Origin of the sequence: Glycomyces rhizosphaerae (genome assembly GCF_042647865.1) — a bacterium.
Taxonomy (GTDB): domain Bacteria; phylum Actinomycetota; class Actinomycetes; order Mycobacteriales; family Micromonosporaceae; genus Glycomyces; species Glycomyces rhizosphaerae.
In genome coordinates, this window is the sequence record NZ_JBHRWO010000012.1 from 397,161 (window position 1) to 437,894 (window position 40,734).

Annotated in this window: 43 protein-coding genes (1 of these 43 cut by a window edge); 21 read left to right on the forward strand and 22 right to left on the reverse strand. The window is 69.5% G+C overall.

Translation table 11 applies throughout. The annotated features are described in order from the left end of the window. Nucleotides 1-39: the 5' end (the start) of a potassium transporter Kup gene (locus ACFO8M_RS16105; protein ID WP_387977377.1), read on the reverse strand. 1,935 nt of this gene lie to the left of the window's left edge; the window shows 39 of its 1,974 coding nt (coding positions 1-39); it begins with the start codon at nt 37-39; its stop codon lies off the left edge, out of view. A 277-nt stretch (nt 40-316) separates the two neighbouring features. Here ACFO8M_RS16105 and ACFO8M_RS16110 point away from each other — a divergent pair, with 277 nt between their 5' ends. Then, complete coding sequence (locus ACFO8M_RS16110; RefSeq protein ID WP_387977379.1) at nt 317-1,780, forward strand: RICIN domain-containing protein; 1,464 nt, start codon at nt 317-319, stop codon at nt 1,778-1,780. A 149-nt stretch (nt 1,781-1,929) separates the two neighbouring features. On the opposite strand, the gene ACFO8M_RS16115 is transcribed toward ACFO8M_RS16110, so the two are convergent. After that, on the reverse strand, nt 1,930-3,099 hold the full coding sequence (locus tag ACFO8M_RS16115) for a hypothetical protein (protein ID WP_387977381.1): 1,170 nt from the start codon (nt 3,097-3,099) through the stop codon (nt 1,930-1,932). A gap of 199 nt (nt 3,100-3,298) precedes the next feature. Here ACFO8M_RS16115 and ACFO8M_RS16120 point away from each other — a divergent pair, with 199 nt between their 5' ends. The 4 genes from ACFO8M_RS16120 to ACFO8M_RS16135 all read left to right on the forward strand — a co-directional run bounded on the left by ACFO8M_RS16120 (nt 3,299) and on the right by ACFO8M_RS16135 (nt 5,961). Next, complete coding sequence (locus ACFO8M_RS16120; protein WP_387977383.1) at nt 3,299-4,480, forward strand: LLM class flavin-dependent oxidoreductase; 1,182 nt, start codon at nt 3,299-3,301, stop codon at nt 4,478-4,480. Between the two features lie 2 nt (nt 4,481-4,482). After that, nucleotides 4,483-4,962 carry a MarR family winged helix-turn-helix transcriptional regulator gene (locus tag ACFO8M_RS16125; RefSeq protein WP_387977384.1) on the forward strand — a complete coding sequence of 160 codons (480 nt, stop codon included), beginning with the start codon at nt 4,483-4,485 and terminating at the stop codon, nt 4,960-4,962. After that, the gene (locus tag ACFO8M_RS16130; RefSeq protein ID WP_387977386.1) at nt 4,959-5,669 is read left to right on the forward strand and encodes a CE1759 family FMN reductase; all 711 of its coding nucleotides are present in this window, start codon (nt 4,959-4,961) and stop codon (nt 5,667-5,669) included. Before ACFO8M_RS16125 ends, ACFO8M_RS16130 begins: the two co-directional genes overlap by 4 nt. Before the next feature lie 67 nt (nt 5,670-5,736). Continuing rightward, a complete protein-coding gene (locus ACFO8M_RS16135) occupies nt 5,737-5,961 on the forward strand; it encodes a hypothetical protein (RefSeq protein ID WP_387977388.1) in 225 nt (74 codons plus the stop codon). A 107-nt stretch (nt 5,962-6,068) separates the two neighbouring features. Here the strand turns inward: ACFO8M_RS16135 and ACFO8M_RS16140 are convergent, their stop codons facing one another. After that, nucleotides 6,069-7,025 carry an NAD(P)/FAD-dependent oxidoreductase gene (locus ACFO8M_RS16140; RefSeq protein WP_387977389.1) on the reverse strand — a complete coding sequence of 319 codons (957 nt, stop codon included), beginning with the start codon at nt 7,023-7,025 and terminating at the stop codon, nt 6,069-6,071. 79 nt (nt 7,026-7,104) lie between these two features. Here ACFO8M_RS16140 and ACFO8M_RS16145 point away from each other — a divergent pair, with 79 nt between their 5' ends. After that, complete coding sequence (locus ACFO8M_RS16145; protein WP_387977390.1) at nt 7,105-7,689, forward strand: helix-turn-helix domain-containing protein; 585 nt, start codon at nt 7,105-7,107, stop codon at nt 7,687-7,689. Here ACFO8M_RS16145 and ACFO8M_RS16150 read toward each other — a convergent pair. Further along, nucleotides 7,686-8,165 (reverse strand): MarR family winged helix-turn-helix transcriptional regulator, encoded by a 480-nt coding sequence (locus ACFO8M_RS16150; protein WP_387977391.1) that lies wholly within the window; start codon nt 8,163-8,165, stop codon nt 7,686-7,688. The genes ACFO8M_RS16145 and ACFO8M_RS16150 overlap by 4 nt on opposite strands. A 107-nt stretch (nt 8,166-8,272) precedes the next feature. Between ACFO8M_RS16150 and ACFO8M_RS16155 the strand changes: the two genes are divergently transcribed. Next, a complete protein-coding gene (locus ACFO8M_RS16155) occupies nt 8,273-8,701 on the forward strand; it encodes a hypothetical protein (protein ID WP_387977393.1) in 429 nt (142 codons plus the stop codon). Between the two features lie 16 nt (nt 8,702-8,717). On the opposite strand, the gene ACFO8M_RS16160 is transcribed toward ACFO8M_RS16155, so the two are convergent. From ACFO8M_RS16160 to ACFO8M_RS16175, 4 genes are all read right to left on the reverse strand, one after another. Continuing rightward, the gene (locus ACFO8M_RS16160) at nt 8,718-9,665 is read right to left on the reverse strand and encodes an SDR family NAD(P)-dependent oxidoreductase (protein ID WP_387977395.1); all 948 of its coding nucleotides are present in this window, start codon (nt 9,663-9,665) and stop codon (nt 8,718-8,720) included. Between the two features lie 75 nt (nt 9,666-9,740). Beyond that, nucleotides 9,741-10,679 carry an SDR family NAD(P)-dependent oxidoreductase gene (locus ACFO8M_RS16165; protein WP_387977396.1) on the reverse strand — a complete coding sequence of 313 codons (939 nt, stop codon included), beginning with the start codon at nt 10,677-10,679 and terminating at the stop codon, nt 9,741-9,743. A 77-nt stretch (nt 10,680-10,756) separates the two neighbouring features. After that, entirely contained in the window at nt 10,757-11,521 is a 765-nt protein-coding gene (locus tag ACFO8M_RS16170) for an HAD family hydrolase (RefSeq protein ID WP_387977398.1), read from the reverse strand. A 122-nt stretch (nt 11,522-11,643) separates the two neighbouring features. After that, on the reverse strand, nt 11,644-12,768 hold the full coding sequence (locus ACFO8M_RS16175) for a glutathione S-transferase C-terminal domain-containing protein (protein WP_387977464.1): 1,125 nt from the start codon (nt 12,766-12,768) through the stop codon (nt 11,644-11,646). A 100-nt stretch (nt 12,769-12,868) separates the two neighbouring features. On the opposite strand from ACFO8M_RS16175, the gene ACFO8M_RS16180 reads away from it, so the two are divergent. Then, entirely contained in the window at nt 12,869-13,867 is a 999-nt protein-coding gene (locus tag ACFO8M_RS16180) for a nucleoside hydrolase (protein WP_387977400.1), read from the forward strand. On the opposite strand, the gene ACFO8M_RS16185 is transcribed toward ACFO8M_RS16180, so the two are convergent. Both ACFO8M_RS16185 and ACFO8M_RS16190 read right to left on the reverse strand, forming a co-directional pair. After that, a complete protein-coding gene (locus ACFO8M_RS16185; RefSeq protein WP_387977466.1) occupies nt 13,852-14,310 on the reverse strand; it encodes an SAM-dependent methyltransferase in 459 nt (152 codons plus the stop codon). The two genes, ACFO8M_RS16180 and ACFO8M_RS16185, sit on opposite strands and share 16 nt — an antisense overlap. Nucleotides 14,311-14,339: 29 nt before the next feature. Beyond that, nucleotides 14,340-15,002: a TetR/AcrR family transcriptional regulator gene (locus ACFO8M_RS16190; protein ID WP_387977402.1), complete on the reverse strand. Its 663-nt coding sequence runs from the start codon at nt 15,000-15,002 to the stop codon at nt 14,340-14,342. Between the two features lie 68 nt (nt 15,003-15,070). Between ACFO8M_RS16190 and ACFO8M_RS16195 the strand changes: the two genes are divergently transcribed. The 4 genes from ACFO8M_RS16195 to ACFO8M_RS16210 are packed head-to-tail and all read left to right on the forward strand — an operon-like array spanning nt 15,071 to nt 18,069. After that, nucleotides 15,071-15,445, forward strand: a complete 375-nt coding sequence (locus ACFO8M_RS16195) for a DoxX family protein (protein ID WP_387977403.1) — start codon at nt 15,071-15,073, stop codon at nt 15,443-15,445. A gap of 20 nt (nt 15,446-15,465) precedes the next feature. Then, nucleotides 15,466-16,407, forward strand: a complete 942-nt coding sequence (locus tag ACFO8M_RS16200) for an ABC transporter ATP-binding protein (RefSeq protein ID WP_387977405.1) — start codon at nt 15,466-15,468, stop codon at nt 16,405-16,407. Further along, nucleotides 16,400-17,224 (forward strand): ABC transporter permease, encoded by an 825-nt coding sequence (locus tag ACFO8M_RS16205; protein WP_387977407.1) that lies wholly within the window; start codon nt 16,400-16,402, stop codon nt 17,222-17,224. Before ACFO8M_RS16200 ends, ACFO8M_RS16205 begins: the two co-directional genes overlap by 8 nt. A gap of 11 nt (nt 17,225-17,235) precedes the next feature. Further along, nucleotides 17,236-18,069, forward strand: a complete 834-nt coding sequence (locus tag ACFO8M_RS16210) for an ABC transporter permease (protein ID WP_387977409.1) — start codon at nt 17,236-17,238, stop codon at nt 18,067-18,069. 106 nt (nt 18,070-18,175) lie between these two features. Here the strand turns inward: ACFO8M_RS16210 and ACFO8M_RS16215 are convergent, their stop codons facing one another. Beyond that, on the reverse strand, nt 18,176-20,197 hold the full coding sequence (locus ACFO8M_RS16215) for an endo-1,4-beta-xylanase (RefSeq protein WP_387977411.1): 2,022 nt from the start codon (nt 20,195-20,197) through the stop codon (nt 18,176-18,178). A 273-nt stretch (nt 20,198-20,470) separates the two neighbouring features. Here ACFO8M_RS16215 and ACFO8M_RS16220 point away from each other — a divergent pair, with 273 nt between their 5' ends. Further along, nucleotides 20,471-21,679: an MFS transporter gene (locus ACFO8M_RS16220; RefSeq protein ID WP_387977413.1), complete on the forward strand. Its 1,209-nt coding sequence runs from the start codon at nt 20,471-20,473 to the stop codon at nt 21,677-21,679. 9 nt (nt 21,680-21,688) lie between these two features. Here the strand turns inward: ACFO8M_RS16220 and ACFO8M_RS16225 are convergent, their stop codons facing one another. Next, a complete protein-coding gene (locus ACFO8M_RS16225; RefSeq protein ID WP_387977415.1) occupies nt 21,689-22,525 on the reverse strand; it encodes an EamA family transporter in 837 nt (278 codons plus the stop codon). Nucleotides 22,526-22,641: 116 nt separating this feature from the next. Here ACFO8M_RS16225 and ACFO8M_RS16230 point away from each other — a divergent pair, with 116 nt between their 5' ends. After that, the gene (locus ACFO8M_RS16230) at nt 22,642-23,208 is read left to right on the forward strand and encodes a helix-turn-helix domain-containing protein (protein ID WP_387977416.1); all 567 of its coding nucleotides are present in this window, start codon (nt 22,642-22,644) and stop codon (nt 23,206-23,208) included. A gap of 85 nt (nt 23,209-23,293) precedes the next feature. Then, nucleotides 23,294-23,953 carry a hypothetical protein gene (locus ACFO8M_RS16235; protein WP_387977418.1) on the forward strand — a complete coding sequence of 220 codons (660 nt, stop codon included), beginning with the start codon at nt 23,294-23,296 and terminating at the stop codon, nt 23,951-23,953. Nucleotides 23,954-23,957: 4 nt separating this feature from the next. On the opposite strand, the gene ACFO8M_RS16240 is transcribed toward ACFO8M_RS16235, so the two are convergent. From ACFO8M_RS16240 to ACFO8M_RS16260, 5 genes are all read right to left on the reverse strand, one after another. Continuing rightward, nucleotides 23,958-24,491, reverse strand: coding sequence for a rhodanese-like domain-containing protein (locus ACFO8M_RS16240; RefSeq protein ID WP_387977420.1), 534 nt, complete (start codon nt 24,489-24,491; stop codon nt 23,958-23,960). Between the two features lie 85 nt (nt 24,492-24,576). Next, entirely contained in the window at nt 24,577-24,789 is a 213-nt protein-coding gene (locus ACFO8M_RS16245; RefSeq protein WP_387977468.1) for an alkyl sulfatase C-terminal domain-containing protein, read from the reverse strand. Nucleotides 24,790-24,796: 7 nt separating this feature from the next. Further along, nucleotides 24,797-25,687: an ABC transporter permease gene (locus tag ACFO8M_RS16250; protein ID WP_387977422.1), complete on the reverse strand. Its 891-nt coding sequence runs from the start codon at nt 25,685-25,687 to the stop codon at nt 24,797-24,799. Continuing rightward, nucleotides 25,677-26,468, reverse strand: coding sequence for an ABC transporter ATP-binding protein (locus ACFO8M_RS16255; protein ID WP_387977424.1), 792 nt, complete (start codon nt 26,466-26,468; stop codon nt 25,677-25,679). Before ACFO8M_RS16255 ends, ACFO8M_RS16250 begins: the two co-directional genes overlap by 11 nt. Next, complete coding sequence (locus ACFO8M_RS16260) at nt 26,465-27,547, reverse strand: ABC transporter substrate-binding protein (RefSeq protein ID WP_387977426.1); 1,083 nt, start codon at nt 27,545-27,547, stop codon at nt 26,465-26,467. Before ACFO8M_RS16260 ends, ACFO8M_RS16255 begins: the two co-directional genes overlap by 4 nt. Before the next feature lie 244 nt (nt 27,548-27,791). Between ACFO8M_RS16260 and ACFO8M_RS16265 the strand changes: the two genes are divergently transcribed. Next, nucleotides 27,792-28,373 (forward strand): glutamate-cysteine ligase family protein, encoded by a 582-nt coding sequence (locus tag ACFO8M_RS16265; protein ID WP_387977428.1) that lies wholly within the window; start codon nt 27,792-27,794, stop codon nt 28,371-28,373. A 142-nt stretch (nt 28,374-28,515) separates the two neighbouring features. Then, complete coding sequence (locus tag ACFO8M_RS16270) at nt 28,516-30,978, forward strand: polysaccharide lyase 8 family protein (RefSeq protein WP_387977430.1); 2,463 nt, start codon at nt 28,516-28,518, stop codon at nt 30,976-30,978. 35 nt (nt 30,979-31,013) lie between these two features. Here ACFO8M_RS16270 and ACFO8M_RS16275 read toward each other — a convergent pair whose 3' ends face one another. Then, complete coding sequence (locus tag ACFO8M_RS16275; RefSeq protein WP_387977432.1) at nt 31,014-31,688, reverse strand: response regulator; 675 nt, start codon at nt 31,686-31,688, stop codon at nt 31,014-31,016. Continuing rightward, complete coding sequence (locus tag ACFO8M_RS16280; protein WP_387977434.1) at nt 31,685-34,231, reverse strand: sensor histidine kinase; 2,547 nt, start codon at nt 34,229-34,231, stop codon at nt 31,685-31,687. The genes ACFO8M_RS16275 and ACFO8M_RS16280 overlap by 4 nt, the downstream gene beginning before the upstream one ends. Before the next feature lie 296 nt (nt 34,232-34,527). Between ACFO8M_RS16280 and ACFO8M_RS16285 the strand changes: the two genes are divergently transcribed. The 3 genes from ACFO8M_RS16285 (at nt 34,528) to ACFO8M_RS16295 (ending at nt 37,365) form a co-directional block, all read left to right on the forward strand. After that, nucleotides 34,528-35,751, forward strand: coding sequence for a ricin-type beta-trefoil lectin domain protein (locus tag ACFO8M_RS16285; RefSeq protein WP_387977436.1), 1,224 nt, complete (start codon nt 34,528-34,530; stop codon nt 35,749-35,751). A gap of 231 nt (nt 35,752-35,982) precedes the next feature. Next, nucleotides 35,983-36,300 carry an alpha/beta hydrolase gene (locus ACFO8M_RS16290; protein ID WP_387977469.1) on the forward strand — a complete coding sequence of 106 codons (318 nt, stop codon included), beginning with the start codon at nt 35,983-35,985 and terminating at the stop codon, nt 36,298-36,300. A 231-nt stretch (nt 36,301-36,531) separates the two neighbouring features. After that, nucleotides 36,532-37,365 (forward strand): undecaprenyl-diphosphate phosphatase, encoded by an 834-nt coding sequence (locus ACFO8M_RS16295; protein ID WP_387977471.1) that lies wholly within the window; start codon nt 36,532-36,534, stop codon nt 37,363-37,365. A 49-nt stretch (nt 37,366-37,414) separates the two neighbouring features. On the opposite strand, the gene ACFO8M_RS16300 is transcribed toward ACFO8M_RS16295, so the two are convergent. From ACFO8M_RS16300 to ACFO8M_RS16310, 3 genes are read right to left on the reverse strand one after another with little or no spacing between them, the layout of a single operon-like run. Beyond that, complete coding sequence (locus tag ACFO8M_RS16300; RefSeq protein WP_387977438.1) at nt 37,415-38,563, reverse strand: pyridoxal phosphate-dependent aminotransferase; 1,149 nt, start codon at nt 38,561-38,563, stop codon at nt 37,415-37,417. Between the two features lie 43 nt (nt 38,564-38,606). Continuing rightward, nucleotides 38,607-38,966, reverse strand: a complete 360-nt coding sequence (locus tag ACFO8M_RS16305; RefSeq protein ID WP_387977440.1) for a YdeI/OmpD-associated family protein — start codon at nt 38,964-38,966, stop codon at nt 38,607-38,609. After that, nucleotides 38,963-39,370 (reverse strand): VOC family protein, encoded by a 408-nt coding sequence (locus ACFO8M_RS16310; protein ID WP_387977442.1) that lies wholly within the window; start codon nt 39,368-39,370, stop codon nt 38,963-38,965. Before ACFO8M_RS16310 ends, ACFO8M_RS16305 begins: the two co-directional genes overlap by 4 nt. An 85-nt stretch (nt 39,371-39,455) precedes the next feature. Here ACFO8M_RS16310 and ACFO8M_RS16315 point away from each other — a divergent pair, with 85 nt between their 5' ends. After that, complete coding sequence (locus ACFO8M_RS16315) at nt 39,456-40,430, forward strand: helix-turn-helix transcriptional regulator (RefSeq protein WP_387977444.1); 975 nt, start codon at nt 39,456-39,458, stop codon at nt 40,428-40,430. The last annotated feature ends 304 nt before the right edge of the window (nt 40,431-40,734 follow it).

The following is a 40,734-nucleotide window of genomic DNA, read 5'->3' on the forward strand; positions in this document are numbered from 1 at the left end:
GCCGGGATCGGGGGTCACTGCACTGGTTTGAGCGGTCACGGGAGGGCTCCTTTCCGGGCCGGATCCTAGCCCGCGAATTGCCCCGAAAACCGCCTCGTGACTGTTCCTCACAAATTCATACGTTTTCTTGACGCCGATCCTCGATCTTCGTGCGACCTGTCGACGGGGTCGCAAAAACGAACTCCGCAATCAGGAATCGACATTCATCAATGCTTGACCGAAGGTTCGGGCGATGTCATAATTTGGACGGATGTTATCGCGCACAGCCGTATTCACCTCCCCAAACGTGCAATGCCGCACGAGATCGGCCGCCTTCATGAACGCCACTCCCTCGCCGAGACGCCCCCTTCGACGCCTGCTCCTCGGCATGCTCGCCGCGCTGCTGCTCACGCCGGCGCTCGTCCTGTCCAGCGCCGCACCCGCCAGTGCCGACACCAGCCAGTTCCGGGGCTTCAACTGGGCGGTCCTGGGGGACAACTTCGTCGAAGGCCCGCTCGTCCTCGACAGGTTGAGCCAGTCCGACAGCTACGACACCGTCAGGGCCAAGGCCGACGCGATCTATGCCGACATGGCCTCGACCATGGGCGCCAACACCGTCCGCCTCCCCGTCAACACCCATACCGTCGGATCGGCCTGGTGGAACGCCTACCGCGGCACCATCGACGCCGCCACCGCCCGCGGCTTCAAGGTCATCCTCGCCTACTGGGAGGACGGTGCGGCCTCCGGCGGCCGCATCACGGACATGAACGCGTTCAACGCCATGTGGAACACCGTGACCACCCAGTACGGGTCCAACAGCCTCGTGTACTTCGAGCCGATGAACGAGCCCCACGGCTACAGCGCCAGCGAGTGGACGAACGTCGCCGCCTCATGGATCAGCGCCCGCCCCTCAGTCCCGAAGGGCCGCATCCTCATCGGCGGCACCGGCTACAGCCAGGACGTCAAACCCGTCTGCGCCGACTCCCGCCTCAACGGCACGCTCCTGTCCTTCCATCACTACGCGTTCTTCTACGGCAACAAGGACTACGCCGGGTGGGTGCAGAGTGTCCGCGACGGCCTGGGCTCATGCGGCTCCCGCGCGGTCCTCACCGAATTCGGCGCGCCCATGAACAACGGCCTCAACTATGCCGACGCCGGCAGCACCGACAACTTCGTCCGGTACCTCCGCGCGGTCACCGACGTCGCCCGCGAACAGGACATGGGATCGACCTACTGGCCCGCGCTGGGCGGCAAGCCCGGCACCATCGGGTACGACTGGTACTCCATGTACTCGGCCAGCGGCAGCGGCACCGACATCAACCTGACCATCCGCAACGCCTCAGGCGCGGACCGGATCAGGCACGCCTGGGGCGACGACATCGGCGGCGGCCAGGTCACGGACATCGTCAGCCGCGTGTCCGGCAAATGCGTCGACGTGGTGAGCGGTTCGACCGCCGACGGCGCCGAGATCATCCAGTACGACTGCCACGGCAGGATCAACCAGCAGTGGGAGCTGCGCGCCGCAGGCGGCGGCTACGTCCAGGTCGTCTCCCGGGCCTCCGGCAAGTGCCTCGACATCAGCGGCGCCTCGACCGCGAACAACGCCAGGGCGATCCAATGGACGTGTGGCAGCGGCACCAACCAGCAGTGGCTGGTGCGCGACGCCGGCGGCGGCTACGTCGAACTCGTCGCCCGCCACTCCGGCAAATGCCTCGACGTCATCAGCTCCGGCACCGCCAACGGCACCCGCCTTCAGCAGTACGACTGCTACGGCGGCACCAACCAGCATTGGACCCTCTAGAAGTCCTTGGACGCCTAGTCTGAGATTCGAACAGCGCCAATAGGAATCGACTGCAACGGCCCCGCCGCGCGACGGGGCCGTTCGCGCTGCCGCGGCACCCGATGGCGGACTGCCCGACTCGGAGCGCAGCTCAGGCGCACCCTGATGCGCTATTCCTCCAGGGCCTCCTGCGCGTTGTCGAGGTGTCCCTGCATCGTCTCCTGCCACGCGACCAGGTCCGTCTCGATCGGCTGGAACGCCTCGACGAGCATTGCGGCCCAACCCTGTTCGATGGCCTTGCGCAGTCCGCTCTCCTGACCGCAGGCCGCGAAGTCCACGGCCATCGCGCGTTCGAGCTCCAGCACGCCCATGAAGTCGCCTGGGACGTCCTCGGGCGCTTCGGGGACCTCAACGCCGTCCTCGCCGTACTCCTCGAAGTGGGCCGGGTCGTACATCGAGCCGAGGTACTGCCACAACGGCAGGGAGAGGTCGTCGCTGAGCTCCCAGGCCTCGTACCCGGTTTCGAGGAGGCAGATCTCGAACGCGTCCGCTTCGTCGCGGACGGCCCCGAACAGCTCGCTGAAGTCCTCGAACTCCCCGATCGTGAACAACGGGCTCGGCTCATGGGTGACCGCGTGCTCGCCGCCCTCTTCGCCGTCCTCGTCCTCGGCCGCCATCATGTAGGGCTCGCCGTACATGGTCTCGACCATCTGGAGCCAGCAGCCGCCCGGCGGGGCCTCGTAGTCGATCTGGGGTCCCTTGACCTCCTCCATCATCGCAGGCGAACCCGAATAGGCCTCGATCCACCCGGCTTGGTACTCCTCGTCCTCGGCATCCCATTCGCTCGTATCGGGCTCGCCGTAGTCCTCCTCGTCGAGGATGGAGAACGCGGTCCTGACCTCGGGGGTCAGTAGTTCGTCGGCCAGGTCCTCGTTGCCGGGGTTGCGGACGAACTCGGTCCACACACCGAAGCCCCACTGCTCGGCGGCCTCGGGGGTCGGCACGGCCCTGACGGGCGCATCGGTGAGGTAACCCGCCGCGCCGTACGCGGCGGTGTTCGACGCCTGGAACTTCATGGGGTCGTGGACGCTGAAGCCCTCGTCCTCCAAGCAGCGCTTGGTGATCCGGTGCTCGATCTCGGTGAGCTCGTCGCTGATGGCGCGACTCTCGTTGGCGATCTGGTGGAGCCGCTGCGCCTCCGCCACGGCATCGGGTCCGGGCTCGACACTGCCGCCATCGGCGTCGGTCTCGCCGCCGGAGGTGCAGGCGGTGGCCGCGAGCAGGCCGCAGGCGGCGGCGAGGACGGCCGGGCCCCGGAGCAGGCCTGTACTGAATCGCACTTGGTGCGCCCCTTTCGACGGGTGGGTGTTCGATGCGATTAATACCTGCGCCGTACGGAAAGGGTTGTCATGTGCCGCGGCTCGTCGGCAGTGTGAGCAGCGCCTCCCGCGAAACGGAATAGTGCCCGCCCCGAGGTGGTTAAGGTAGATGCAAACGCATGAACATCACGCCGCTGCGGCGGGGAGAGCAGGAAATACGATGCAGTTCGGTGTCTTCTCAGTCAGTGACATCACGCGCGACCCGGTCTCGGGAGAGACGCCGACCGAGGCCGAGCGGATCGACGCGATCGTCAAGATCGCCGTCAAGGCCGAAGAGGTCGGCCTCGACGTCTTCGCCATCGGCGAGCACCACAACCCGCCGTTCTTCTCCTCCTCGCCGACCACGCTGCTGTCGCACATCTCCGCGCTCACCGAGCGGCTGATCGTCTCCACTGCGACGACCTTGATCACCACCAACGATCCGGTGCGCCTCGCCGAGGAGTACGCGATGCTCCAGCACCTGTCGAAGGGCCGCATGGACCTCATGCTCGGCCGCGGCAACACCGCGCCGGTCTACCCCTGGTTCGGCCAGGACATCCGCCAGGGCCTGCCGCTCGCGCTCGAGCACTACAACCTGCTGCACCGGCTGTGGCGCGAGGACGTCGTGGACTGGGAGGGCGAGTTCCGCACCCCGCTCCAGGGCTTCACCTCCACACCCCGACCGCTCGACGACGTGCCGCCGTTCGTGTGGCACGGCTCGATCCGCACGCCCGAGATCGCCGAGCAGGCCGCGTTCTACGGCAACGGCTACTTCGCCAACCACATCTTCTGGCCCACGTCGCACTCCAAGCGCCTCGTGGACTTCTACCGCCAGCGCTTCGAGCACTACGGCCACGGCACCCGCAAGCAGGCCGTCATCGGCATCGGCGGCCAGGCCTACATCGCGAAGCGCTCGCAGGATGCGGTCGACGAGTTCCGCCCGTACTTCAACGAGGCCCCGGTGTACGGCCACGGCCCGTCCCTGGAGGAGTTCACGAAGGGCACGCCGCTCTCGGTCGGCAGCCCGCAGGAGGTCATCGACAAGACCCTGACCTTCCACGACGCGTTCGGCGACTACCAGCGCCAGATGTTCCTCATCGACCACGCCGGGATGCCGCTGAAGATGGTGCTCAACCAGCTCGACCTCCTCGGTGAAGAGGTCGTCCCGGTGCTGCGCAAGGAACTCGCGGCCCGCAAGGACCCCGAGTCGGCCGAAGCGCCCACGCACGCCTCGCTCGTCCAGGCCAAGTACGGCGACGCCCCGGCCCGCCAACCGCGCCCGAACGCCAACCGCGGCGACAACGTCACCGGCGCCTCGCCGTACCAGGACAGCGACGCCGCCGCTGAGTACCCGGAGATCTAGCCATGACCCGCAGCCGAAGCCGCCGCGCCAACGAGGCGTGGGAGTCGCTGCTCACCGCCCACGCCTCGCTCATGAAGCGGTTCGCCGCCGAGCCGATCTGGGGCGAGCTGTCGATGCGCGAGTACGACGTCCTCTACACGCTTTCCAAGCAAGATGAGCCGCTGCGGCTCTTCGAACTGGGGCGGGGCGTGCTGCTCAGCCAGCCCGCCCTGTCCCGGCTCGTCGACCGCCTGGTCGAGCGCGGACTGATCGAGCGCACCGCCGATCCCGAGGACGGGCGCGGCGTCAGGCTCGCGCTCACCGAGGCCGGCCGCGAGCACCAGCGCAGTGTCGGCGGCCGCCACGCCGTCGACGTCGCCCGCACCGTCACCGCCGCCCTCACCGACGAGGAGATGGCCCAACTCGAGGCCATCGGCCGCAAGCTCGCCGCCCAAGGCGCGGCGACCCCCGCCCAACGCAACCGCCAGGAGGCAGTCCTGTGACCGTCCAGCAGCGCCAACCCGAAGGCGCCCAACCGTTCCGTATCGCCGTCGTGAGCGGCGGCACCAGCGACCCGTCCTCCACGAGGATGCTCGCCGACCGCATCGCCGAACGCGTCCGCACCCTCGCCGAGGACCGCGACGAGAAGGTCGCGACCGACGTCATCGACCTGCGCGAACTCGCCAACGAGATCGCCACCGCGCTCGTCTCGCAGTTCATGGGCCCCAAGATGACCCGCGCGATCGAGATCCTCCGCAACGCCGACGCGATCGTCGCCAGCGCCCCGGTCTACAAGGCCGCGCCCAGCGGCCTGTTCAGCTCCTTCTTCCACGTCCTCGACAACGACCTGCTCATCGCCAAACCGGTGGTCCTCGCCGCGACCGCCGGAACGGCGCGGCACGCCCTCGTCGTGGACGACCAGATGCGCTCGCTGTTCGCGTACCTGCGCACGATGACGGTGCCGACCTCGGTCTTCGCCGCCACTGAGGACTGGACCTCGAAGGAGCTGGGGGAGCGGATCACGCGCGCAGCGATCGAAGTGCTGCTGCTCATGGAGTCCGGCTTCGCCGAGAAGGTCCGCAGCGAGTCCTGGAACAGCTACCAGCACGAATTCGGCAGCGCCGGCGGCACCGAACTCGACATCGACCTGAGCACCGATCTGATGCGCCTGGCCACCGGCGGCTCGGCGACCCGACGCCCGAAGTCGTAGTACCCCGACTCGACCGTGTGGTCGGTACCGTGGAAGCGGTATCGGCGAAGGAGAAAGGCGCGGTGTCATGGGCGACGGCGGCGATGGCGGCGGCGAAGCGGTGGATTATTCCGCTGCGGAGCTCCCGGTGGAGTTCGGTACGGAGGTCGTCATGTCGGCCGCGGGCGACGGCGACGACACGTTCGAGGACATGATCGCGGGCGGAGCCGGCGGGGGCGACGCCGACCAGCGGCGTCCCGACGAGGAGGTCATCGACATCATCTGGACGAACAGCGACGCCGAGCGGTCCTGAGATCGGAAGGCGGCCGGGCTCCGGCCGCGCCGAGAACGCCGCGACAGCGGCGGTGGGAACACGGGACGACCCCGGACCATATCGGTCCGGGGCCGCCGCACCCTTTGCTATCCGGCGCGGTACTCGGCCACGGCAGCTGCCGTGTCCTCGTTGACCAGTTCCATGTTGATCTGGGCTCCGGCCATCGCGCCCGCGGCGGCGGCGGCGCCGACCTGGGCCATCAGGTCGGTCACGTTGCCCGCGACCCAGACACCGGGGACCTCGGTCCGGCCGACCGGGTCGGCAGGGACGTGCTCGCCCGCGCCCGAAGAGTGCTCGACCGCCTTGAGACCCAGGTCCTTCAGGAACCCGGCCCGCGCCTCCATCCGGGAGGACGTGGCGAGCACGGTCCGCTCGACGAACTCGCCGTTCGCCATGCGGACGCCGCGAATGCGCCCGTCTTCGGATTCGATCCGCTCGATCGGGCCGTCGACGATGCGGGTGCCGCGCGCCTTCAGCTTCTCGAGCTCCTCGGGCGGCAGTGCGAGCCGGTCGTTGGTGAACAGCACCAGGTCGGCCGTCCACTGCCGGAACAGCAGCGCGCCGTGCATGGACATCGGCCCGGTCGCCACGATGCCGATCGCCTGGTCGCGGACCTCCCAGCCGTGGCAGTACGGGCAGTGGACCAGGTCCTTGCCCCAGTGCTCGGCCAGGCCCGGGATCTCCGGGAGCCGGTCCACCAGCCCGGTGGTCACCAGGAGCTTGCGGGCCTTGACCTCCCGGCCGTCCGCCAGGGCGACGGCGAAGCCGTCCCGAGTCGGGTTCGCGCTCGTGACGGCGCCGTCGACCACGTGCCCGCCGTACTGCCGCACCTCGCCGCGGCCGATCTCCAGCAGCTCGGACGGCGGCATGCCTTCGCGCCCGAGCAGGCCGTGCACACCCTCGGCCGGGGCGTTGCGCGGCTCGCCCGCATCGATCACGGCCACCGAGCGGCGCGCCCGGCCGAGCATGAGCGCCCCGTTCAAGCCCGCGGCGCCGCCGCCGATCACCACGACGTCGTACTGTTCTCTCAGTTCATAGGTCACTGCGACCACCTCCGCGACGACCGTAAACCGAGTCGGCCGAAACTGGCAAACTTTCTTGCCGGTATGGCAAACTCGAACCATGGACGACGACATGGACCAGGCACTCGACGCGGTCGGTCCGCGCCTGCGGGCGCTGCGCAAGGAACGCGAGGCGACCCTCGCCGACCTCTCGGAGCAGACCGGGATCTCGGTGAGCACCCTCTCGCGCCTCGAATCCGGGACGCGCAAGCCGACCCTGGAGCTGCTGCTGCCCTTGGCGAAAGCCCACGGCGTCACCCTCGACGACCTGGTCGACGCCCCGCCGACCGGCGACCCGCGCGTCCACATGCGACCGGTCACCCGCCACGGCATGATCCACCTGCCGCTCACCCGCCGCCCCGGCGGCATCCAGGCCTACAAGATGATCATCCCCGGCGGCACCCGCACCGAGCCCGACCTCAAGGTCCACGAGGGCTACGACTGGATGTACGTGCTCAACGGCAACCTGCGGGTCGTCCTCGGCGAGCACGACTTCGTGATGAGGCCCGGCGAGGCCGCCGAGTTCGACACCCGCACCCCGCACTGGTTCGGCAGCGCCGACGACCAGCCGGTGGAGATCCTGAGCCTCTTCGGCAGCCAGGGCGAACGCGCGCACTTGCGCGCCAAGCCCAAGGCGAAGAGCTAACGGTCCTGTGAGGACCCGCGCGGCCACGCCTCGACGAAACGCTCCAGAAGGTCCGCGAACGTCCGCGCCTCCGCGGCGGTGAATCCCGCCAGGGCTTCGGCGACGTTGCGCCGTCGATGCTCCCGGATCTCCGCGATCAGCTCCCCGCCCTCGGCAGTCAGCCTGATCAGGGCGTACCGGGAGTCGCCGGGATCGGGTCGGCGCTCGACCAGGCCTTCGGCGAGGAGCTCGGCGGTGAGGCGGCTGGCTCGGGGCCGGTCCACGCCGATCGCCTCGGCCACAGCCGAAATGGTCCGGCCGTCGGACTCGCCGTCCAGTGCGTCCAGGTAGCGGATGCGCGCCGCGTTCGCCGCGGTGGCCTTGGGTGCGCCGTCCTCGGCGGCGCGCTGCTGCAGGCGCCGGGCCTGCTGGTCGCGCCTGATGCGGACGAGCGCTCGCTCGACGGCCTCCTCGGCGCCGGCGTCATGGGTCGGCATGGCGGCCACTGTACAACAGTTGCCACTTGACAACCGATGCTCGATGCGACTACAACAGTTGTAATTATACAACTATTGCGGCGAACGCCGACCCCGAAGGAGCAGTCGTGAACGGACGCATGCGAACCCACCTCTGGCGCAGGATGCTCATCGGACTCGCCACCGCCGCGCTTTACGCCGCCTCGGCGCTGGTGCTCGCCGCCGTCTTCCCGGAGGGCGCGTGGCCGCCGATCGGCGGCCACGGGTACGCCGCCGCCCAGGCCGCGACCGTCCCGGCGATGAACGTCTTCGGCGTCGGCATCGTCCTGATCGGAGTGTTCGAGCCGATCGCGCCGGTCGCATTGCGGCACACGGCTTCGGCCGCCGCCGCATTGGCTGCGGCGGCGGCCGCGCCACTCATGGCGGTGCTCGGCGGCACCGCGATCGGAACGGTGTGGTCGGCGTCCGGTGTGCTCGCCCTGGCGCTGCTCGGCCTCGTCCTCGGTGCGCTCCGCGTCCAGGCCTCGGCACGGTTCGCACTCGGACGGTCGGCCTGAGCCGCACCGAACCGGGTCAGGCGAAGGCGTTCACACCCGTGAGTTCGGCCGAGAACGCCCAGAGCCGCTGCGCCTCATCCGGATCGATGGCGTGCGGCCGGACGCCCGGTCCCGGTCCGACGTCGGTGTTCACCTCGGCGACCTCGCAGTCCTCGAGGAAGAGGCCGCCGAGGCCGTCGAGGCTCGGGGAGACGGCCGCCCAGGTCTGGGTGGCCGCGCCCTGCTCGGCGGTCTTGAAGTGGTCCGGCGCGTTGCCGTCCTCGTCGATCCAGCCGAACTCGCGCTGGTCGTCTTCCGAAATGTGCCGCATGAGCGGGGTCAGGATCGCCCCGGGGTGCAGGGTGAACGCGCGGACGCCCGCAGAGGCGGCGAGGCGGTCGAGCTCGACCGCGAAGAGCGCGTTCGCGGTCTTCGACTGCCCGTAGGCTTCCGAGCGGTCGTACCCGCGCTCGAACTGCGGATCCTCCCACCGCATCGGTGACAGGCGATGCCCGCTCGAGGAGACCGACACGACACGGGCCTCGCGGAGCGCGGGGAGCAGGCGGTTGACCAGCGCGAAGTGGCCGAGGTGGTTGACCGCGAACTGCAGTTCCCAGCCGGGGCCGACACGCGTCTCCGGGCAGGCCATGATGCCCGCGCTGTCGATGACGATGTCGATGCCCCGGCCGGAGGCCAGCAGACGCTCTGCGAAGCCGCGGACGCTGTCGAGGTCGGCGAGGTCGAGTTCGTCGACCTCGGTGTTCGCCATGCCCTCCAGGGAACCGGCCGCGATGTCGGGCCGCCGGGCCGGGACGACGACGTGCGCGCCCGCACCCGCGAGCGCTCGCGTGGTCTCCAGGCCGATCCCGGAGTAACCGCCGGTCACCACGGCGGTCTTGCCGGTGAGGTCGATCGCCGCGGTGACTTCGGCGGCGGTGGAACGATTGTCGAAACCGGAATTGATCCGTTGCTGCTTGTCGCTCATGCCACGAAGCTACGACTTGGAGTGCACTCCAGGGCAAACCGCCAGTTCAATGACGGGAAGCCCTTCCCGGCAGGCTCAGGCGAAGGCGTTCACACCCGTGAGTTCGGCCGAGAACGCCCAGAGCCGCTGCGCCGCAACGGGGTCGATGGCGTAGGGCCGGACTCCCGAGCCCTCCTCGGACACTTCGGCGACTTCGCAGTCCTCGAGGTAGAGGCCGCCCATGCCCTCGAGTTGCGGGGACGTGGCGGCCCAGGTCTGGGTCGCCGCGCCCTGCTCGGTGGTCTTGAAGTAGTCCGGCGGGTTGCCCTCCTCGTCCATCCAGCCCATCTCCCGCTGCTCTTCGACGGGGATGTGCCGCTGCAGCGGCGTCAGGATCGCCCCCGGGTGGAGTGCGAACGCGCGGACGCCCGCGGATGCGGCGAGGCGGTCGAGCTCGACGGCGAACAGGATGTTCGCGGTCTTCGACTGCCCGTACGCTTTCCAGCGGTCGTAGCCCCGCTCGAAGTGCGGGTCGTCCCAGCGGATCGGCGAATTGCCGTGGCCGCCGGAGGAGGTCATCACGACCCGCGCGCCTTCCAGCACCGGCAGCAGCCGGTTGACCAGCGCGTAATGCCCGAGGTGGTTGGTCGCGAACTGGAGCTCCCAGCCCCGATCGGTGCGCGTCTCCGGGCAGGCCATGATGCCCGCGTTGTTGACGAGGAGGTCGATGCGCCGCCCGTCCGCGAGCCGCCGCTCGGCGAAGTCGCGGACGCTGTCGAGGTCGGCGAGGTCGAGTTCGTCCACTTCGGTGCGCTCGATGCCGTCGAGGTGCTTCGCGGCGTGGTCGGGCCGCCGCGCGGGGACGATCACCGTCGCCCCGGCCCCCGCGAGGGCTCTCGTCGTCTCCAGGCCGATCCCGGAGTAGCCGCCGGTCACGACGGCGGTCTTGCCGGTGAGATCGATGCCGTCGAGGACTTCGGCGGCGGTGGAACGGTTGTCGAAACCGGAATTGATCCGTTGCTGCTTGTCGCTCATGCGTCGAAGCTACGACTTGGAGTGCACTCCAAGGCAAACCGGCAGGTCAGTCCGAACTGTGCTGAAGAGGGCCGTGCTCAGGACAAGAAGCCGAGCACGTGCGCCAGACCGCGCTCGCCGGTGCGCGCCTCGCCCGGGAGGATGTACGCGCGCAGTCCGCTCGCCGCGCCGCCGCCGTCCTTGGCCGGGTTGTCGCCGACCATGAGCGTGCGGCGCGGGTCGACGCCGAGGCGCTCGCACGCGGTGCGGAACAGCAGAGGGTCGGGCTTCTCGGTGCCGAACTGGTAGGAGACGACGCGCACGTCGATGAGGTCGTCCAGCCCGAAGTACTCCATGTGCACGCCCACGTCCCAAGGGAAGTCCGAGACGATCCCGGTCTTGATCCCGCGGCGGCGCAGCTCCCGCAGCAGCGGCTCGGTGTCGGGGTAGGGCACCCACGCGTCGGGGGCCGCGATCGCGGCGTACGCGACCTCTTCGATGCCCTGGAGGTAGTCGACGTGCGCGAACCAGCCGAGCAGCGCCCGGCGGTGCTGCTCGGCGGACTCGTCGCGGCCGACCTGCATGGCCGCGACCTCGGGGATGCGGTAGGTCTCGCCGAGCTGCGCGGCGGTCTTCTCGAGCAGCTCATCGTCGAGCGGGCGGCCGGTCTCGGCGGCGACCCGGCGCAGCCAGGTGGCGACGTCGATGAGCTTGAAGATCGTGTTACTGAAATCGAACAGGACCGCCTCGATCGGCGGCACGGGCTCGGCCTGCTCGGCCTCGGTCGGCTGGTAGGCGACGGCGGAGTCGAAGAGGCTGTAGATCACGGCGGGCCTTCCGTCCTGGAATGCGGCGGTCGCCACAAACGTAACCGAGCGAGGGCGCCCGGACCACGGATACGGCCGCACCTCACATCGAGAACCACCTGTACAACCCGTGTTAATCCGATGGCCCGCCGCAGTACGGCCGCCGCATACCCTGCGACTCAGACCGGGTAGAGCGGGTTCGCTCCCGGCGGGCGTTCCTCGGCCGCGACCGGACCCGGGGCGGTGCCGTCACCGAACGGGCTGCCGCCCAGGGCTTCCCTGCCGTGGTCGGAGAGCCAGTTCTCCAGGTCGGGGCCGTCGGGCACGATCTGGGTCGGGTTGATGTCCTCGTGCACCACGTAGTAGTGGCGTTTGATCTGGTCGAAGTCCGCGGTGTCGCCGAAGCCGGGGGTCTGGAACAGGTCCCGCGCGTACGCCCACAGGTGCGGCATCTCGGTGAGCTTGTTCCGGTTGCACTTGAAGTGCCCGTGGTAGACCGGGTCGAACCGCAGCAGCGTGGTGAACAGCCGCACGTCGGCCTCGGTGATGGTCTCGCCCATCAGGTACCGCTGCCCGCCCAGCCGCTCCTCGAGCCAGTCCAGCGCTTTGAACAACCGCTTGTACGACAGGTCGTAGGCGCGCTGCGAACCGGCGAATCCGGCGCGGTACACCCCGTTGTTGACCTCGGTGAAGACCCGTTCGATCACCGGGAGCATGTCGTCGATCAGCCCCGCGGGGAGCAGATCCGGCGCGCCCTCGCGGTGGTACGCGGACCACTGGGTCGAGAGGTCGAACGTCAGCTGCGGGTAGTTGTTGGCGACCACCTCGCCGGACGGCTCGTCGACCAGCGCGGGCACCGTGATGCCTCGCGGATACTCGGGGAAGCGCTTGAAGTAGTGCTCCTGGAGCCGCTCGGTGCCGAGCACCGGATCGCGGCCGTCGGGGCCCAGGTCGAACGTCCACGACCGCACGTCGTGCACCGGCCCCGGCGTGGCCAGCGAGAGGACCCCTTCGAGGCCGAGCAGGCGGCGGATGATGATCGAACGGTGCGCCCACGGGCAGGCCCGCGCGGCCACGAGCCGGTAGCGGCCGGGCTCGACCGGCCAGGCCAGCGCGCCCTCGGTGAGGCCGGCCATCCGCGGGTCGCCGATCTTGGACGACGCCTCGACCGGCGCGGCACGGGCGGCCTCGACATCGGCGACCACGCGGTCCTCGATGTAGTTGGTGTCCCTGGTGAACTCGCCGCCGGTCACATACGCGCCCCTGGTGGAGTGCTCGGTCCCGTCGGTCTGCAGCGATTCGATCTGTGTCACGGGACCAGCCTACGCATTTTTCGCATCGACCCGCGAGGATGCGGGCCGCTACCATGTCGGGACGCCCCGCCCGAACACCCAGGAGCCTCCGTTGCCCTTCAGGTTCATCCTCGACTGCGACACGGGATCGGACGATGCGATCGCGATCTTGGCCGCCACGGCCCACCCCGACCTCGACTTGGTCGCGATCACCACGGTCAACGGCAACGTCTCGCTCGACCACGTCACCGACAACACGCTGCGGGCACTCGACCACGTCGGTGCCCGAGTGCCCGTCTACGCCGGAGCCGACCGGCCCCTGAAGCGACCCGACTTCCCGATCCCGCGTGCGATCCTCAACGCCGACAGCGACTTCCAAGCGGAGTCGATCGACTTCCCGAAACCCGTATCGACCATCGAGGCCACCGGTGCGATCGACTTCCTCGTCGAGACCTATATGGACGATTCCAGTGCCGACGTCACGCTCGTGGCGACCGGGCCGCTCACCAACCTCGCGCTCGCGCTGGCCGCGGAGCCGCGCCTGGCCGAGCGCATCCCGCGGCTCGTCATCATGGGCGGCGCGCACGGGAACGGCAATGTCACGGCGGCGGCCGAGTTCAACTTCTGGGTCGATCCCGAAGCGGCCGAAGCGGTCCTGGCCGCGGGTGTCCGCGAGGTCGTCATCGTCCCGCTCGACGCGACGCACAGCGCGCCGCTGACCCTCGCCGACTGCGACGTGTTCGACGCGATCGGCACCCCGGCCGCCACGGGGACTGCGCGGCTGCTGCGCCACCGCATCGCGACCGATCGGGCCGCGCAGGCAGTGTCAATTCATGGCTCGCAAGCTTCGCCAAGAGCGGCTTCGCCCGTGCACGACCCGATGTGCGTCGCGTTCCTGCTGCGGCCCGACCTTTTCACTGAGTGCGTCGAGGCGTTCGTGACCGTCGAGACGGCGGGGGAGCGGACCCTCGGTGAGCTCCTCGTGGACACCCGACCCTGGTGCCCGCATCCGCCGAACGCCACGGTCGCACTGCGGGCTTCGGTCGAGGTGTACCGGGACTTCCTGCGCGCCGCGTTCGTCTCGGGTGCCGAGGCCTATGTGCCTTCGTAGTATTCGCGCATGAGCTCGTCGGCCCATGCCGGTTGCACTGCTGGATCTCTCGGTGCGAACTCCCGCAGGTAGGGCTTGACGTCGAGGACGGGGGTGCCGGCGAGGGCGTCGAGGTCGGCGATGTGCAGCGCGAGGCCGTCGACCTTGACGAGTCGGCAGCGAGAGACACCGATCCTGTTGGGGCGGAAGGGGCCCCGGTGCGCGAACACGCCGACCGGCGGCCAGGCGGGGTTGCCGCGAGCCGGCCGCGGCTCCAAATCGAGGGCGTGTTCGTCGACGCGGTCGAAGAGGAAGACGACTTCCAGGTGGGAGTAGTCGGCCAGGCCGAGCGTCGCCGACGGTGCGAACTGGTCGGCGTCGAGCCGGATGACCGCCTCGACGCCCCGCCACCGGTCCTCGTGCCAGTGTTCACGACCCCCCTCTACCCAGCCCACCGGCCGCATTGCCACCGGCTGCGGTCGCCGAGCGGCGCTCATCGCGTCGTCTCCGACGGGCTTCCGGCCGGGGCCTTGCACAGTTGCGCCCGCAGGCTCGCCAGGGCCCACCCCCGCCACTGCTCGTCGCTCCAGCCCCGGGATTTCACCATCACGAGATACAGCTCCGGGCTCGTCAGGCCGTACAGGACGTCGGCTGCGTGGTCAGCTCCGACGCCTTCGGCCGCATCGGGTTTGGAGACCAGTGCCCGCGCCGCCTCGGCACTCACCGTGTAGCGGGGGTCCTCGTCGCTGCGCCAGAGCTCGGCGAGTTCCGGGTCGGTGGCCGCAGCGGACTCCGCCACCTTGAGCACAGGCGCGAGCCGGGCCAGTATTTCGGCGGTTCCGGCCGTGTACCGCTCCAGCAGTTCGGCAGCGCTCGGCGCGTCAGTCGCGTCGTGGAACCACCGCCGCTCGAGCGTGGGGACCGGCTCGTCATCGCCTGCGATGACGACGTCGACCAGCTCCTTCATCAAGGTCCGCTTGTTGCCGAAGCTGAAGTAGATGGTCTGCACCGCGACTCCGGCGGCGTCGGCGACGTCTTGGACGGTCGTCGCCCCGTAGCCGTGCTCGATGAACAGCCGCTCGGCGGCGGCGATGATCTTGCGCCTGGTGAGGCGGGCCTTCTCGGCCCGCTTCCCGCTGCCCTTGACGATGGTCATGCCTAGAGTGTAATACTAGTGATGATCACTAGTGAACGACTCTAGTGAAATTTCTACAGGAGTCCCGCATGCACCTCGCTCTATGGATCACCGCTTCGCTCCTCGCCCTCGTCCTCCTCCTCGCTGGGACGCTCACCCTGTTCAGCGCCAAGGAGAAGCTGCAGTCCAACGGCATGGCCTGGGTCGAGGACCTCCCGACCGGAGCAGTCAAGACCATCGGCGCCGCCGAGGTCCTCGGCGCGGTCGGCCTGGTCCTGCCCGCCGTCCTCGACACCGCGACCGTGCTCGTCCCCGTCGCCGCCACCGGTGCAGCCGCGCTCATGGTCGGCGCCGCCGTCAGCCATGCCCGCCGAGGCGAGTTCAGCGCGATCACCGTCAACGCCGTCCTATTCGCGCTCGCCGCGTTCACCGCCTGGGGCCGCTTCGGCCCGGCCGCCTTCTGACCGACCCGAAAGGAACCGACATGCCAGTCCCCGCCATCGAGATCACCAACCTCACCAAGCGATACGGCGACACCGGACCCCTCGCCGTGGACGACATCTCCCTCGCCGTCGAGCCCGGGTCCGTCATCGGATTCCTGGGCCCCAACGGCGCGGGCAAGACCACCACGATCAAGATCCTCGCCGGACTGGTCTCGGCGACCTCCGGCTCGGCGAGCCTCGGCGGCTTCGACGTCGTCCACCAGCGCGCCGCCGCCATGGCCCAGTTCGGCGCGGTCCTCGAAGGCTCGCGCAACATCTACTGGACCCTCTCCTCCTGGCAGAACCTCATCTACTTCGGACGCCTCAAAGGCCTGCGCAAATCCGCCGCGGCCGCCAGGGCCGAGCGGCTGCTCACCGACCTCGACCTGTGGGAACGCCGACACGAGAAGGTCGGCGGCTTCTCCAGGGGCATGCAGCAGAAGGTCGCCATCGCCGCCGCGCTCATCGCCGACCCCGCCATCATCCTGCTCGACGAACCCACGCTCGGCCTCGACGTCGCCGCCACCCGCACCGTCAAGAACTGGATCGGCACCCTCGCCCGCGACGAGGGCAAGACGATCCTGCTCACGACCCACCAGCTCGACGTCGTCGAGGAACTCTGCGACCGCGTCGCGGTCATCAGCGGTGGCCGGTTCGTCACCGACCTGCCGATCGGGGCACTGCTCTCCCAGTTCAGACAGCACGACCACTACGAGGTCCGGACCGAAGCCCGAGCAGATCCGGTCGCACTTCCCGACGGCTTCACCGCCGTGCGCGGCGACGAGGACACCGTCATCACCGGACACGTGCAGGGCGGCGACGACCTGTACGCGCTCATCGAAGCCCTTCGCGCCCAAGGACTGCCCCTGCGCTCACTGGCGCAGGTCCAGCCGAACCTCGAAGAGGTCTTCCTGTCCCTCGTGAAGGAGCCCGTCAATGGCTGACCTGGCCGCAACGGCCCCTGGCGCAGGGTTCCGAACAGGAGCCGCCGTCCTGGCCGCCGAAGTCCGCAAGGGACTCGCCAACCAGCTCGCCCATCCGCTCGGCCACATCGTGACCCTCGCCATCAGCGTCATGATGTACCTGGGCCTGCAATACGTCATGGGCCAGGGCGAGCTCCGCGCCGACCTGCTTCCGGCCACGCTCATCGCGATCGGCGCCTACTGGTTCCTCCAGTACTCCGGGCAGGTCATGGTCGCCGACCTCATCGAGGAGAAACGCAGCGGCACCTTCGCCGCCGCGCTCATGTCGCCCGCGCCCCCATGGGTTTCCATGATCGGCAGGCTCGCCACCGCTACGGTCTTCGCGCTGCCCGTCGCGGTGCTCGCCTCACTCGTGCAGGCCCTCGCGGTCGGGATCGACATCCCCTGGCGCTGGAGCGCGATCGTGCCGTACCTGCTGCTGGCGGCGAACATCCTGGCGTTCACGTTCCTCATGGCGGCGATCGCGATCCGCAGCCCGATGATCGGAGCGCTGCACTCGCTGCTGACCGCGCTGGTCCTGATGCTCAACGGCGCCTTCATGCCGCTGTCGCTCTATCCCGAATGGATGGCCGCAGCCGCGCGAGTGCTCCCGACGACCCTCGCCATCGAATCGATCAACCGCGTGCTGTTCGACGGCGCCTCGCTCGCGGCGGTCTGGAGCGACGGCACCCTGCCGCTCCTGATCGCCCACACCGCCGCGCTCACCGCGCTCGGCGCCTGGCTGTTCCGTCGCAACCGACGGCTCGCCATCGCCGAGGGCCGCGTGGGCCAGTACTGAGAGGAAACGGCATGACCACCATGATCTCCGTCCCTTCCCTCGCCTCTGCGGGCTGGGCCAACGCCTTCGGCAACGAGGTCGGCAAAGGCCTGCGCGAACTGGTCGGCGACTGGCGCGCCGTCGCCATCGAGATGATCACCTTCCCGGTGTTCTACCTCCTCATCGTCATGTTCATGGGACGCGGGCAGCTGCTCGAGGAGCTGCTGTTGCCCGTCCTCATCGGACTCGTCGGGCTCGCGTTCATCCACGAGCAGGTCAACCGCGTGTTCTGGAGCCACCTCGGGGACCTCCAGTCGGGCGTGCTGGAGCAGACGTATCTCACTCCGCTCCCTTCGGCCGCACTGGTCCTCGGTCGCCAGGCGGCGGCGGTGGTCGGTGCGCTGCCCGTGGTCGCCACGCTCCTCGTCACCGGCTTCATCGCGGTGACCGCGCAGGGTGGGACGTTCCCGTTCGAGCCGGGCGTGCTCGTACCGGCGGCGGCGATCGTCGTCGGCACGTGCGCATCGGCACTCGTGCTCTGCGGCCTGACCTTGGTGTTCAAGCGGATCGAGAGCATCACACAGGCGTCGATCGCCGTCTACGCGATCGTCGGCGGCACCCTGGTGCCCCTGTCGGCGCTTCCGGACTGGATCGCGTCGGCCAGCCGCGCTCTCATCCCGGTTGCGCCGGGCATCGAGGCCGCCCGCGCCATGCTCCTCGAGGGCGAAACGCTGACCGACCTGAACGCGGGCTGGGGCCTCGGCTGGATCCTGCTGCAGCCGGTCCTGCTCACCGTCCTCGGCATCCTCCTGTTCACCAGGCTCGAGCGTGTCGCGAAATCGCGCGGCGCCCTCGGCCGCTACTGACCGACCACCCACACTCTCAGTGCCGCGAGGTGTTCCAAAAAGGCCGGTGGCCCCACGCGATCGCGTGGGGCCACCGGCCTGTCGAGACTCGTTCAGCCGTTGAGGCTCAGCCGTTGCGAATCTGGTCGCGGATCCATTCGCCGGCGGGCTTGAGGTTGGTCGTGCCCGTGTACGGCCCGTCCGGGCAGGTGCCCTCGGTGAAGGCCGCGCCGGAGCGCATGTCGTCGGAGAAGTTCCAGTTCGTCCAGCTGATCTGGCGCTCGGCCATCATGTCCGTCCACTGCTGCGACATCGCGAAGTCGTTCTCGCCGTCGCCGGTGTAGGTCTGGGTGCCCCACTCGGTGACGAAGATCGGCAGTTGCTCGCTAGCCGCGGCCACGGCGTCGATGTAGGTCTCGCGGTGCGAGGCGGCGTAGAAGTGGAAGGTGTACATGACGTTCTCGGCGTCGACCGGGTCGTTGATGATCTCCGAGGCGTCGCTGCCCTCGTTGATGCCGAACGAGGACCACGCGCGGGTGCCGAGGATGATGACGCTGTCGGGGTCGCGTTCGCGGATCACCGGGATGACCTGCTCGTGGTAGCCCTTGAGGTCGGCCCAGGACACGCCGTTGGGCTCGTTGGCGGTCTCGTACAGCACGCCCGGGTTGTCGGCGTGGGTCTCGGCGATCTCGGCGAAGAAGGTCTTCGCGGCCTCGAGGTTCACGTTGGGGTCGCCCGGGGTGAGGATGTGCCAGTCCACGAGCGCGTACATGCCGCGGGAGGTGACGTCCTCGACGAGGCCGTTCACTCTGGCGGTGAAGCCTTCGGGGTCGGTCTCGTAGCCGTCCTCCTGCACGTACATGGAGATGCGGACGATGTCCGAGCCCCAGTCGCCGGCCAGCGCGTCGAGCGAGGCGTCGTTGAGGCAGTCGCCGTGCCACTGCAGGCCGTGGGTGCTCATGCCCTTGAGCTGCACCGGTTCTCCGGCTTCACTGCAGAGGTTGTTGCCGCAGACCGCGAGCCGGCCGTGCTCTTCGATCGCGGTGGCCGGGACGTCCTCGGCGGAGCCTGAGAGCGCGTCGCGGATGGCCTGGTAGGCCGGTTTGGGCTGGAGGTTCTCGTCCCACGGGAGCGCCGCGCCCTGGCCGGGGAAGACGCTCGGGATCCAGGAGTACTTGTCCGAGTAGGCCCACAAGGTGATGCCGACGCATTCGGTGACGGCCATGCAGGCCTCGGTGACGGCGCCGTAGTCCTCGGCCTGCTGGGCGAGTTTGGCGTCGTCGGCGGGGAGTTCCATGCGGATGTCGAGTTCGGTGATGGCGACTTCGAGTCCGAGGTCGGCGAACCGCTGGATGTTCTCCTGCACGGTGTCGGGGATCTGGCCGACGATCAGGTGGCCTTGGAGGCCGATGCCGTCGATCGGGACGCCCTCGGCGAGCAGCCGCTGCACGAGTTCGTAGTAGGCGTCGCTCTTGGCGTTGATCCCGTCGATGTTGTAGTCGTTGAGGTAGAGCTTGGCGTCGGGGTCGGCGGCGCGGGCCGCGTGGAAGGCGTCGGCGATGTAGTCCTCGCCGAGGGTCCGGAGCCAGAACGAGTCGCGGAGCGCGCCGCTGTCGTCGTACACCTCGTTCGCGACGTCCCAGTGGTCGAGCTGGTCCTCGTATCGTCCGACCACTGTGGAGATGTGCTCGTCGACGGCCGCCTGCATCTGGTCGGCGGGGAGCTCCTGCACCCAGGTGGGGGTCTGGTTGTGCCAGATGAGGGTGTGGCCGCGGAGCTTCTGGCCGTTGGCCTCGGCGAATGCGACGATCTCGTCGGCGCGGTCGAACGCGAACTCGCCCTGCTGCGGCTCGGTCGCGTCCCACTTCATCGCATTGCCCGGGGTCATCCAGCCGAATTCGCTGCCGAGGGTCTCGGCGTAGGCGGCGTCGGCGATCTCGTTGTTGTCGGCGGCGACGCCGAAGTACTTGCCCTGTGCGGCGGCGAGCTCGTGCAAGGTGGGTTCCTGCGCGTCGGCGGTGGTGCGGTCCCACCCGGTCAGCGCCGCCGTTCCCGTTGCGGCCGCGAGGGCGACGGCCGCCGTGAGGATCAGGGGTCTTCTGACGCTTCGGTTCATCGTTCTTCTCCTGTCGTGCTCCGGATGCGTCATGGGCAGCACGGGACGACCGGGGTACCGGTCGAGACGACGTTGCCGGACGCGTCATCGAGGTATGGACGAACAACCTAAAGATCGATAAATGCCGATATCGTAGCGTACGCGGCAAAGGCCGGTCCGCGGTGCGGAAGGGCCCCGCCCGGGGCCAGGCCGATCATTTCTGACAATGGTTCGAAAAAGTGCTGGACGAATCGGAGCGCATCGGCGAATACTTGACCGCGCCGGGCCCCGGCCCGGTACGCCAGGAAACCCCGAGAGGACCACCGCGTGCCGACTCTGACCACCCCCGAACAGTCCGCCGCACCCGCGACCTCGAAGCGCCGCCGCATGCTCGCGCTCGGCGCGCTCGCCTTGGGCGCGTTCGGCATCGGCCTCACCGAATTCGTCGTCGTCGGTCTGCTCGGGCCGCTCGGCGAAGACCTCGACGTCTCGATCTCCACCGCCGGACTCCTGGTCACCGGCTACGCGGCCTCGGTCGCCATCGGCGCACCGATCATGACCGCCGCCGGAACCCGCCTGCCGCGCAAGACGATGCTCATCATCCTGATGAGCCTGTTCATCGCCGGGAACGTCCTCGCCGCCCGCGCGCCCGAATACGGCGTGCTCATGACCGGCCGCGTCATCTCGGCCCTGTGCCACGGCGCCTTCATGGGCATCGGCCCGATCATGGCCGCCAGCCTCGTCGCCCCCGAACGGCGCTCGCGCGCCATCGCGCTCATGATGACCGGCCTGACGCTCTCGAACGTCGTCGGCGTCCCGTTCGGCACGGCGCTGGGCCAGCAGTTCGGTTGGCGCGCAGCGTTCTGGGCCATAGCCGTGATCGGCGCGGTCGCGCTGGCCGCCATCGTCGCGTTCGTGCCCTCGCGCCCCAACGACACCGGCGGTTCCCTCCGCAGCGAGCTCGCGGTCTTCCGCCGCCCGCAGGTGTGGCAGGTCCTGACGATCACCATGCTCGGCTGGGGCGCCGCCTACGCCGCCATCACCTTCCTGGAGCCGATCCTGACGCGCGTCTCCGGGTTCGACACCGCGGCCGTGCCGTGGCTCTTGATCCTCTTCGGCGTCGGCCTCACGGGCGGCAACCTCCTCGGCGGCCGCCTCGCCGACCGCGCGCTCATGCCGACCCTCTACGGCACCGTCATCGCCGCGACCGCCGCATTGGTCGTCTTCGCCTTCGCGGCCCACCACCAGGTGTCGGCGGCGATCATGGTGTTCGTGCTGGGCGCCGCCGGGTTCGCGATGGTCCCGGTCTTCCAGACCCGCGTGATGGACGTGGCCAAGGAGGCGCCGTCGCTGGCCTCCTCGGTGAACGCCGCGGCGTTCAACGTCGGCATCGCCCTCGCCGCCTGGTTCGGCGGCCTCGCGATCGACGGCGGCCTCGGCCTGATCGCTCCAGTGTGGATCGGCGTGGCCCTAGGCCTCGCCGCCCTCACCGTCGCCATCGCCTCCGGCGCGGCCGAACGCCGCGCCGCCCGCTAACCGGCAGGCTCATTGCAAGGCGAGGAGGCTGACGGCGGCGGCCGCCGTGCCGAGGCCGAAGAGTTGGCCGCGGTGGAGGCGTTCGCCCAAGACCTTGCGGGCCAACAAGACGGTTCCGGCCGGGTAGAGGGCGACGATCACCGCGACGACCGCGAGATCGCCGCTGCGTGCAGCGAGCAGGAACAGCAGGTTCGCCACCGAGTCGAGTGCGCCCGCCGCGGCCGACGTCGCGTACGCGGGCCGTTCCGGGCCGAGCTTGCGGCGCAACAGGAACGCCGCGGTCAACGTAATCGCTGAGGAGACCGTCCGGCCGACGATCAGCGGCCCCACCCCGCTCCCGGCGGGAGCCTGGTGCAGGAAGACCAACTGCAGCGCGATCGCCGCGCCAGCGCCGAACGCCAGGAGCAGTGCCACCCTCGAAGGCCTCGAGGACCGCACGCCCGGGCCGGCACTCACCAGGACCACCGCGACCAGCGCGAGCGGCAGTCCGATCATCCCGGCCAGGGCCAGGTGCTCGCCCTGGAGCAGGCCCACCCCCACGGGCAGCGCGGCCGAGACGAGCGCGGTCACCGGCGAGAGCACGTTCATCGGACCGATCGCCAACGTCCGGTACAGGAGCACGAACGCGGCCGCCGAAGCGACGCCCGAAGCCGCGCCCCACGCCAGGGTCGCCGGATCGAACGCGGCCCCGAGCAGCGGCCACAGCAGCAGCTCGACCACCAGGCTCGCCGGGGCCGCGATCATCACCGTCCGCAGCACGTGCGCTTTGCGGGCGCCGAGCCCGCCGAGGAAGTCGGCGCAGCCGTAGGCGAGCGAACTGCCCAGGGCCAGTACGAGCGCGATCACGGCATCCCACCTTCATCTATCGAAACGACCGGATAGAATAGTAGAACGACTGAGTTTGGTCAGTCAAACGACCGCGCGGTTTATTTCAGTGATCTATTCGTCGGGAGGACCCGCACATGGACGACCCCTACGCGGCGCTGCGAACAGTCGCGAACAACGTCAAAGCGGCCCGCACCCGCGCAGGCCTTTCCCTGGACGAACTCGGCCGCCGCGCCCAAGTCAGCAAGGGCGCCCTCGTCGGTCTGGAGAAAGCCCAGGGCAACCCCAACCTCGCCACCCTCGTCAGGCTCGCCGACACCCTCGGCGTCTCCGTCTCCGCCCTCATGGAAGGCCCCGCCGAAGACCGCGTCCGCGTCGTCGACGCCGACACGATCACCCCGCTGTGGACCGGCGAGCACGGCGGCGAGGCCCGGCTCATGCTGACAACCAGCGGCCCGGCCCCGGTCGAGATCTGGCGCTGGCGACTCGAACCGGGGGAGGAGTATGCCAGCCATCCGCACCAGGCCGGCGTCCAGGAGACCGTCAACGTCACCTCCGGCCGGATGATCCTGGTCGTCGACGGCGCCGAACACGCCCTCGAAGCCGGCCAGACCGCCACGTTCAGCGGCGACGCCCCGCACGCCTACCGCGGCACCGACACCTGCACCCTCATCATGACCGTCCACCTACCGCCCGGAGCCTAGGGCGGCGCGGCCGCAGTTGCAGACGCACCTCACACTATGGGCGGGCCCCGCTCCGGGGCCTGCGGACTCACCCCCGAGGATGCCGATGCGCGAATCCCAAGCCCGCCGCCTCTACTGGCGCGCAAGCAAACTCGAGCAACGCGGCGACTTCTCCGCCGCACGCGCCTCATTCGACCGGGTACTGCAATCCGGTGACGCCTACGGCCCCCTCGCCGGGCTCGCGCTCGGACGCATGCTCCTCGCCCGCGGCGACCTCGACGGCGCCCGAGCGGCCTTCGAACGCACCCTCGCATACAGCGTCGCACCGCCGGGACCCGAACCGGGCGAAGGAAACTGGGCTTACAAGGCGGCGTTCGGCCTCGAAGCGGTCTACGAACACCAGGAGGACTGGAACGGCGCACGGGCCGCACGGGAGCGCGCCGAAACCCTGATGCGCGCCTACGCGCGCGCGAAAGGCGCCGAAGGGCTCCACCCTGCGGCGTTCGAACTGGAACGCGGCACCGCCCTGGAGTCCTTCCGCCAGCTGGTCATGGCCGAGCAGGCCCTGCGCCGGTCTCTGGCGCAGGACCACCCCCACTTCAGCGCCCAGGCCGCCTACGCGCTCGCGCGCCTGCTCGCCGACCAGGACGACATCGAAGGCGCGCTGGCCGCGTACGAGAAGGTCGTCGCGTTCGAGCACCCGTCCCTGTCCGCTTCCGCACGGGCGCAGGCGGACCAGTTGCGCGGGCGTACGGCCGGGGCGTGAACCGCTAAGCGGCCCTTCGGTTCCAGGGGAGGAGGGCCAGGACCCGCGCCATGGCGCAGGTGTTGGACACCGCCGCGAAGACCAGGCCCGCGCCGATGGCCGCCGCCAGCCATTTCAGCGGCTCGAAGGCGAGGCTGAGGGTCACGAAGATGATGACGAGGAGGCCCGCCGCGAAGCGGACCTGCCGTTCCATGCCCCAGACCTTGCGGCCGCTCGACTCGACCTCGCCGCCGTCCTGCCGCCAGGCGGCGAGGCCGCCGTCCAAGAGGTGGATCGGCACGCCGGTCAACTCGCCCAGGAGGTCCTTGGCCTGTCCGGCTCGGGTTCCCGAGGCGCAGACCAGGATCACCGGTGCGCCCGCCGCGCTGATGACGCCCCGCTCGGCCTTCAGGGCCGCCAGCGGGACGTTGCGCGAGCCCGGGATGCGCTCGGTGGCGAACTCTCCGGGCGTGCGGACGTCGATCAGGACGGCCTGGTCCTCCTCGACCAGTCGCCTTGCGGCGTCCGGGCCTACGATTGGCTGCGATGCGATGGGCATGTTCGCTCCTCTGTTGTCGTGGTGGTGCCGGCGGCCGGGTTCCCGCGAGCTGATCGGGAACCCGGCCGCCGACCGTATCTGCGGGCTAGGGCGTAACGATCGGGAAGTCGGATTCGAAGCGGTCGAGCAGGCTGAAGAGCGTCGCGAGGACGGTCGTGTCCCCTTCCGTCTTCAGGTTCGCGATCACCGCGGCCTGGTCGAGGAGCAGGCCGATGAGGTCGTCCCGCTCCAACGTGACCGTAGTCTGGGCCTCGGGGTCGAGGAAGCCCGCGGCGGTGTGGAGCGACCCGTTCGACAGTCGTGTACTACCGGTCCTGGTTCAAACCCCAGGACGAGCGGATGCGGTTGTCGGCGGCGCGGAAGAACGCGTCGACCACGATGCCGATCACCAGCACCGTGATGATCCAGGTGATCACGCGCGGCGCGTCGTTGAACTCCCTGGCGCCCTGCATGAGCGCGCCGATCGAGCCCTGCCCGGCCACGATCACCAGCAGCTCGCCCGCCATGAGCGACCGCCACGCGAACGCCCAGCCCTGCTTCAGGCCCGAGACGAACGACGGCAGTGTCGCCGGCAAGATCACGTGCCGGTACAGCGTCAGGCCCTTCATGCCCAGCACCGACCCGACCCGCTTCCACGCCGGAGGCACGTAGTCGATCCCCGAGATGATGCCGTTGGCGATCGAGGGCACCGCCCCGAGCACCACCACGAACAGGATCGCCGACTCCGAGATCTTGAACAGCAGGATCGCCAACGGGAACCACATGATCGACGGCATCGTCTGGAGCCCCGTGATCAGCGACCCGATCGCCGCCCGCAGCGGCTTGAACCGCGCCACCGCGATCCCGAGCGCCGAGCCGATCGCCACCGACAACGCGAACCCGGTCAGGGCCCGCTGCAACGTGATGAGGATGGCCTGCCAGAAATCGGACGTCACCGCATAGGTAGACAACTCCTGCCAGGTCATCATCGGCGACGGCAGGACCCACGGATCCCAGCGCCCGCTCAGGAAGATCACCTGCCAGGCCCCGATCACCAGCACCAGCGCCAGCACCTTCGGCCAGGTGCTCGCCCACAGCCGGGAACCGAAACGGCCCCACCGGGTCTCGGTCACCGGCGTGCGCTCCAGCTCGTCGAGCCCCGACACCCACTTGCGGGAGGTGTCCTTCTCCTTGGAAGTCACGGTCTCAACCGGCATGGCGCGACACCTCCTCGCGCAGCGCGTCGGTGATCTCGGCGGCCAGGTTCGCCACGGGCGACGAGTCGATGCGCCTGGGGCGCTCCAACTCCACGTCGTACACGTCGAGCACCCGGCCCGGCCGCGAACTCAGCAGCACCACCCGGTCGCCCAGACGCACCGCCTCGCGCACGTTGTGGGTCACGAAGAACACCGTGAGCTCCCGCTCGCGCCAGATCCGCTCCAACTCGTCGTGCAGCAGGTCGCGGGTCATCGCGTCGAGCGCCCCGAAGGGCTCGTCCATGAGCAGCACCGAGACGTCCTGCGCCAGCGCCCTCGCGAGCGCCACGCGCTGGCGCATGCCGCCCGACAGCTCGTGCGGCCGCTTGTGCGCGAACCCATTGAGCCGCACCGTGTCCAAGAGCTCTGCTGCGCGCCGGCGTCGTTCAGCCCGACCGACGCCTTTCACACGCAAAGCGAGTTCGACGTTGCCCGAGACCGAGAGCCACGGGAACAGCGCCGACTCCTGGAACATCATCGCCACCGGTCGGTCCACATTGTCGATGGAGCCGGCGGTGAGGTCGTCGAGTCCGGCCACGAGCGAGAGCAGGGTGCTCTTGCCGCAGCCGGAGGCGCCGAGAAGGCAGGTGAAACTGCCGGGTTCGACGCTCAGCGAGACGCCGTCGAGGGCCGTGACGGCGCCCGGACCCCGGCCGTAGCGCTTGACCACATCGGTCAGCACCACGGCCCCTGAGGCCCGGGCGGCGTCCTCGGCCGCCGCGGCTCGGCGGTTCGAGGTCATCCCAGGCCACCGTCCGAGACCTCGGCGTCGCCGCGGTCGGCGAGCACCTGGTTGAGCGCGTCGAGCGCATAGATGCCCTTGAGGTCGACCTCTTCGAGCAGTCCGATCTCGACGGCGTGGTCCTTGCTGCCCTGCAGCGAGGTCGCGATCGGGTCGGCGGTGAAGGTCAGGTTCTCCCAAGCCGCCGCGATCACGGCGTCGTCCAGGCGCTTGTCGGTGAGCGCCTCGATGCGGTCGTTGGAAGCGGTCTGGGCCTCCTCGGGCTTCTCGGCGATGAAGTCCAGGGCGGCCAGGTGGCCTTCCAGGAACGCCTTCACCAGGGCGGGCTGCTCGTCGAGGAACTTCTTGGAGACGATGATGTGGGTGGTGACGAACTCGCCGCCCTCCCACAGCTCGCGCTCGTTGAGGAACTCGACCGCGCCGTGCTTGAGGAGCAGGTCCGAGTAGCGCGGCTCGACGGCCCAGGCCGCCTGCACCGTGCCGTCGTCGAAGGCCGCGGCGACCTCCGCGTTGTCGATGGGGGTCACGGAGACGTCGCCGCCGCCGTTCTCATCGGTGGCGAAACCCTGCTCCTTGAGCCAGTAGCGGGCCGCCACGTCCTGGGTGTTGCCCAGCTGCGGGGTCGCGAGTGCCTTGCCGCGCAGGTCCTCCGCAGTCGTGATCGAGGCGTCCACGACCAGGCCCGCGCCGCCGGAGGTCGAGCCGCCGATGATGTGCAGCGCCTGACCGCCGGACTGGGCCCAGCCGTTGATGGCCGGGTTCGGGCCGATGTAGGAGACGTCGATGGCGTCGGCGAAGAGGGCCTCGATCGCCGAGGGCCCGGCGTTGAAGACGGTCTCTTCAATGGTCACGGCACTGGGCAGCGTGTCCTTGAAGACGCCGGACTCGAGGCCGACGAGGGCGGGGGCGTGGGTGACGTTCCCGAAGTAGCCCAGGCGGATCGTGCCGCTGGCGGTGGAGCCGTCGGCTTCGGCGGCGGCGGTCGAACCGGCGTCGACGTTCCCGCAGGCGGCCAGCACCGGGGCCGCGGCGAGGGCCGCACCTGCGGCTGCGATGACGTTGCGTCGTCTGATGCTCATGGGGAGGCTTTCTCGTTCAGGGGGCGGTATTCCTACTAATTCGATAAAGTCGATCAAATTAGTGGGAATACTAGGATTGGGGAGCGGCTCCGAGCAACCCTCGTCCCAATAATTGGGCGGCTTCCGCGCGTGCCGGCTCGCAAGACGCTTGCCGTCGCGTGCGCGTATCGCTTGGCGGGACATGAAGGGGGCGCATCGGACACGATGCGCCCCCTTTGCCTAGCGGGCGTTGGCGAGGACGCCCTTGGCCGCGGATATCGACCTCTCCCGCTCCCGCCCTGTGCCGCAAGGCGACCCGCGCGAGGCTTGGGTCCGATACGCCCTCGACGCGCGCGTCATGGCCGTGCGCGGCCCCGGCCGGTGGACCGTGCCGCGCGGGCTGACCTTCCGCGAATGGGTTCGCGGCGACTATCACTGTTCGCCCACACTGGACGATCTCGACTACCGTCTCACGACGCTGTTCCCGCCCGTGCGCCCGCGCGGCTCCTATCTGGAGCTGCGGATGATCGACGCCCAGCCCGGCCCCGACTGGATCGTGCCCGTGGTGGTCGCCGCCGCGCTCTTCGACGATCCCGTTGCGGCCGAACGCGCCCGCGCGGCCCTCGAACCGCTCTGGCACCGTGCCGCCGCTGCGGACCTCAACCTCCGCGCCGCCACCGCGGCCCTGCAAGACGAGCCGATCGCGCGCGCCGCCGCCTCCTGCTTCGCGGCCGCACGTGAGGCGCAGACCGATCCGGCGATCGCCGCCGCCGTCGACGACTTCGCCGAGTCGTATGTCACCCGCGGCCGCACCCGCGCCGACGACCTGGTGGGCGCCACCGGCTGAAGTCCCGGTCGGAGCGCCGCCGAGAGTTCACTGTGGTAGGTCGCGGATTACGAACACCCAGGTCAATCGCAATGTGCAGTCGTACATATGGGCCGCTAGTATAGGGGCGACCCCCATCCCGCCGCCCTGACTTGGACGCTCGATGCCGAAACTGCCTTCCTCCCTGAATCGCCGCCTGCTCCTCGGAGGGGCGCTGGGGATCGTCGGCATCGGTGCGGGCGCCGGCGGCGCGGCGCTGTTCCTGCGCCCCGACGAGCCCGCGACCATCACCCCGGCCGGCCCGGACTACCCCGACGCTCCCCCCACGGTCGACTTCGACGCCCCCCGGACACGCGCCCTCGAACTCCTCGTCGGCGGCGAATTCGACCCGTCCGACCCCGAGTACGCCCCCGCGATCGCCACCATCGAGTCCGAGGCCGCCAACCTGTGGGACGCGATGGACCGCGGCGACCAGCGCACCGCCGTCTGGCCCGACCTCGCCCCGGTCTCCGATGCGGCGAACGCCAACAACTCCTACCGCCAGCTCTACCGGATCGCGGTCGCCTGGGCCACTCCCGGCACCTCCCAGTACGGCGACGAGACGATCGCCGCCGCAGTCGTCGACAGCCTGGCCCTGCTCTACGACGGCGGCTACAACGAGCGCGTCGAGCAGGTCGGCAACTGGTACTGGTGGGAGATCGGCACTCCCACAGCGCTGCTGAAGACCTGCGTGATCCTCTACGACCACATCCCCGCCGAACGGATGCAGCAGTACTTCGCCGCCGTGGACCGCTGGTGCCCCGACGCCGACATGCGCGTGGTCAACCCCAACATCCACGAGGTCGGCGCGAACCGCGCCGACAAGGCCGTGATCCTGGCCCTGCGCGGCATCCTCGGCGAGGACGACGCGAAGCTGCGGCTCGCCCGCGACGGCCTCTCCGGCGCCACCAGCGACGATGGCCGCCACAGCCTCTTCCAGTACGTCACCGAGGACGACGGCTTCTACCGGGACGGCTCGCTCATCCAGCACGACAACGTGCCCTACGTCGCCGCGTACGGCACCACCATGCTCGCCTCGACCGGCCTGGCCGTCTCGCTCCTCGCGGGCTCGGCGGGGGAGGTCACCGACGCGAACCTGCCGGTCCTCTACGACGCGGTCGAGCTGAGCTACGCGCCGTTCCTCGAGGACGGCCTGCTCATGGACTGCGTGTACGGACGCGGCATCTCGCGGCCCGGCCAGCGCGACTACACCAACGGCGCCAGCTTCATCACCGCCCTCACGCAGCTCGCCGTCGGCGCCCCGCAGGAGTACCGGGAGCGCTGGCACTCCGGCGTCAAAGGCTGGATCGAACGCTCGCAGGAGACCTTCCCGTACGCCGGGCGGGGCGGGATCCCCGGGCTGAGCCGGGCGCGGGCGATCCTGGAGGACGACGCGATCGAGCCCGCGCCGCGACCCGAGTACAGCCGCGTCTTCGCGGGGATGGACCGTGCCGTGGCCCGCCGCGCCGGCTGGTCCTGGGCGCTGTCGATGTCCTCGAACCGGGTGGCGGCCTATGAGATGGGCAACTGGGAGAACCTCCACGGCTGGTACCTCGGCGACGGCATGACCTACCTCTACCTCCGCACCGACCCGGGCCAGTACAACGACGAGTTCTGGCCGACCGTGAACCCCTACCGCCTGCCCGGTACCACTGTGGACACCCGCGTTCGCGAGGTGACCGCCGCCTCCGAAGGCATGGTGGTGCACCTGCCGGAGAACGACGTCGCGGGCGGCGCGGCGCTCGGCGACCGGTACGCGGTCGCGGCGATGGAGCTCGTCGGCGACGGCTCCAGCCTGCGCGCCAAGAAGGCCTGGTTCGTCTTCGACGACGCGATCGTCGCCCTCGGCGCGGACATCACCGCCTCCGACGGGCGCAACATCGTCACCACCGTCGAGCACCGCAACCTCGGCGCCGAAGGCGCGCCGCGCCTCAGCGTCAACGGCGACGAGCAACCGAGCGAACCGGGCTGGTCCGCCACGCTCGACGGCGCCCGCTGGGTCCACCTCGAAGGCGTCGGCGGCTACCTCTTCCCCTCGGGCGCAACCGGACTCCGCGGCCTCCGGGAGACTCGCACGGGTGCCTGGAACGACATCGAGCAGGGCCCGACCACCGGCGGCGGCGACACCGAGATCCACTCGCGACGGTACGCCACGCTCTGGTTCGACCACGGCGTCTCGCCCGTCGACGGCAAGTACGCCTACGTTCTGCTCCCGACCGCCGACGAGGCCGCCACCGCCACGGCCGCAGGCAGCGACAACATGCGGATCCTCGCCAACAACGCCGAGGTGCAAGCGGTCACGGACGGCCGCATGTTCTCCGCCCATTTCTGGGCGGCGCGCGAGGTCGAGGGCCTCGCGTGCGACGGCCCCGCCTCGGTCCTCGCCGCGAAGAACGACGACGGATACACGGTCGCGATCGCCGACCCCGGCCGCACCACCACCAAGGTCGTCGTCGAACTCCCTTACGCGGCAAGCGAAGTCGTCGAGGCCGACGACACCATTGAGGTGGAGACCGGCGACCGGCCGCGGATCACCGTGAAGACCGAAGGATCGCTGGGAGCGACCCACACCGTACGACTGCGCTGACTCTTTACTCGCGGCTCGTGGCCTCGCCGAGGCCCTCAGGGCCGGAAACGGTACCCCATGCCGGGCTCGGTGAGCAGATGCACCGGACGGGCCGGGTCCGCCTCCAGTTTGCGGCGCAGCTGAGCCATGTACTGGCGCAGGTAGTTCGTCTCGCGGTCGTAGTTCGGGCCCCAGACCCGGTGCAGCAGCTCGCGCTGGCCCACGAGCTTCCCGGGATTGCGCAAGAGCACTTCGAGCAGCTGCCACTCGGTCTTGGTCAGGCGGATCTCCTCGCCTTCGCGGCGCACCTCGCGCGACGCGAGATCGACGGTGGCCGAACCGATCTCGGTCACGGGCGACTCGCTGCCCGCGTTCCCGCGGCGGGTCGCGGCCCGCACCCGGGCGAGCAGCTCGCCGATGTCGAAGGGCTTCGTCACGTAGTCGTCCGCGCCCGCGTCGAGGGCCGCGATCTTCTCGGCGCTCGCGGCCCGGCCCGAGAGCACCAGGATCGGCACGCTCGTCCAGCCGCGCAGCCCGGCGATGACCTCGGTGCCGTCCATGTCCGGCAGCCCCAGGTCGAGCACCACGAGATCGGGGACGACCGCCGCGGCCGCGCGCAGCGCCTGCGCACCGTCCGACGCAGTGATCACCTCGTAGCCGTGCGCCGTCAGGTTGATCCGCAACGCGCGCGCGATCTGCGGTTCGTCGTCCACGACCAGAATCTTGATCACTCCGCGTCCTTCTTCCCATCGCTCGCCTGCGGCAACGCCAGCACCATCGTCAGCCCGCCGCCGGGGGTCGCCTCCGGCACGAGCGAGCCCCCCATCGCCTCCGCCAGCCCGCGCGAGAGCGCGAGCCCCAGTCCCACGCCGCTGGTGTTGTCACGGTCGCCGAGCCGCTGGAACGGCGTGAACATCGTCTCGCGGTCCTCGTCGGGGACGCCCGGGCCGCGGTCGACCACCCGCAGCTCGACCAGGCCGCCGTGCCTCCCCGCGATCACCAGGGGCGGCGCGCCTTCGGGGCTGAAGCGCAGCGCGTTCGCCACGACGTTCACCAGGATCCGCTGCAGCAGACCGGGATCGGCGAGCACTTCGGGCAGGTCCGGGGCGACGTCGAGGCGGACGGTCGCCGCCGCGTCGCCGATCTCGTCGAGCGCCCACGGCACCGCGTCGTCCAGCGCCACCGGTACCGGGTTCGCGCCGAGCACGCCGGCCTGGAGGCGGCTCATGTCGAGCAGGTTGTCCACCAGGCTCGTCAGGCGCGCCAGCGAGGTCTCGGCGGCCTCCAGCAGCTCGTCGCGCTCCTCGGGGGTGAACAGGTCTCCAGTGGACCGCAGGCTCGACACGGCCACCCGCGCCGACGCCAGCGGCGTGCGCAGGTCATGGGAGACGGCCGCCAGCAGCGCGGTCCGCAGCTTGTCCGTGTCCGTGAGCCGCTGCACCGCTTCGGCCTGCCGCTCAAGGCGGTCGCGTTCCAGTGCCGCCGCCGCGTGCATCGCGAAGGCCTGCGCGATCCGGCGGTCCGCGGCCTCCAGGGTGTGCCCGCGCAGTGCCAAGGCGAGATCATCGCTGATCGGCAGGTCGTTCTCGGCCGCACCGGGGCTCGCGCATCCCTCGCCCGCGCAGGCCACCATCCGCCACAGCCGCGGGTCCTGCCGCTCGGCCGGGCCCGCGCCCGGCTCGGTGCGCTCCAGCAGTGTCACGGACTTCAGCGAGAACGTCTCCCGCAACTGCTCCAGCAGGTCCTCGACCCGGCTCCCGCCGCGGAGCACGTTGCCGGCCAACATCGTCAGCGTCTGGGCTTCGGCGCTCGCTCGGGCCGCGAGCCGGGCCCGCGCGGCCGACAGGTTCACCACGCTCGCCCCGCCCAGCGCGAGGGCTATGAAGATCACCAAGGAGATGAGCTGCTCCTGGTCGTGCAGCTTGAGCGTGTTGTGCGGCTTAGTGAAGAAGTAGTTCAGCATGACGCTGCCGGCCAGCGCCCCCAGCAGAGCCGGCCACATGCCGCCGGTGAGCGTCAAACCCAGGACCGCGGTGAGGACGATGAGGATCATCGTCGTCAGCGACAACTCCTGCTGGAACGGCAGCAACGCCAGGCACAGTGCGGGGATCCCCAAGAGCGCCAATGCGATCCCGAGTCGCCTGCGGGTCCCGCCGATGACGCCGCGGCCCCCGCGGGCCCGCTTCACCGTGGCGACCCGCTCGTGGCTCACCAGGTGGACGTCGATCTTCCCCGAGCTCGCCGTGGTCGTCACGCCGACGCCGCGCGAGAGCATCTGCGCGAACCGGCCGCGCCGCGACGCTCCGAGCACCAGCTGCGTCGCGTTCACGCCGCGCGCGAACTCGAGCAACGCGTCCGGAATGGTATCGCCCACGACCTGGTGGTAAGTACCGCCCAGGTCCTCGACCAGGGTGCGCTGGCGGGCGAGGTTGCGGGCCGAGCGGGCGCTGGTGAGGCCGTCGCCGGAGGCCACGTACACCGCTTTGAGGTCGGCGCCGCCCGACCGCGCGGCGATGCGGGCGGCCCGGCGGATGAGCGTGTCACCCTCGTCCCCGCCCGAAAGGGCCACGACCACGCGCTCTTTCGATTCCCACGTGGCCGTGATGTGCTGGTCTTCGCGGTACTGCTCCAGCTGGTCCTCGACCTTGTCCGCCAACCACAACAGCGCGATCTCACGCAGCGCCGTCAGGTTGCCGACCCGGAAGTAGTTCGCGAGCGCCGGTCCCACCTTCTCGGCCGGGTAGACGTTGCCGTGGACCATGCGGCGGCGCAGCGCCTCAGGTGTGATGTCCGCAAGCTCGACCTGATCGGCCCGGCGCACCACCTCATCAGGCACGGTCTCGCGCTGCGGCACCCCGGTGATCTGCGCGACCACGTCGTTGAGCGACTCGAGATGCTGCACGTTCACCGTGGAGATCACGTCGATCCCGGCCTCGAGCAGCTCGTCGATGTCCTGCCAGCGCTTCTCGTTCCGCGAACCCGGCACGTTCGTGTGGGCGAGCTCGTCGACGAGTGCGACTTTCGGCGCCCGGGCGAGCACGGCGTCCACGTCGAGCTCCTCGAACCGGGCGCCCTCATGCTCGACGGTTCGCCGCGGCACGACTTCGAGGCCGTACAGGAGTTCCGCGGTGTGCGTCCGACCGTGGGGCTCCACGAAGCCGACGACCACGTCGGTGCCGCGCAGGGCTCTGCGGTGGGCCTCTTCGAGCGCGGCGAAGGTCTTGCCGACCCCCGGGGCCGCGCCGAGGTAGATCCGCAGTTGTCCACGTGACACGGGACCATCATTCACCGCAACGGGGAGCCCGGCCATCAAGAAAGCGTCAAAGGTGTTCTGCTTCGCAGGCGGGGAGCGGTGGGCTCCTGCTCGACAGGCCGCCCGCCACCCTTCGCATCCGTTCGCCCCGAGTCGTCCTATTGACAGTGATCTATCCCCGATGATAAAAAGATAAGAATATTAAGAGAGAGCGCTCTCTCGGGTCGATCGTTCCGGCCCGAACCGCTTTCTCCTCCGTGGAACGAGAGGACGCCTCCGTGAGACCACCGAACCCATTGCGCCGCACAAAGACCCACATGCTCGCCCTCGCTGGTGCGGTGATAGCCGCCGCCACTGCGTTCACCGTCGGCATCAGCAACGCCGGAGCCGAGGAACCCGCCGCCCCCGTGCAGGCGCAGGCCCTGACCTGGAGCGACGAGTTCAACGCCGCCGCGGGCACCGCCCCTGATGCTTCCAAGTGGCGCCACGACATCGGCGGCTCCGGCTGGGGCAACAACGAGCACCAGTACTACACGAACAGCACCTCCAACGCCGCCCACGACGGCGCCGGCAACATGGTCATCACCGCCCGCAAGGAGAACCCGGCCAACTACCAGTGCTGGAACGGCACCTGTCAGTACACCTCGGCCCGGCTGCTCACCTCCGGCACCTTCACCCAGGCGTACGGCCGCTACGAGGCCCGCATCCAGATCCCGCGCGGCCAGGGCATCTGGCCCGCGTTCTGGATGCTCGGCGACGACCTCGGCTCGGTCGGCTGGCCCCAGAGCGGCGAGATCGACATCATGGAGAACGTCGGCTTCGAACCGAACACCGTCCACGGCACGCTCCACGGCCCCGGCTACTCCGGGGGCGCGGGCGTCGGCGGCGCTTACTCGATCGGGGAGCCCTTCGCGAACGGCTTCCACACCTTCGCGGTCGACTGGAGCCCGACCGCGATCACGTGGTCGGTGGACGGCGTGAACTACCAGACCAAGACCGCCGCCGACATCGGCGGGAACGAATGGGTCTTCGACCACCCGTTCTTCGTGATCCTGAACGTCGCCGTCGGCGGCAACTGGCCCGGCTACCCCGACGGCTCCACCCAGTTCCCGCAGCAGATGAAGATCGACTACGTGCGCGTCTACTCGGGAACGGCGAGTTCCGGTGGGGCGGTCACCGGACTGGCCGCCAAGTGCCTCGACGTGGAGGGCTCGGGCACCGCCGACGGCACGCCCGTCCAGCTCTACACCTGCAACGGCACCGCCGCGCAGCGGTGGACCTTCGCGAGCGACGGATCCCTTCGCGCCCTTGGCAAATGCCTCGACGTCGCGAACGGCGCCACGGGCGACGGCACGCCGGTGCGGCTGTGGACCTGCAACGGCACCGGCGCCCAACGATGGGTCCTGTCCTCCGCGAACGACCTCGTCAACCCGCAGGCCGACAAATGCCTCGACGTGCCGTGGGCCAATTCGGCCGACGGCACGAACCTCCAGATCGTGACGAGCAGCGGCAACGCCGCGCAGAAGTGGTACCGCACCTGAGCCGAACCCGCAACGGCCGGAGGAGCGCAAGCCCCTCCGGCCTTCACGCGCAACACGATCGGCGACAATCACACGAATCCCTGCCTAACCGGACTCCCGAGTCTTAGAGCGCGTGCATCAGCGGACTGGACGCGGCGCCGCGCCTGCGGCGTCCAAGGCGTCGACCGCGACAACCCCGACGACTTCGACTCCTATCAGGACGGCGCCGAAGCCGCGTACGCGAAGTCCGACCTGTTCGGCGCCGGCATCGCCTGGAGCTACCTGCCCTGCGCCACCTGGTCCGCCAGCGAACCGGGCCCCGATTCCTTGAGCGGCAAAGGCTCACTCGAAATCGTCCTGGTCGGCAACGAAGGCGACCCCGCCACACCCTACGAATGGGCCCAATCCGTCGAGAAGGAACTCGACAACGGCGTCCTCATCACCTACGAAGGCAGCGGCCATACCGCATACGCCTTGGGCCACATCTGCATCGACGACCCCGTCACCGCCTGCCTCGTGGACCTCACCGTCCCCGAAGCGAGCCTGAAGTGCCCGCAGGAACTCGACTGACCCGAGCCCGCGAACGGGTCCGCGTCCTCTGAGGGCGAGGACCCGGCGCGTCTCACTTCGCCACGCGTGTGCCGTCCGATCACAGGTTCGGATCTGGCAAGATGTCCCCGTCGCGCCGGGCGCCGCAAGACGGCGCGGGCGACGCCTGACCGTCGATGTGACGAAAGAAGCGACAATGCGCACTTCCCCCTGCAAGACCCTTGCCCGGATGGAGGTCCGCCCGTGGTCGACATGACCTGGTTCGAGGCCATCGTGCTCGGGGTCGTCCAGGGCCTGACCGAGATGCTGCCGATCTCCTCCTCGGCGCACCTCCGCCTCACCTCGGCGCTGTTCTTCGAAGAGGACGCGGGCGCCTCGTTCACCGCGGTGACGCAGCTCGGGACCGAGACGGCGGTCCTCCTCTACTTCTGGAAGGACATCGTCCGCATCCTCGTGGCCTGGTGGAAAGGCCTGTGGGACAAGGAACTGCGCGGCGAGACCGACTACCGGCTCGGCTGGTACGTCATCATCGGCACCCTCCCGATCGTGTTCTTCGGCCTCCTCTTCAAGGACGCGATCCGCGACGGGGCCCGCAACCTCTGGCTCGTCTCCTTCAGCCTCATCTTCTTCGGGCTGCTGCTCGCGCTGGCCGAGCTCGTGGGCAAGAAGACCCGCACCTGGGACGACTTCCGGTTGAAGGACGGCCTCATCCTCGGCTTCGCCCAGGCGGGCGCGCTCATCCCCGGCGTCTCGCGCTCGGGCGGCACGATCACGGCCGGGCTCTTCATCGGCCTCGACCGCTCGGTGGCGGCACGGTACTCGTTCCTGCTGGCGATCCCGGCGGTGTTCGGCGCGGGCATCCTCAGCCTCGGCGACGTGTTCGACCCGGCCACGGAGGGCTCGGTGCCGAGCGGCGCGCAGATGCTCGTGGCGACGATCATCGCGTTCTTCGTCGGCCTGGCCGCGGTGCACTGGATGCTCAAGTGGGTCGCCAAGCACAGCGTCTTCATCTTCGTCTGGTACCGCTGCATCCTCGGCGTCGCCGTGGTGATCATGCTGGAGACGGGCTACCTCGCCGCGACCTAGTACAGCGTTGCGAAGGGGCCGGTCGGCATCGACCGGCCCCTTTCGCCGTTCACGCCAGGCCCGCGCCGAGCCGCTTCAGGCCCTCTTCGATGACCTCCAGCTGCTTGCAGAACGCGAACCGCACCTCGGGCCGCGCCTCCTGCTCGCCGAGATAGAAGACCTGTGTGGGGATCGCGACGACGCCGCAGCGCTCGGGCAGCTCCAGGCAGAACCGCATGCCGTCCTCGTACCCGAACGGGGCGACGCTCGTGGTCACGAAGTAGGTGCCCTCCGGCTCGTACACGTCGAAACCGATGCCCCTGAGCCCGGCCACCATGAGGTCGCGCCGCTCCTGGTACCCCGCGATATAGTCGCGGTAGAACTCCTCGCCCGAGGCCAGTGCGGTCGCGATGCCGTACTGGAACGGGGTGCCGGAAGCGAACGACAGCCACTGCTTGACGTCCTTCACGCGGGCGATCAGGTCGGCGGGACCGGTCGCCCAGCCGATCTTCCAGCCGGTCACCGAGAACGTCTTCCCGGCCGAGCCGATGCTCACCGTGCGGTCCCACATGCCCGGCAGGGAGGCGAGCGGCACGTGCTCGCGGCCGTCGAAGACCAGGTGCTCGTACACCTCGTCGGTGACGACGAGGAGGTCGCGTTCGACCGCCAGCGCCGCGATCGCCTCCAGCTCGGCGCGGTGCAGGACGGTGCCGGTCGGGTTGTGCGGCGAGTTGATGAGCAGCACCTTCGTACGCTCGGTGACGGCCGCGGCGAGTCGCGCCGTGTCGAGCCTGAACGCGGGCGCGTCGAGCCGCACGGGCACGAGGGTCCCGCCGGCCATCGTGACGGCGGCCTTGTAGGAGTCGTAGCTCGGTTCGAGCGCGATGACCTCGTCGCCGGGGTCGACGAGCGCGAGCATCGCGGCCGTGATGGCCTCGGTGGCCCCGGCGGTGACCGTGACGCCCTCGTCGGGATCGGGCGCAAGGCCGTACCAGTGCTGCTGGTGCGCGGTGATCGCTTGGCGCAGTTCGGGAATGCCGGCCAGCGGCGGGTACTGGTTGCGGCCCTCGCGCATGGCGGTAGCCGCGGCCTCGATGATGTGCGCGGGCCCGGACTCGTCGGGGAAGCCCTGGCCGAGGTTCACCGCGTCGTGGCGCTGCGCGAGCGCGGACATGGTCGTGAAGATCGTGGTCTGGGGCCGCCGGCCGGGTCCGTTCATGTTGCCTCCTCCTAGAACCCGGCCATCATCCCAGGCGGCCGTATCAATCGTCGGCAGGCCAGCGCCCCTCGGCCTTCGCCCGTTCGATCTCGGCGAGCCCGGCCGGGCGCATCCGTCCCGCTGCGATGAGCGCTTCGGCGATGCCCCGGTTCCGGCGCGACCACGGGCTGCGCTTGGTGCGCGGCGAGTACCGCTGGAGGAACGAATCGCCGTCGAGGGCCTTGCGGTGGCCGTCGATCCACCCGAAGCACAGCGCGGATTCGAGCGCCGGGCCGATCCGGAGCCGCCCTTCGGGCGAGCGCTCCTTGCCGATGCGCAGCCACACCTCCCGCTCGTCGGGGTGGGCCTCCAGCCAGGCCTCCCACTCGTCGCCGTCGGCGAAGTCGAGCACCTCCACGCTCACGCCCCCTTGCCGAACGAGGCGAGCGTGTCGAGGTAGTGCTGGTTGTACATGACGGCCAGGATGTTCCCGAACGGGTCGAGGAACGAGGCCGTCACGAAGCCCTCGCCGCGGACGGTCTTCGGCTCGTACTCCTTGGCGCCCATGGCGAGCAGCCGCTCCATGGTCGCGTCGAGGTCGTCGACGTGCCAGTACGTCTTCACTCCGCCGGGCGCGGCGTTGAGGTCGTGGGGCGCCCAGTCGCCCTGGACGATCCCGAGCTCGTGCTGGTAATCGCCCACGCGGAACTCGACGTAGCCGCCGGGCACCTCGAAGTACGGCTCGATGCCGAGCAGTTCGGTGTACCAGGCCTTCGCGGCTTCGAGGTCCTGGGCGTAGTAACTGATGGTCGTGAATCCTCGCAACATGTCCTTGCTCCTTCTTCGTCGTTGAACACCAAGGTAGAGGCCATTGCGGAAGATCAGCTTCCGCAATGCGTGCGAGAATCGGGAAATGTTGGAGACCTCCGTGCGCCTGCTGCGCGTCCTCGCCCTCTTGCAGGCGCAACACGACTGGACGGGCGCGGCCCTCGCTGAGCGCCTCGATGTCACGACCAGGACCGTGCGCAGCGACATCGACCGGCTCCGGCAGCTCGGCTACCGCGTGCGGTCCACGACTGGCAGCGCCGGCGGCTACCGTCTGGAAGCCGGGAACGCCATGCCGCCCTTGCTCCTCGACGATGAGGAGGCCGTCGCGGTCGCGGTGGGGCTGCGAGCGGCGGCCTCCGGTTCGGTGGCCGGTATCGAGGAGACTTCGCTGCGGGCGCTGGCGAAACTGGAGCAGACGATGCCGTCGCGGCTGCGCCATCGGATCGACATGCTGCGGGCCGCAACGGTTTCGGCGGCGGGTGCGGGGCCCACTGTGGATGTCGAGGTGCTGACGCTGATCGCCGAGGCCGTCTACCGCAGTGAGCAGGTGCGCTTCGACTACCGCGACCGTGCGGGGGAGGAGAGCCGCCGCCGGGCCGAACCGCACCGGCTCGTCTACACCGACCGGCGCTGGTACCTCCTGGCCTGGGACGTCGACCGCGAGGACTGGCGCACCTACCGCGCCGACCGGATGCGGCCCCGGATCCCCAACGGCCCCAGATTCACTCCGAAGGAACCGCCGGAGGAGGCGGTCGCGCACGTCCTGCGCGGCCTCGGGCAGAGCGCCTGGCGCCACCAGGCCGTGATCCGCTTGCAGGCTCCGGTCGAAGAAGTAGCGGCGATCCTCCCGCCCGGCAGCGGCCTGCTCGAACCCGCGGGCGACGCCGAATGCCTGTGGCGCACCGGCAGTGATTCGCTGCGGGACCTCACTCATTACGTGACGGCGCTGGGAGTGCCATTCAGGGTGGAGGATTCGGAGGAGCTCCGGGAGTACTTGCGGGCGCTGGCCGCTCGGTACCAGGCCGCTGCCGAGCCTGGGGGAGGGGAGGGGCGAGGTTAGCGATAGCGGCGATGAGGGCGGGCCCGGATGGCGGTCCTTCGGGTCGGTCTCGCGACTGGTGGCGACACACCCGAGCGCGGGGGACGGGCTTTATCTTTGCTTGTGGTGCAACAGATCTGGCTGGGAACGTGAAACTCTTCGCAACGTGTGGGTGATGACGGTGAGGGGCTGGCCGGAGGATACTTGAGCTACGTACAAGGACAGGGAAAACGTACAGGTGTCGAGTTGGTGCAAGCAGACTAAGCCAAGCCGATTAGTGTGGGTTGCAGCAGGATTGGTGTCGGGTAGCTCCCGGCCTGGTGCT

Bases quoted from the DNA above. Each gene is read 5' to 3' on its own strand.
- ACFO8M_RS16110 (WP_387977379.1), top strand. From the start codon at position 317: ATGAACGCCACTCCCTCGCCGAGACGCCCCCTTCGACGCCTGCTCCTC.
- ACFO8M_RS16120 (WP_387977383.1), top strand. From the start codon at position 3,299: ATGCAGTTCGGTGTCTTCTCAGTCAGTGACATCACGCGCGACCCGGTC.
- ACFO8M_RS16125 (WP_387977384.1), top strand. From the start codon at position 4,483: ATGACCCGCAGCCGAAGCCGCCGCGCCAACGAGGCGTGGGAGTCGCTG.
- ACFO8M_RS16135 (WP_387977388.1), top strand. From the start codon at position 5,737: ATGGGCGACGGCGGCGATGGCGGCGGCGAAGCGGTGGATTATTCCGCT.
- ACFO8M_RS16145 (WP_387977390.1), top strand. From the start codon at position 7,105: ATGGACGACGACATGGACCAGGCACTCGACGCGGTCGGTCCGCGCCTG.
- ACFO8M_RS16150 (WP_387977391.1), bottom strand. From the start codon at position 8,165: ATGCCGACCCATGACGCCGGCGCCGAGGAGGCCGTCGAGCGAGCGCTC.
- ACFO8M_RS16160 (WP_387977395.1), bottom strand. From the start codon at position 9,665: ATGAGCGACAAGCAGCAACGGATCAATTCCGGTTTCGACAATCGTTCC.
- ACFO8M_RS16165 (WP_387977396.1), bottom strand. From the start codon at position 10,679: ATGAGCGACAAGCAGCAACGGATCAATTCCGGTTTCGACAACCGTTCC.
- ACFO8M_RS16185 (WP_387977466.1), bottom strand. From the start codon at position 14,310: ATGCGGCCGGTGGGCTGGGTAGAGGGGGGTCGTGAACACTGGCACGAG.
- ACFO8M_RS16190 (WP_387977402.1), bottom strand. From the start codon at position 15,002: ATGACCATCGTCAAGGGCAGCGGGAAGCGGGCCGAGAAGGCCCGCCTC.
- ACFO8M_RS16195 (WP_387977403.1), top strand. From the start codon at position 15,071: ATGCACCTCGCTCTATGGATCACCGCTTCGCTCCTCGCCCTCGTCCTC.
- ACFO8M_RS16200 (WP_387977405.1), top strand. From the start codon at position 15,466: ATGCCAGTCCCCGCCATCGAGATCACCAACCTCACCAAGCGATACGGC.
- ACFO8M_RS16205 (WP_387977407.1), top strand. From the start codon at position 16,400: ATGGCTGACCTGGCCGCAACGGCCCCTGGCGCAGGGTTCCGAACAGGA.
- ACFO8M_RS16210 (WP_387977409.1), top strand. From the start codon at position 17,236: ATGACCACCATGATCTCCGTCCCTTCCCTCGCCTCTGCGGGCTGGGCC.
- ACFO8M_RS16215 (WP_387977411.1), bottom strand. From the start codon at position 20,197: ATGACGCATCCGGAGCACGACAGGAGAAGAACGATGAACCGAAGCGTC.
- ACFO8M_RS16230 (WP_387977416.1), top strand. From the start codon at position 22,642: ATGGACGACCCCTACGCGGCGCTGCGAACAGTCGCGAACAACGTCAAA.
- ACFO8M_RS16235 (WP_387977418.1), top strand. From the start codon at position 23,294: ATGCGCGAATCCCAAGCCCGCCGCCTCTACTGGCGCGCAAGCAAACTC.
- ACFO8M_RS16240 (WP_387977420.1), bottom strand. From the start codon at position 24,491: ATGCCCATCGCATCGCAGCCAATCGTAGGCCCGGACGCCGCAAGGCGA.
- ACFO8M_RS16250 (WP_387977422.1), bottom strand. From the start codon at position 25,687: ATGCCGGTTGAGACCGTGACTTCCAAGGAGAAGGACACCTCCCGCAAG.
- ACFO8M_RS16255 (WP_387977424.1), bottom strand. From the start codon at position 26,468: ATGACCTCGAACCGCCGAGCCGCGGCGGCCGAGGACGCCGCCCGGGCC.
- ACFO8M_RS16260 (WP_387977426.1), bottom strand. From the start codon at position 27,547: ATGAGCATCAGACGACGCAACGTCATCGCAGCCGCAGGTGCGGCCCTC.
- ACFO8M_RS16270 (WP_387977430.1), top strand. From the start codon at position 28,516: ATGCCGAAACTGCCTTCCTCCCTGAATCGCCGCCTGCTCCTCGGAGGG.
- ACFO8M_RS16285 (WP_387977436.1), top strand. From the start codon at position 34,528: ATGCTCGCCCTCGCTGGTGCGGTGATAGCCGCCGCCACTGCGTTCACC.
- ACFO8M_RS16295 (WP_387977471.1), top strand. From the start codon at position 36,532: ATGACCTGGTTCGAGGCCATCGTGCTCGGGGTCGTCCAGGGCCTGACC.
- ACFO8M_RS16300 (WP_387977438.1), bottom strand. From the start codon at position 38,563: ATGAACGGACCCGGCCGGCGGCCCCAGACCACGATCTTCACGACCATG.
- ACFO8M_RS16310 (WP_387977442.1), bottom strand. From the start codon at position 39,370: ATGTTGCGAGGATTCACGACCATCAGTTACTACGCCCAGGACCTCGAA.
- ACFO8M_RS16315 (WP_387977444.1), top strand. From the start codon at position 39,456: ATGTTGGAGACCTCCGTGCGCCTGCTGCGCGTCCTCGCCCTCTTGCAG.